Source organism: Amaricoccus macauensis, from assembly GCF_014201905.1.
GTDB classification, from domain to species: domain Bacteria; phylum Pseudomonadota; class Alphaproteobacteria; order Rhodobacterales; family Rhodobacteraceae; genus Amaricoccus; species Amaricoccus macauensis.
The window spans coordinates 112184-167966 of record NZ_JACHFM010000005.1 but is presented as its reverse complement, the minus strand read 5'-3'; the positions used below and the strand labels follow the sequence as shown (position 1 = coordinate 167966).

The following is a 55783-nucleotide window of genomic DNA, read 5'->3' as shown; positions in this document are numbered from 1 at the left end:
GAGGGTGTGGGCGCTGTCGATCTCGCTGATGACGAGGCCCACCGGCACGCTTTCGGCCAGGGTGCGGAACTGCGCCTCGCGCTCGGCCAACGCCCGCTCGACTTCGGTCCGCGCGGCTTCTGCGAGTTTCCGGTCGGTGATCTCGCGGCCGATGCACTGGACCTCGATGAGGCGGCCCTCGCTGTCGAAGATGCCGGTGTGGGTCCAGTTCTCCCAGTGGATCGAGCCGTCCGGGTGGCGGGCGCGGAGTTCGAGCGTCTGGGTCGGCTGGCCGGCCGTGATCTTCTGCATGTGCGCGCGGAAGGCTGGCTGGTCCTCCGGCAGCACGAGGTCCACGTCGCGGATGCCCTGGCGCCGCATCTCCGCGAAGGTCGTGCCGATGTAGCGCTCCGCCGCGTCGTTCATGAAGGTCCAGTTTCCGCCCGGATCGACGCGGGCCAGAATCTCGGTCTGGGTGTCGACGACCGCGCGGTATCGCGCCTCGCTCGCCGCGAGCGCCCGGGCGGCGGCGCGCGCCTCGGTCACGTCACGCTTCACCGCGACGTAGTGGGTGATGACGCCGGCGTCGTCACGCAGCGGCGCGATGGTGGTCTCCTGTTCGATCAGGTGGCCGTCGCGGTGGCGGTTGACGATGGTGCCCTGCCACGGGCGGCCGGCTTCGAGATCGCGTCGCATCGCGTCGAAGAATTCCGGCGGCTGCGCGCCGCTCGCAAGCACATGCTGCGGCTCGCGGCCGAGCACCTCCTCGGGCGCGTAGCCGGTCGTGGTCTCGAAGGCGTGGTTCACGTACGTGAAGCCGTGGCTGGCGCTGGTGATCTCCACCGGATCCGCCGCCTGCTCGACCGCAAGCGCCAGCAGGCGCAACTGGGCCGCGCGGCTCCGCTCCTCGGTGATGTCGGTCGTCAGGATCACCCGCCCGCCGTCGGGGGTGCAGTTCTCGCGGATCCTGAGCCACCGGCCATCGGCGATGCGGTGCACATGCTCGTTCTTGCCCCGCTGGCGCAGGGCCAGGCGGTTTTCGAGGAACGCCGGGCCCATCTCCTCGTGGTAGATCGGCCCGTGGCAGATGCCCTCGCGCAGCCAGTCCTCGAACGGGCGGCCGAGGGCGAGGCCGTCGCGGAGCGGTTCGACCAGATGGTCGGGATAGCGGGCGTTGAAATAGGCGATGTGGTCGTCGCGATCGAGGATGACGAGCCCGTCGGGCAGCGCCTCGGCTGCGGCGAGCAGGCGGGCTTCCGAGAGCTGGAGCCGGCGGATCCAGCGACCGGCGACGCGGGCGACGTACCAGACCGAGCCGGCTGCGACGATGAAGATTAGGGCGAATGGAACGGCATCGCGGGGCTCGGCGCGGACGGTCAGGAGACCGCAGACCGCGATGAGCAGCAGAAGCGCGCAGGCCACTGTCCGGACCGCGCGGATTTCGCCAAGGTTGCGTTGATTGGCCGTGCCCGGCGCCGGCGACTCGTGCATCGTGACCATATCGTCCCCGTGGCCCTTCCCGCGGCGATCCCCACAGCGTCCGACGTTTCCCCCGGGCGGTCGCGGGTCCGCCCTGTCGTCCGCTGGCCGATACCGTGTCGTGGCGCGGTTTCGCACCTTTGCCAAGTCCGGCGGTGATTGTATCAAGTATCCCACAGATCGGGGAGCGAGCATGGCGCGGATCGCGGTCGTCGATGATGAGGTTGATGTGCGCGAGATGCTCGCCGACTACCTCGGCTCGATCGGGCACGAGGTGGTGACGGCGGGCGACGGCGCGGGGCTTGAAGGGCTTCTTGCCAACGGCGACGCGCCGGCGCTTTTCGTGCTCGACGTGGGACTTCCGGGGCAGGATGGCCTGGAACTGGCCCGGATGCTGCGCGGTCGGCTCGATCCCGGAATCGTCATGCTGACCGGCGCGGGGGATCTGGTGGACCGGGTCGTCGGGCTGGAGATCGGAGCCGACGACTACATCGCGAAGCCGGTGGCACTGCCGGAGCTTGCCGCCCGAATCGAGGCGGTGCTGCGCCGCCGCCGCCCCGTGGTCGCGGTGGAGGGCCTGCCGTTCGGCACCTACCGGCTCGATCTCCGCGCCTTTCGACTGGTCGACGGCGCCGGGCGGCCGGTGGACCTGAGCCCGATGGAGGTCGATCTCGTCGCGGCGTTCGCCACCAACCCCGGGAAGGTGCTGGGCCGCGACGACCTGATGCGCCTCGCACCACCGCGCGATGACGACAGCAACGACCGCTCGATCGACCACCGCGTGACGCGGCTTCGCCGCAAGCTCGAGGACGACCCCGAGCACCCGCAGCTGGTGAAGACCGTGCGCGGCATGGGCTACGTCTTTCCCGGCTGACCGGCATGGACCCGGAGGCGGCGCGGGCTACACCAGATCCATGCGCCCCGCGGATCTCCTCCAGTCGCGGCCCGAAGGCCTCTACTGCCCACCGGGCGACTTCTTCATCGACCCGGTCCGGCCGGTCGCCCGCGCACTCGTCACCCACGCTCATTCCGATCACGCCACCTCCGGCCACGGCGCCGTGCTTGCCACGCGCGAGACCCTCGACATCATGGCGATCCGCATGGGGGAGGGGTTCGCAGGCAGCGTGCAGCCCCTGCGCTACGGCGAACGGGTCGCGATCGGCGAGGTTGCCACGACCTTTCACCCCGCGGGTCACGTCCTCGGCTCGGCGCAGATCGAGGTGGAGCGCGGTGGTTTTCGCATCGTGGCGGCCGGCGACTACAAGCGCACGCCCGACCCGACCTGTGCGGCCTTCGAGCCGGTCAGGGGCGACGTCTTCATCACCGAGGCGACCTTTGGCCTGCCGGTCTTTCGCCATCCCGAGCCCCTCGCCGAGGCGGGCAGGCTTCTGCAGTCCCTCACGCAGTTTCCCGAGCGCACGCATCTCATCGGGGTCTATGCCCTCGGCAAGGCGCAGCGGCTGATCGCGCTGCTGCGTGCCGCCGGTCACGACGGGCCGATCTTCGTGCATGGGGCGCTCCGCCGGCTCTGCGACTACTACGCCGAGCGCGGCGTTGCGCTGGGAGACCTTCCCGACGCCACCATCGAGCGCGGCCGGTCGCGCGACTTCGCCGGCCAGATCGTGCTTGGCCCGCCATCAGCCTTCGCCAGCGCCTGGGTCCGCCGCTTCGCCGACCCGCTGATCGGCTTTGCCTCCGGCTGGATGCAGGTGCGCGCCCGCGCCCGGCAGCGCGGCGTGGAGCTGCCGCTCGTCATCTCCGACCACTGCGACTGGACCGAGCTGACCACGACAATCGACGAACTCGACCCGACCGAGGTGTGGGTCACCCACGGTCGTGAGGAGGCGTTGGTCCGCTGGTGCAGCCTCACCGGGCGGCCGGCCCGTCCGCTGCATCTGGTGGGCTACGAGGACGAGGCGGAGGACTGATGCGCCGCTTCGCCGACCTGCTCGAACGCCTCGCCTTCACGCCGGCACGCAACGGCAAGTTGCGGCTCATCGTCGACTACCTGCGCGAGGCGCCCGACCCGGATCGCGGCTGGGGCATCGCGGCCATCACCCGCGACCTGAAGCTCGACGCGGTGAAGCCCGCGCTGCTGCGGTCGCTGGCGACGGAGCGGGTGGACGCGGAGCTTTTCGCGCTGTCCTACGATTTCGTCGGCGATCTGGCCGAGACCGTCGCGCTGATCTGGCCGCCGGCGCCTGGGCTGCCAACGCCCATGCCGGCCTCGGACCCGAGCCTTGGTGAGGTGATAGACACGCTCCACGCCGCATCGCGCCGGGAGGCGCCGCAGGTGGTCGAGCGCCTGCTTGACCGGCTTGGCGGTTCGGAGCGCTACGCGCTCCTGAAACTCGTGACCGGCGGCCTGCGCGTCGGCGTCTCCGCCCGGCTCGCGAAGCAGGCACTCGCGGATTTCGGCGGTGTCGACGTGACGGAAATCGAGGAACTGTGGCACGGTCTGGCTCCGCCCTACCAGCCGCTCTTCGCCTGGCTCGACGGCGACGGCGAGAAGCCGGTCTCTGCCGCCGCGGCGCCGTTTCGACCGGTCATGCTTGCCCACGCGCTCGGGGAACGCGACTTGGACCGGATGGCCCCGGGCGATTTCGTGGCGGAATGGAAGTGGGACGGCATCCGTGTGCAGGCGGTGAGCGAGGCGGGTGGCCGGCGCCTCTACTCCCGCACCGGGGACGATATCTCCGGTGCGTTTCCCGATCTGGTGGCGGCGCTCGACTTCGATGCCGCGATCGACGGCGAGCTTCTGGTCCGGCGCCCCAATGGGTCGATTGCCACCTTCTCCGACCTGCAGCAGCGGTTGAACCGCAAGACGGTGAGCGCGGCGCAGCTTCGCCGTTACCCCGCGCACCTGCGCGCCTACGATCTGTTGCAGGCGGATGGACGCGATCTCAGACCCGAGCCGTTCGAAACCCGGCGCGCGGCGCTCGAGGCGTTGTCCGCCCGCCTCGATCCCGGCCGCTTCGATCTCTCGCCGCTCCTCCCCGTGGAGAGCTGGGAGGATCTGGCCCGGCTTCGCGCCGCGCCGCCTGATCCGGTGATCGAGGGGGTGATGCTGAAGCGCCGCGACTCGCCCTACGTTCCCGGCCGGCCGAAGGGGCTCTGGTTCAAGTGGAAGCGCGATCCGCACGTGATCGACGCGGTGCTGATGTACGCCCAGCGTGGCCACGGCAAGCGATCGGGTTACTACTCGGATTACACCTTCGGGCTGTGGACCAGCGATGGCAGTCTGGCGCCGGTCGGCAAGGCATACTTCGGCTTCACCGACGAGGAGCTGGAGCAGATCGACCGCTGGGTCCGGGCCAACACCACCGAGCGGTTCGGACCCGTGCGCGCGGTGCGCGCGGAGCCGGATCATGGACTGGTGCTCGAGGTGGCGTTCGAGGGCCTCGCCCGCTCGACGCGCCACCGCTCAGGCGTTGCCATGCGCTTCCCGCGGATTTCCCGGCTGCGCTGGGACAAGCCGCCCGGCGAGGCCGATACGCTGGAAACGCTCGAGGCGCTGCTTCCCGAGCCGCCTCAGGGCTTGGGGTCGTCAAGAAGTCCGGCCTGACGGCCAATGAGCGAGAACCCGGCTCCGGCAATCGCCGCGGCGAGAAGCAACATCAGGCCGATGTCATCCATCGGCTCGTCGCCGAAATGATCGGACAGCGCGGCGATCGCCGCGAGCGCGGCGGTGACGCCGAACCAGACCAGCGGCTCGCGGCGCATGACGGCGCGCAGGCTGAACCGGGCGGCGGGCGGGCGCCATGAGGTCAGACGCGGCAGGAACACGGGCGTCAGCGTCGCCCAGCCGACGAACACCATCCCGAAGCGACGGAAGAGACGCGCTTCCTCGGCGAGGATCGTGCGCTCGTAGTAGACCGCGAGCCACAGGGCGAAGGCGATGCCGAGGATCACGTCCTGCGTGAAGAGCATGATCCCGACCATGACCAGGCTGTTCGCGAAGTAGATCGGGTTGCGCGAGACGGAGTAGAATCCGCTTGCGTCGAGCCTGTCGCGCATCAGTGGATGGCAGGCTGCCATTCCGGCGCGGATCCCGAGCCCGGTCAGTACCAGCGCGAGGCAGACGGTCTCGTAGATTGATCCCCAGTGCGAGCCAAGCCGTGCCTCGATCGGCTCAGCGCGAGATGCCGCCAGAAACACCAGCGGAACGAACCCAAGTAACCCAAGCCAACGCCATACCGCGGGATGCGGCGTGCGCCGCATCCTCTCGCTGAGGAACATGGTATTCTCCTGCTCATCGTACTTATTTTTTATTGGGTTCGAGTATGGGCGGCTCTTCGATTCCTGCAAGTGGAACGCCGCGTTCTTGCTTTGATCCCAAACGGTGTGGTTCCGCTGCACCAACGGTCTCTGTCCAGTACGAAAACTCTTTTGTAACAGCCTGTTACAAGTTGCACTGTGCAGGCGGTCACGGCGCCCCCAACCCGCGATGGCTCATTCCGCGTGCAATCAGATCAGCGTGAGTGTGATATTTCTGCCGATGCGCGTGATCGTGCGACCGTCAAGCCACAGCGAACGAGGGCTCCGGGAGGGGTGCGGGCCCTGAGGGCCGGCGATTCACCACGGCGGTCCCGCGAACTTGTAAAGGCGCGGTAAAGCCGGCACGTATCTCCGACACTTGCAGGGAGACAGGGCAACGATGGCACCGCTCGAGGAGCGCTTCGCCTACGGGCGGAAAATTCGCGAGCGGGCGGCGCTCCTGCTCGAGGCCTATGGCGACACGGCGTTCGAGCAGGCGCAGCGCGCGGCGGACGAACCGGGGTTGCCGGCCGCGGAGCAATCATTCTGGTCGGCGGTGGCGGAACGCATCGCCCGGTCCACCGCGTCGGTCGAGCCGCTGGCGCCCTGAGCGGCGGCCGCGCACCTGTCTGTCGTGAAGACGGGGCCCGGGGGCCCCGTCCGCCCGTGTCAGGCGTGATCGGCGAGCAACGCGCGGAGCTGCGACGGGAAGGCCTGATAGATCCACGTCTCCGACATCGCCTGACCTTCGTGACGCAGGAACAGCCGCAGGTCGATCGGGTCGTCGCTGGGGTCCTCGCCGAAGTCGAGGTCGAATGTCACGCGCCAGCGGTCGGTGGTCGCGATCGGGAAGGCATAGACGAGGCTCAGCGTGCCACGGCTCGCCTCGACAACAGCCTCGACGCCGCTCGACCGGTCGAGCCCTTCGAGCCCCTTGCCGTCGAGGTCGAGCACGTACTTCACCGTGTTCGGCGGCCGCACCTGACCCGGCACACCCCCGGCACCGACGCGGGTCGCGATGAAGCGGGCAGTGTCCTGCGGCGGCGAGTCGCTCACCCAGTCGAGGGTGTAGCTCAGGTTGAATTCCTTGCCCGCCGCCGCCGGCTCGCCCGGGTTCCAGAAGGCGACGATGTTGTCGTGGATTTCGTCGTTGGTCGTCAGCTCGATCAGCATCACCGACCCCGGCCCCCAGTCGCCGCGCGGCTGGATCCAGGCGGTGGCGCGCTTCTCGTAGAAGACGCCGTCGTCCTGATACTGCTCGAAGCTGCGCTCGCGCTGGCTGAGGCCGAAGCCCTTGACGCTCTGCGCGCCGAAGGCGTTCGCCATGACGCGTGGCGGGTTGTTGAGCGGCCGCCAGATGCGCTCGCCGGTCGCGAGCAACATCTCGAGCCCGTCGCTGTCGTGGATCTCGGGGCGCCAGTCCGGCCCGACGAAGCGGTTGTTCTTGCCATACCAGAACATCGAGGTGAGCGGCGCGATGCCCAGCCGCTCGATGTCGCCGCGCAGGAAGATGTCGGCGTCGATGGTCTGGAACACGCCCTTGCCCGGCTGGTGCCTCGTATCGAGACGGTAGGCGCCCGTGACCCGCGGCCCTTCCAGCAGGGCGTGAATGACGATGCCGCCCTCGGGAGCCTGTTCGAGCCAGAACTTCGAGAAGCGCGGAAACTCTTCCGGCCCCGGTCCGCCCGAGTCGATCGCGATCCCCCGGGCGGAGAGGCCGAACTGGCCCGAGTAGCCCGAGGTGCGGAAGTAGGAGGCGCCGAGGATCGCCAGCCAGTCGTTCTTTTCGTCCGGGTCCATCACCCGGAAGCCGGCGAACCCGGCGTTCTCCAGCTTGCGTGCAGGATGGTCCTCCGGCAGGTCGAACAGGTCGAGCGAGAACTCGATCTGCCGGGCCTTGCCGTCCTGAACCGCGAAGATCTCGACCGGCTGTTTGAAGTAGCGCCCCGGGTGAAAGAACCGCACCTTGGCCGCGCCGGGCACGTCACCCCAGAGGGTGCGGTCGGCACGGTAGGTGATCTGGTTGTGAAGATCGTAGTCGATGGTCTCGAGCAGATCCGCGTCCGGCACCTCGGCGGGGGCGTAGGGCTGCTTTGCGAGATCGCGCGCCATCTCGCGCACCTGGTCGAAGGAGAAGGCTTGCGCCGCCCCCATCGCGGGATCCTCGGCGGCGGCGGGCCGGGGAAGCACCGGCAGCGCGCCGGCGACGATCGCGGTGGCCATCACTTGACGGCGGGTGGGGCGCAAGCTCATCCGGGAGGCTCCTGCTGTCGTAGCGGCATTGATGCGGAATGCTATCTCCCGCCCGCGGCGGCCTCAAGTCAGAGGCACACGCCGTCGATCAGCACGCCGCCCGATCCGCCGTCGTCACAGCCCTTCTGTCCGGGCGCGCGGTACGGCGCCTTGCCGCCGCTGCACCCGGCAAGCACCGCGGCGACGAGCGCGAGAGCCAGTGTCCACTTCGTCATCGCCGGTCTCATACCGCCAGCATCGGTCCGAGCGGCTTGCCCGCGAGGATATGCATGTGCATGTGCGGCACCTCCTGATGCGAGTGAGGACCGGAGTTCGCAATCAGGCGGCACCCCGCGCCACCCTCTCCCGGTGCCACGCCAAGCTCGTTGCAGAGCCGCGCCACCGTCCGGGTGAAGTCGATGATCTCCGCCTCGCTCGCTTCCGCCGCGAAGTGGTCGTAGGTGACATAGGCGCCTTTCGGGATCACCAGCACGTGCACCGGTGCCTGCGGCCGGATATCGCGGAAGGCGAGCGTGTGCTCGGTTTCGGCAACCGTGTCGTTGGGGATCTCACCTCTGAGGATGCGAGCGAAGATGTTTGTGTCGTCGTAGTCGTAGGCCATGGCGATCAACTCCTCGGATTGCGGGAAGCAATGGCAAAACCGGCGGGCCGGTCAAGGGGGGCATCGGCAAGGCGGATCGTGAGCCGGCACAGGCGCCGCATTGGCCGGAGCGCCCGAATCGAATTGAGTTGACACCGACTCACCCCCTTGGGATCCTCAGTGTCCCGGACAGTACAGGAGCGGACGACCGGTGCATTTCACCCGCCTGCGCCTGCTCGGGTTCAAGAGCTTCGTCGACCCTACCGAACTCGTCATCCATCAGGGACTGACGGGCGTTGTCGGGCCGAACGGCTGTGGCAAGTCGAACCTGCTCGAGGCCCTGCGCTGGGTGATGGGCGAGAACCGGCCATCGGTCATGCGCGGCGACGGCATGGAGGACGTGATCTTCAATGGCTCCGGCGGTCGGCCCGCCCGGAACCACGCCGAGGTCACCCTCACCGTGGACAACCGCAACCGCACGGCGCCCGCCGGCTTCAATGACGACGACGAGCTGACCATCGTGCGCCGCATCGTGCGCGAGGCGGGTTCGGTCTACCGGGCGAATGGCAAGGAGACCCGGGCGCGCGACGTCGCCATGCTCTTCGCCGATGCCTCGACCGGCGCCCAGTCGCCGGCGCTGGTGCGCCAGGGGCAGATTTCCGAGCTGATCAACGCCCGACCGAAGGCCCGCCGCCGGATCCTCGAAGAGGCGGCGGGGATCTCCGGCCTTTATCAGCGGCGGCATGAGGCCGAGCTGAAGCTGAAGGCGACCGAGGTGAACCTCGCCCGGGTCGGCGACGTGCTCGAGGCGCTCGAGGCACAGCTCGGCACGCTGGCGCGTCAGGCGCGGGCGGCGCAGCGGTATCGCGAGATCGCCGAGGGGCTGCGCCGGGCCGAGGCCATGCTGCTCTGGCGCCACTGGCATGATGCCGACGCGGCGAGGGGCGCGGCCGTGGCCACGCTGACCGCGACGGCCCGCGCGGCCGGTGCCGCCCAGACCGAGGCCGCGACCGCTGCCCGCGCGCGGGAAGAGGTTGAGGAAGCGATGCCGGCGCTCCGCGAGGAAGACGCGATTGCCGGTGCCGTGCTGCAGCGGCTGGTGCTGGAGCGCGACCGGATCGACACCGAGGTTGCCGAGGCGGTGCGCGCCGTCGCGGCGCTCGAGGCGCAGATTTCCCAGCTTGCCGCCGACCGTGAGCGCGAGGCGGCGCTCGACCGTGATGCCGTCGAGACCACTGGCCGTCTCGCGGAAGAGGCGGCGGAGCTTGAAGTCGAGGGCGAGGGGCACGAGGCGATGCTCGAAGCCGCGCGCGATGCGGCGGAGGAGGCGGCTGCCGCGCTCGACGCGGTGCAGGCCGAGGCCGACGCGCGGGCCGAGGAAGTCGCCCGTCTGCTCGCCGAGCATCAGGCCGCCGGCCGGCTGCGCGATGATGCCGCCCGCCGTGCCGCGGAGATCGCGCGCGGGCTCGAGGCCGCCGAGGGCGCCATGGACGCCGCCGCCCGGGATCTCGACGCCGCCGAGGAGGCGCGCGCCAATGCCGTCGATGTGGCCGAACTCGCCGCCGAGCAGGCCGCCATGGCCGAGGAGGCGCTGGCCTCCGCCGAAGATGCCGCATCGGCCGCGCGCGAGGCGGGAACCGCGCTCGCGGGCCGGCTCGCGAGCGCCGAGGGTGCCGCGCGGGCGCTTCGGTCCGAGGCGGCGGGGATCGAGCGGCTCCTGTCGCGGGCAAGGCCCGGCGATGTGGCGCCGATGCTCGACGCGGTCGAGGTGGCACCGGGCTTTGAGGCCGCGCTCGGCGCGGCGCTGGGCGACGATCTGGCGCACCCGGCGGCGGAGGCTGACTCGGGCTGGCACGCACTGCCGCCGCTCGATGCGTCGGCCTTGCCCCAGGGTGCCCTTCCGCTCGCGGCCGAGGTGACGGCGCCGGTGGCGCTGACGCGGCGGCTCGCGGCGATCGGTGTTGTCGATCGGGCGGATGGTGCAAGGCTTCAGCCGCTGTTGCGCGCTGGCCAGCGGCTGGTGAGCCGCGAGGGTGATCTCTGGCGCTGGGACGGACTGGCGCTTCTGGCCGGGGCGGCTCCCTCGGCGACGGCTGAGCGGTTGCAGCAGCGAAACCGCCTCGCCGCGCTCCGCGCCGAGTCCGAGGTGGCCGAGGCCGAGCTCGAGGCGCTCACTGAGGCGAAGGATGCCGCCGCCAGCCGGCTCGCTGCGGCGACGGCGGCAGAGAGCGCGGCGCGCGCGGCCCGCAAGGCGGCGGATCAGGCGGCAAGCGATGCCGCCCGGGCGCTGACGCGCGCCGAGACCGCGTTCGAGACGCTACAGGGCAAGACCGCGAGCCTGAAAGGCGCGGCGGCGCGCCGTCGCGACGAACTGAGCGCCGCGCGGACGGCTGAGACGCAGGCCGCGGCGGCGCTGGCGGCATTGGCCGATCCGGCGGAGGCGAAGGCGAAGGTCGATGCCGGCCGGATGCGGGTCGAGGCCGCGCGCATCACCATGCTGACCCGCCGGACCCAGTCCGAGGAGGTCTCGCGTGCCGGTGAGGCGAGGGCGCGACGGCTTGCCGAGATCGCGCGCGAGATCGGCGGCTGGGCGACCCGCAAGGCCTCGGCCTCGGGCCGGCTCGCCGACCTCGATCGCCGGGCGGGGGTCGCGACCGCCTCGCTCGATGACGCCCGGGCGCGGCCACCGGCGCTCGAAGCCCGCCGCGAGGAACTGGCTGCGTCGCATGAGCAAGCCGAGACGCGCCGTCGCCGGGCGGCGGATGCGCTGGCGGTGGCAGAGACCGCGTTCCGCACCGCCGACCAGCGGGCACGCACCAGCGAGAAGGCCGCCGGCGAGGCGCGCGAGGCGCGGGCGCGCGCCGAGGCGGTTGCCGAGGGTGCCGAGGCGCGGGCCGTCGAGACGACCGAACGGCTGGAGAGCGAGACCGGGCGGTCGCCCGCGGACGTGCTCGCCTCGCTCGCGGTCACAGGCGATCAGATCCCGGCAGCAGCGGCGCTCGACGCCGAGGTCGACCGGTTGCGCCGGGCGCGCGACGGCATGGGCGCGGTGAACCTGCGCGCCGAGGAAGATGCGCGGGAGCTGAAGGAAGAGGCCGACACGCTCGGCAGCGAGCGGGCCGACCTCGAGGAGGCGATCGCCAAGCTCCGGCACGGCATCTCCAACCTCAACCGCGAGGGGCGCGGACGGCTGGTGGCGGCGTTCGACGAGGTGAACGCGAGCTTCGGGACGCTGTTCCAGAGCCTGTTCGGCGGGGGTGAGGCGAAGCTCGTGCTGGTCGAGAGCGACGATCCGCTCGAGGCCGGGCTCGAGATCATGTGCCAGCCGCCGGGCAAGAAGCTCTCGACCCTGTCGCTGCTCTCGGGCGGCGAGCAGACCCTGACGGCGCTCAGCCTGATCTTCGCGGTCTTCCTCGCCAACCCGGCGCCGATCTGCGTGCTGGACGAGGTCGACGCGCCACTCGATGACGCGAACGTTACGCGATTCTGCGACCTGCTCGACGAGATGACCGGGCGGACCGACACGCGGTTTCTCATCATCACGCACCATGCAGTCACCATGTCGCGCATGGACCGGCTCTTCGGGGTGACGATGGCGGAGAAGGGCGTGAGCCAGCTGGTTTCGGTCGACCTGGCTGCAGCGGAGCGCATGGTGGAAAACGCCTGAGCGACCCGCTAGACCCGATGCCGCGAAAGTCGCAAAAGACGCGCCGTGGAGGATTGGATGACGACGATTGATGACCGCAAGGCCGGGCTTGAGGCACGCCTCACGGAATTGCAGGGGCGGCTGGTGCGGATCGAGGACGAACTCGAACAGCCGGCGAGCGACAACTTCTCCGAGCAGGCGACCGAGCGCGAGGATGACCAGGTGCTCGAGGATCTCGGCGCATCGGGCGCGCAGGAGATCCGCATGATCGAGGCGGCGCTCGACCGGATCCGTCGGGGCACGTATGGCATCTGCGCCAATTGCGGCGAGGTGATCGAGGCAAAGCGGCTCGACACGGTGCCAGCGACGCCGCTCTGCGCTGATTGCGCCGCCGGGCGCTGAGCGGACGCGGCCTTTTTCCGACGGTCGGGTGAGCCGGGAGCGAGGTGCGCAACGTGCGCACCCCGCCACTCGTTGTCAGACCGTCGGGGTGATGATGATCTCCACGCGGCGGTTCTGCGCGCGCCCCCCGGGTGTGTCGTTCGATGCAACCGGCTGATGGTAGCCCATGCCGATCGAATGCATGCGGGTCGCCTCGACGCCGCTTTCCGTCAGGACGTTGGCGACGGCGGCGGCGCGCCGCTCGCTCAGCCCCTGGTTGTACTTGGTGCTGCCGACATTGTCGGTGTGGCCCACCACCGTGACGATCGAGTTCGGGTGGTCGCGCAGGCTCCGAGCGATGAAGGCGATCTCGTCGACGTAGTCCTGATGCAGCCGCGCGCTGCCGCTGTCGAAGGTGACGGACTCGGGCAGCGTGACGACGAGGATGCTGCCGGTGTTGACGACGGTGGCGCCGGTGTCGGCGAGTTCGGCGTTGAGTTCCTTCTGCTGCCGGTCGAGCAGCGCGCCGGCCGCCGAGCCGACCACGTTGCCGAGCGCCGCGCCGGCGGCGGTGCCGATGCCGGTGGCCGGGCCCGCGCCGATGGCCACGCCGGCGGCGGTGCCGAGGATCGTGCCGGTCGTGCGGTGGTTGTGGCTGCCGTCGGGATTGGTGCAGGCCGCGAGCATCGCGGCCGAGGTCAACAGGATGAAGCCAGTCTGGAAGCGCATCGGGGGGAAGCTCCGCGTGACGCCGGTGATGTCCGGCAACTCGCGATAGCAGCAGATGGAACCCGCGGGAACCCGAAGCTACGCGGCGCCCTCCAGTTGTTCTGCCTCGAAGCGCGCTGCCTCCCACGCGAGCATCGCGCGCTTCACCCCGAGGCCCCAATGATAGCCGCCGAGGCCGCCGGCTTTCCGAAGCGCCCGGTGGCAGGGGATGAGGAAGCTGACCGGGTTGCGCCCGACCGCGGTGCCGACGGCGCGCACCGCCTTCGGCCGGCCGATGGCGCCGGCGATGTCGGAATAGGTCGTGACGTGCCCCGAGGGCACCTGCAGGAGCGCCTCCCAGACCTTGATCTGGAACGGGGCGCCCATCAGGTGCAGCCGCGCCTCGCCGGCACCGCGGAACGCGGCCTCGACCCAGGGGGTGATGGCGTCGGGGTCTTCGCGGAAGGCGGCGCGTGGCCAGCGGGCGCAGAGATCGGCCATGGCGGCGTCGCGTCCGGTTTCCGCCGCGAAGGCGAGGCCGCAGAGCCCGCGATCGGTGCCCATGGCGAGCGCCTCGCCGAAGGGCGTGTCGAACCAGCCCCACGCGACCGAAAGCCCGTCGCCGGCGCGGGCGTACTCGCCGGGGCTCATCGCCTCCCAGCGCAGGAAGAGGTCGTGCAGTCGCCCCGAGCCCGAGAGGCCGGCCAGATGCGCGGCGTCGAGCACGGTGTGGCGCTCGGCGAGAAGCCGCCGGGCGTGGTCGAGGGCGAGGTACTGCTGGTAGCGTTTCGGGCTGACGCCGACCCATTGGCTGAAGATGCGCTGGAAGTGCGCGGGGCTGAGGCCGACGCTGGCGGCGATTTCCTCGAGAGGCGCCTGTTCGGGCGCGCGCTCGGCGATCGCGGCGATGGCGCGGCCGATGACGCCGTAGTGGTAGGCCTGGGCGAGATCTTCGGACATGTGACGTGCTCCGCTTTGACGCAGAAGGTAGAGGCGGGCGGTCCGGTTCTCCACCCGGAAGCTGCGCAATGCCGCTGGACGCCACCGGGAGCGGGACGTAAGCCTCGGTGATCATGCCGGAACAGCTCGACTACGCCACTATTTCCGAGATCTTCCACCGCTTTCACGAAGCAGACCCCGTGCCGGTGGGCGAACTCGACTACATGAACGCCTTCACGCTGCTCGTTGCCGTGGCGCTGTCGGCGCAGGCGACGGACAAGGGCGTGAACCGGGCGACGGCGGAGCTCTTCAAGGTGGCGGACACGCCGCAGAAGATGCTCGACCTCGGTGAGGAGGGCCTGATCGGCCACATCAAGACCATCGGGCTCTTCAACTCCAAGGCCCGGCACGTGATGAAGCTGAGCCGCATTCTTGTCGATGACTACGGCGGCGAGGTGCCGTCCTCGCGCGCGGCGCTCTCGAGCCTGCCCGGCGTGGGGCGCAAGACGGCGAACGTGGTCCTGAACACCTGGTTCCGCCTGCCGGCGATGGCGGTCGACACGCATATCTTCCGGGTTTCGAACCGCACCGGCATTGCCCGGGGGAAGGACGTGGTGGCAGTCGAGCGCTCGCTGGAGGATCATATTCCGGCCGAGTACCAGCTCAATGCCCATCACTGGTTGATCCTGCACGGGCGCTATACCTGCAAGGCGCGACGGCCCGCGTGTCCGGCCTGTCTGATCCGCGATCTCTGCCCCTACGAGGACAAGACGGTTTGAGTGGCGGGGTTTCGGGGGAGCGCCGGCCTCGGGGAGCCTTGAAGGCTCCCGCTCGGCCGGCGCTTGGCGCTTCGCCGCCTTTGCGGCTTCGCTTCGGTGGAACGGGCTTCGCCCGTGAGTCGTTTGCTCTCCCCGCCCTTTGGCGGGGCCCCTGCGACTGCCCGATAGGGTTTCTGCCCATATGAAAACCGGAAACAGCACGCGACAGGCGGTCGGCGCCGCGCGGGAATGGACGATGCAAGGAGAGACGAGATGACCACGCTTTACTACAAGAACGGCACCTGTGCGCTCGGGCCGCACGTGGTGCTCGAGTGGATCGGCGCGCCCTATGAGGCGGTGCCGGTCATGATCGGGTCGGAGCTGCTGCGCGAGCTCAACCCGGCGGGCGCGGTGCCGGTGCTGAAGGAGGATGACGGCTGGATCCTGACCCAGGCTGGGGCGATCCTGCACTACCTCGCGTCGAAGCACCCGGAGGCGCGGCTTGGCGGTGGCGAAGGGCTGCGCGGGGCGGCGGAGCTCGACCGCTGGTCGTCGTTCCTGACCGGGGACCTGCATCCGGCGTTCTTTCCGGTGTTCGGCCCGGCGCGGTACACGACCGATCCGACCGACGAGGCGCGCGGCAATGTGGTCGAGGCGGCCCTCACGCTGGTGCGCAGGAAGCTCGATCTCTTCGAGGCGCACATGGCGGGGCGGCAGTGGATCCTCGACGGTGCTTCCGAAGACGGCCGGTCGGTGGTCGATGCCTATGCGCTGCCGATGCTGCGCTGGGCGCGGGCGAAGCTGCCCGAGCGGCTTGAGCGCTGGCCGGCGCTCGACGGGCTCGCGAACCGCCTCGAGGCCGATCCCGCCGTCAAGCGGGTGCTGGCGGTGCAGCAGGCGTCGGTCGAGACCCAGGTGGCCTGAGCGGGGTTTCCCTCGCCGCCGAATTTGGCCATGAGTGCGCCGCAGCGGAAGTCCCGGAAAGCAGGAGCGGAAATGAAGCCCTATCAGGTCGTCGGCATCGGCAACGCGCTCGTGGACGTGCTCGGGCACGTGGAGGACAGCTTCCTCGCGGAGCACGGTGTCGAGAAGGGCATCATGACGCTGATCGACACCGGCCGCGCGGTCGAACTCTATGGTCACATGGGGCCGGCGCGGGAGATCTCCGGCGGCTCGGCGGCGAACACCATTGCCGGGCTCGCGGCGCTGGGGACGACGACGGCCTATGTGGGCAAGGTGAAGGACGACCAGCTGGGCGCGATCTTTGCCCATGATCTCCGGGCGCAGGGGGCGAGCTACACGACGCCGCTCGCGCCCGCGGACCATCCGCACGAGACCGGGCGCTGCATCGTGCTGGTGAGCCCGGACGGCGAGCGGTCCATGTCGACGTATCTCGGCGTGTCGGAGTTCCTGTCGCCCGACGACATCGACGAGCGCCAGATGGGCGCGGCGGAGTGGATTTTCCTCGAGGGCTACCGTTTCGACGGGCCGGACAGCCACGCGGCCTTCGCCAAGGCGATCCGGGCGACGCGCGCGGAAGGCGGCAGGGTCGCCGTGACGCTCTCCGATCCGTTCTGCGTCGAGCGGCACCGCGACGCGTTTCTCGCGATGATCCGCGCGGACGTGGAGCTGCTGGTGGCGAACGAGCACGAGTTGAAATCGCTCTATCAGACAGATGATCTCGAGCACGCGATCGGGAAGGCGGCGGCGGAAGTGCCGGTCACCGCCTGCACCGTCGGCGCGGGCGGTGTGCATGTGGTGAGCCGTGGCGCGCGGGTGCATGCGCCGGCGCACGGCACGCAGGTTGTCGACGTGACCGGCGCGGGTGATCTCTTCGCCGCCGGTCTGCTGCATGGCATCGTCACCGGCCGCGACTGGCTCACCTGTGCGCGCATGGGCAATGTGGCGGCGGCGGAGATCATCTCGCACATCGGCGCGCGGCCCGAAGCGGACCTGAAGGCGCTTTTCGCGGCGGAGGGGCTGAACTGAGCACTGTCGCCGAGACTCCCGAGGAGCATCCCCAACCTGCCCGGGTACAGCGCAACAACCCGCGGCTCGGCATCGCGCTGATGATCCTCGTCACGGCGATCTTCGCCGGGCAGGACGTGGTCTCCCGCCACCTCGCGGAGCACTACAACGTGATGTCGGTGGTGATGATCCGCTACTGGGCCTTCGCAATCTTCGTGGTGCTTCTTGCGGCGGCGCGGCCGGGCGGATTGCGCGCGGCGGTGCGCTCCAGACGCCCCGGCTTGCAGATCTTCCGCTCGGTGCTGCTCGTTGCCGAGATCTGCATCACCGTCATCTCGTTCGTGCTGCTGGGGCTCATCGGGACCCATGCGATCTTCGCGGTCTTTCCGCTGCTCGTCGCCGCCCTCGCCGGGCCGGTGCTGGGCGAGCCGGTCGGGTGGCGGCGGAAGCTTGCGATCGGCATCGGGCTCGTGGGCGTTCTGGTGATCCTGCGTCCGGGGTTTCAGGTGTTCAGCCCGATGGCGCTGGTGCCGCTTGTCGCCGCCTTCATGTTCGCGCTCTATTCGTTGCAGACCCGGATGGTGGCGCGCTGGGACAGTGCGGAGACGAGTTTCTTCTACACCGGAGTCGCGGGTGCGGTGGCGATCTCGCTGGTCGCGCCGTTCTGGTGGACGCCGCTCCGCGGCTGGGCCGACTGGGGGTGGATGGGGCTGCTCTGCTTCACCAGCATCCTCGGGCACTTCATCCTGATCAAGGTCTACGAGGTCGCGGAAGCCGGGACCGTGCAGCCGTTCGCGTACTTCCAGCTGGTCTTCGTCACGATCATGGCCGTGACGTGGCTTGGCGAACGGCCGGACGTGTGGACCGTTGCCGGGGCGGCGCTGATCCTTGCGGCCGGGCTCTACACGGTGCTGCGCGAGGGGCGGCTCGGCCGGATGGGAAGCGCGCGCGCCTGAGGCCTCAGAGCCAGGCGGCGCCCCGGACACCCGAACTGTCGCCGTGGACGTTCGGCACCAGCCGGGTGCGGAACTTGTCGCCGAACACGTGGCGCTCCATGAGGGCCGGCACGGTGTCGTAGAGGCGCTTCACGTTCGACATGCCGCCGCCGAGCACGATCACGTCGGGATCGAGGACGTTGACGATGGTGGCGAGGCCGCGGCCGAGCCGGTCCTCGTAGCGTTGCAGCGTTTCGAGGGCGGCGGCTTCTCCGGCCTCGGCCCGGGCGATGACCTCCGGTGCGGTCGGGCCGGTCGTTTCCGGCAGACCGGCGCGCCGCGCGTAGTCGCGGGCGAAGCTCGGGCCGGAGAGCCAGGCCTCCACGTGGCCCGGAACCTGACAGGAGCACAAGGGGCCGGGGCGTTCGTCGTCGAGGGGGGAGGGGAGCGGGATGTGGCCCCACTCGCCGGCGATGGCGTTCACGCCCTCGATCAGCCTGCCGTTGACCACGATGCCGCCGCCGACGCCGGAGCCGAGGATGACGCCGAAGACCACCGGCACTCCGGTTCCGCCGCCGTCGACCGCCTCGGAGAGGGCGAAGCAGTTGGCGTCGTTCGCGATCTTCACCGGCCGCTCCAGAGTGGCCGTGAGATCGCCCCTCAGGTCCATGCCGTTCAGCCAGGTGGAGTTGCCCATGCTGACGCGGCCGGTCTCGCGGTCGACGGAGCCCGGCACGCCGATGCCGACCTGCGAGACCCGTCCGCCCGCCTGCTGCTCGAGATCCTGCATGAGGCCGCGGATTGCCTCAAGGCCGCCGTGGTAGTCGCCACGCGGTGTCGGGATGCGTGCGCGTGCCCGCTCCCTGCCTTCGTCGTCGAGAAGGATGCCCTCGATCTTGGTCCCGCCGTAGTCGACACCCATGCGCATTTCGTCGCGTCTCCCGTCCGCTCCAGCCCCGGAGTATTGCCCGAGGGTTCCGGGCAGACAACGGGCGAACCAGCTTCCGCGCGCCCCCGGGATGCTCTAGACCGATGTCATGTTCTGGAAGCTCCCGGCGCTCGGCAAGATCAGCAAGATCGGCATCCGGCCGCCACAGGCGGCGCCGGGGCGCTCGGGCGTCGCGATCGCGCTGATCGTCAAGAACGAGGCGCGGCACGTGGCCGAATGGGCGGCGTTCCACCTCGCCGCCGGGGTGCGGCAGTTCCTCGTCTACGACAACGGCAGCAGCGACGGGACGATCGACATCCTGCGCGAGACGCTGCCTGCTGATGCGCTCATTGTCGTGCCATGGCGGCAGATCTTCAGCGATGCCCGGATGGGGCGGGAGATCCACAATCAGGTGCTGGCCTATGCCCACGCCGCCTCGAACTTCGGCGGCGACCTGCGGTGGATGGCGTTCATCGATGCCGACGAATTTCTGGTGCCGAAGCAGGCGGCCTCGATCCCCGAGGCGCTCGGCCATCTCGGGGACGCGCGGAACCTGTCGCTGCCCTGGCACATGTTCGGGCGCTCCGGCCATGTGGAGCCGCCGGAGGGCGGTGTGGTGCGCAATTATCTCAGACGTGCGCGCGATCCGATGAGCGACGTTCGCGGCGTGCGGGCGTTCAAGTGCATCGTCGATCCCTGTCACCTGACCGCGCTGCGGGTGCATTCCATGGAGACCGACGGCTCGGGCCGGACCTGCAACGACCGGGGCGTCGTGGTGGAGGAGCGCGAGCGCGACAAGCCGGGGTTCTACTCGGCCGATCACCTCCAGCTCAATCACTACTACACCCGGTCGGAATCCGAGCTTGCGGCAAAGATCGGGCGCGGGCCGAACCTCGCCGCGAAGATGGGCGAGTACGAGCGCAAAGTGCGCCGGACGGTGGCGAACATCGAGGCGGACGAGGCAGAGGACCGCGCGGCGCTCGACTATCTGGAGCGCATCGGACCCGAGTGCGTCGGGGCCGCGCGTACCGGGGGGTGACGGTGCGCACCGAACTCATCGTCTCGACCTACAACAACCCGCGCTCGCTCGGGCTCTGCCTCGCGTCGGTCGCGCGTCAGGGGATTCTGCCAGACGGGATCGCCATCGCGGACGACGGGTCCGGGCCTGAGACCGCCGCCGTCGTCGAGGCTTTCGCCCTGCCGGGCGTCGCGGTGCGGCATGTCTGGCACGAGGATCGGGGCTTCGAGAAGAACGCCATCCTGAACCGGGCGATCGCCACGTCGGAGGCGGAGTTCCTGCTGTTTCTCGATGGCGACGTGCTGATCCGGCCGGATTTCGTGGCGCGGCATCTGGAGATCGCCCGGCCCGATCGCTGGTCGTCGGGGAGCCTGATCCGGCTCGACGCGGCGGCGAGCGCGGCGGTGACGGAAGACCTCATTGCTTCGGGCGAGGTGTTCAGCCGGGATTGGCTCCGGGCCCATGGCGCGCTCGACCGCTTCGGCACCTGGCTGAAGACCCGGCCGTTTCCGAAACCGGTCATGGCGGCGCTCGACCGGCTGACGCCGGTTCAGCGCGCCTGGGGTGGGTCGAATGCCTCGGCGTTTCGCGCGGCACTCGTCAAGGTCAACGGATTTGACGAGTCGATGAAGTACGGCGGCGAGGACAAGGAGCTTGGGGTCCGACTGACCAACGCAGGTATTCGCGGACAGCATAGCCGCTATCTTGCGTCGGTCGTGCACCTCGACCATTCCCGTGGCTATGTCGACCCTGAAATCATCCGTGCCAACAAGGATCGGATCCGGGAAGCGCGGCGATCCGGCCTCGCGTGGGCGGTGGACGGGATCGTGAAGCCGGCGGTCTGAGGCGGCTTATAGCGTCTGTTTTCAAAAGGATACCCGAAGGTGCCGTTGCGGCATCGGGCTGTCGCTGCGGATCAGCGCAAGACAGCCCTGGCGCAGGCGGAACGTGCGCGTTCATGGGCGTGGCCCTCCGGGATCAAGGTTACGTTTACGTAAAGACCCTTGCGCTGGGCACATGGCGGTCTTGCTGCACTGCACCTAACAAGCCGGGCTGAAAGCTGCCATGTATCCCTCAACCAAGACACAGGAGCACAGGAGTCATGAGCTTCAACCGTATCGTCGCCCGCCTTTCGAATGCCTTCGGCGAGGTTCGCCCCGCGAGCCGCATTGTTCTCCGTGGTATCGATACCACCCGGCCGGTGCCGGAGGCCGTGCGTCGTCTCGGTATGGATCCGCGCGCCTTCCTGAGCATCGGCCACGGCTGACGCGTCGAGTCTCCACCGTTTCGCAGACTTTCGTAATACCCAGAGAAGAGTATCCAGTCCCATGAAGATCAATCGCATCATCGCCAGCATTTCGGGCGCGTTTGGCACGGTCCGCAGCGCGAGCCACGTCGTGGCTGCCATCGAGGCCAACCGCCGGCCGGATCCGGTGCATCTGCGCCGCCTCGGCATCGACCCGAACACGTTCATGACGGTCGGGCACGGCTGACCGCCGGCCCCCGCCCCGATCCTGGTTCAGTCCTCGTCGGCCTGCATCGCCTTCAGCACCGCTCCCTTGCCCCGCAGCCTGAGTATCAGCGGCAGCAGGAGCGCGATGGCGGCGATGGTGTAGAGTATGATCGCCGCGGGCGAGTGGACGAGGACTGACGGATCGCCCTGGCTGATCGCCAGCGCGCGGCGGAGCTGCTGCTCCGCCAGCGGCCCGAGGATCAGCCCGACAACCACCGGCGCGATCGGATAGCTGAAGCGCCGGAGGCCATAGCCGAGCAGGCCGAAGGCCAGAAGCAGCGCGAGTTCGACCGGCGAGGGGTTTGCGCCGATGCAGCCGAGTGTCGCGAACGTCAGGATGCCGGCGTAGAGCCACGGCTTCGGGATGGCGAGGAGCCGCACCCAGAGGCCGACCAGCGGCAGGTTCAGGACGATCAGCATGAAGTTCGCGACCAGAAGGCTCGCGATCAGGCTCCAGACCAGCGGCGCGTTGGTGGCAAAGAGCAGCGGTCCGGGCTGAAGCCCGAACTGCTGAAACCCTGCGAGCATGATCGCCGCCGTGGCGCTCGTCGGCAGGCCGAGCGTGAGCAGCGGCACCAGCGTTCCGGCGGCGGAAGCGTTGTTCGCGGCCTCCGGTCCGGCCACGCCTTCGATCGCGCCGTTGCCGAACTCCTCGGGGTGCTTGGTCAGCGCCTTCTCGGTCGAGTAGCTGAGGAAGGTGCCGATCTCCGCACCGCCCGCCGGCATCGCGCCGATCGGGAAACCGATCGCCGTGCCGCGCAGCCACGGTTTCCACGACCGCGCCCAGTCCTGCTTCGTCATCCAGACCGAGCCCTTCACCGGCTCGATCCGTTCCTCGCCCTCGGGCGGGGTGGCGGCGATCTTCAACGCTTCGCCGACGGCAAAGAGTGCCACGGCGAGGGTTGTCACCTCGACGCCGTCGAGAAGGTCGGGGATGCCGAAGGAAAGCCGGGCCTGTCCGGTCTGCAGGTCGATGCCGATGAGACCGAGCGCCAGCCCGAGAAAGAGCGCGGTCAGGCCACGCAGCGCGCTGTCACCGAACGCCGCCGAGACGGTGACGAAGGCGAGCACCATCAGCGCGAAATAATCCGCCGGCCCGAGCGAAAGGGCGAACTTCACCATCCATGGGCTGATGAAGGCCAGTCCGAGCGTGGCAATGAGGCCCGCCACGAAGGAGCCGATTGCCGCGGTGGCCAGCGCCGGGCCGCCCCGGCCCTTCCGCGCCATCTTGTTGCCCTCGAGCGCGGTGACGATCGAGGCGCTCTCACCGGGGGTGTTGAGCAGGATCGACGTGGTCGAGCCGCCGTACATGCCGCCGTAGTAGATGCCGGCGAACATGATGAGCGATCCTGTCGGATCGAGTTGATAGGTCACCGGCAGCAGCAGCGCGACGGTGAGCGCCGGCCCGATGCCGGGCAGCACGCCGACCGCGGTGCCGAGCGTCACGCCGATCAGCGCGTAGAGCAGGTTCATCGGCTGCAGGGCGAGGCCGAGACCGTGGAAGAGCAGGCCGAACGTTTCCATGCGGATCCCCTCAGGGCACGAGGCGTTCCAGCGGCCCGGCGGGCAGCGACAGCTGCAGCACGTCCGCGAAGATGACCCAGACGACGAGCGAGAACACCACGCCGATCGGAATGGTGACCCAGAGCGGGCCGCGGCCAAAGCCCCGCGCGGTCAGCGCGAAGAGAAAGCCCGTGGCGATAGAGAAGCCCAGCGGCTTCAACAGGAGAATCTGCGCGACGAGGCCGCCGACGATCCAGAGCACCGGCGCGAGCCGCTCGGGTTCGCGCTCGGGGAAGCCGCCGCGCAGCGCCGAGACCGCCGTCCCGACCGCGAGGGCGGCGAGCCCGGCCGCGACCGCGTAGGGAAAGGTGGTCGGGCCGACGCGGGTGTATTGCGCCGTCACCGGCATCGCGCGAGTCGAGAAGAAGATGACCGCGGCGAGGATGGCGAGAAGCAGCGCAATGACGAGGCCGCCCCGATCGGGACGGCCGGACGCGCCGCCTCCGCTCATTTCACCAGACCGATGGCTTTCAGGATGGTCGCCGTCGCTGTCGTATCCTCGGCGAGCTGGTTGCGGAACTCCTCGCCGGACTGGAAGCGGTCGATCCAGCCGCGATCGGCCAGCGCCTTCTTCCACGACTCCGACTGCGCCATCTTCGTGATGTCCGCGGTGATCGCCGCTTCCTGCTCGGGCGTGATGCCCGGCGCGGCCGCGACCATACGCCAGTTCTCGAGACTGACGTCAACGCCGGCTTCCTTCAGGGTCGGCGCGTCGAGGCCCTCGATCCGCGCGTCGCCGGAGACCGCGAGCGCCCGCAGAGTGCCTGCCTCGATCTGGCTCTCGAACTCGCCATAGCCGGAGACGCCGACAGTGACCTGGTTGCCGAGGATCGCCGCGAGCGCCTCGCCACCGCCGGAGTAGGCGATGTAGTTGACCTTGGTCGGATCGACGCCCACCGCCTTGGCGATGAGGCCGGCGGCGATGTGGTCGGTGCCGCCCGCCGAGCCACCGGCCCAGGAGACCGCGCCGGGATCAGCCTTCAGCCTGGTGACGAGGTCGGCCATCGTCTGGATCTCGCTCGACGCAGGCACGACGATGACTTCGGATTCACCGGTCAGCCGCGCGATGGGCGTGACCATCGTGAGATCGACCGGTGACGCATTGGTCAGGATCGCGCCGAGCATCACGTAGCCGCCGACGATCAGCGCTTCGGGGTTGCCCTTCGACTGGTTGACGAACTGGGCGAGCCCGATGGTGCCGCCGGCGCCCGGGACATTGGTCACCTGCACGTTGCCGGCGATGCCTTCGTCCTGCATCACGGTCTGCATGGTGCGCGCGGTCTGGTCCCAGCCGCCGCCGGGCGCCGCGGGAGCAATGAGGGTGTAATTGGCAGCGAGAGCCGGCACCGCCAGGACAGCGGCAAGCACAACGCCGGAGAGCGATCGAAGCAGCATCGGACAGTCTCCCTTGGCCGGGGTCATCGAGGCCCCGTTGTGAAGACGGTAGACCGGCGCGTCGCGTCGCGCCAGCATTCAATCCGATTGATTTTCCATCGCCGGAATCGGGCCGAACACTTCCTCGAAGGTGCGCGCCAGCGCCACGTCGAGGTCGGCCATCGTCACCGGCAGGCCGAGGTCGACGAGGCTGGTCACCCCGTGCTCCCGGATGCCGCAGGGTACGATCCCCTCGAAATGCGAGAGGTCGGGCTCGACGTTGATCGCGATGCCGTGGAAGCTCACCCAGCGGCGCAGGCGCACGCCGATCGCCGCGATCTTGTCTTCCGCCGCGCTGCCGTCGGCCTGTGCCGGGCGGTCGGGGCGCACGACCCAGACGCCGACCCGGCCGGTGCGCCGCTCGCCGCGCACCGAGAATTCCGCAAGGGTGCGGATCACCCAGTCCTCCAGCTGGCGCACGAACGCGCGGACGTCGCGGCCGCGGCGGTTCAGGTCGAGCATCACATAGGCGACCCGCTGACCCGGCCCGTGGTAGGTGTATTCACCGCCGCGCCGGGTCGGGTAGACCGGGAAGCGGTCGGCCTCCAGCAGATCCTCCGCCCGTGCCGAGGTGCCGGCGGTGTAGAGCGGCGGATGCTCCAGCAGCCAGACGAGTTCCGGCGCCGTGCCGGCGATGATCGCCTCGACCCGCGCCTCCATCTCGGCGAGCGCCTGCGGATAGGGCACGAGCCCCTCGGACACTTTCCACTCCAGTGCTTCCGGGGCGGGGGCGGTGATGCTGGCGGCTTCGACCATTCGGGAGTCTCTCGTGGTTCGGCGCGAATCAAACGGGAGCGCTCTCAGTCTTCTTGGGCAGCAAAGCCGGATATTTCGAGCGGATTCGGCCCGAGCCCGGCCGTGAATTTCCGCCCGGGATTTGCCCGCACGCCCGCCTCAGGGGGACGCGGAGACAGCCGCGAAACGGCCGGCAGTCGGCGCAGATAAACCTGTCGCACAGGCGTCATTTTCTGTCGCCGAAACCTGCGTGTCGGCACTTGTGGCGGCGTGAAGCCTTTGCTAGAAGCCCGCGCAGTGCGGTTGTGGCGGAATTGGTAGACGCGCAGCGTTGAGGTCGCTGTGGGCTAACCCCCGTGGAAGTTCGAGTCTTCTCAACCGCACCATTCTACCTTCGTTCGCGCGTTCCGGCGCAGCATTACCTCAAGCTGCCCGGACGCGAACCGGGGCCCGCCTGGGCTCCCCATGCGGTTGCAGATGCCGCGGCTCACCACTCCTCAAAACAGAGCGCCCTAGAGACGCAAGCCCGTGTCGACGCCCGTGGCGAAGTCGCGGAAAGAGCCGGAGCGGCAATGGGTTCTGATGACCCTCAACGCGCAAGCCGGCGCCGGCTGAAGACCTGCGCGCGCATATCCCCCGGGGCTCAACCCTTGACGAAGGGGTCGATCAGCTTGCGGTGTTCCTGAAGGGCAAAGCGGTCGGTCATGCCGGCGATGTAGTCGGCGACGACCCGCGCCCGGCCGGTGCTGTCGAGGGCAGCGCAGGCGTTCCATTCCGAGGGCATGAGCTCGGGCGCCTCGGAGAAGGTGCGGAACAGTTCCTCCACCACCACGCGCGCCTTGCGGCGCATCCGCTGCACCGTCCAATGGCGGTACATCCGCACGTAGAGGAAGCGGCGGATCGCCTTCAGTTCGGTGAACGTGCCCTCGGAGAAGCCGATCACCGGATGCCCGAGGTGGCGGATCGCGTCGGCGCTCCCCGGCGCGGCCTCGGCGAGGCGCTGCTTGCTGGAGGCGAGCACGTCCTCGACCATCAGCCCGAAGAAGCGCCGCAACGCCTCGTGCTGGCGCCGGCTCGGCGCGAGGCCCGGCCAGCGGGCGTCCACCGCCGCAACGCAGGGGCCGATGAGCGGCAGCTCGCGCAGGTCTTCCAGCGTGAAGAGACCGGCGCGCAGGCCGTCCGCGAGATCGTGATTGTTGTAGGCGATATCGTCCGCCACCGCCGCGACCTGAGCCTCGGCGCTGGCGTGGGTGGCGAGGTCGAGATCGAAGCCGGCGTTGGCATCGGCAAGTGCGAACGGGATCTCTCCCGTGACCGGGTCGGGCAGCACGGGGCCATTGTGCTTGGCGATGCCTTCGAGGGTCTCCCACGTGAGGTTCAGCCCGTCGAAATCGGCGTAATGCGCCTCGAGTTTCGTGACGATCTTCAGGGCCTGGGCGTTGTGATCGAATCCGCCGTAGGGCGCCATCAGGGCGGCGAGGGCATCCTCGCCGGTGTGGCCGAAGGGCGGGTGGCCGAGGTCATGGGCCAGCGCGACCGCTTCGGCCAGTTCCTCGTTCAGCCCGAGCACCCGGGCGATGGTGCGGGCCACCTGCGCCACCTCGATCGAGTGGGTAAGGCGCGTGCGATAGTAGTCGCCTTCATGCTCCACGAAGACCTGCGTCTTGTGCTTCAGCCGCCGGAAGCCGGACGAGTGGATGATCCGGTCCCGGTCACGCTGAAACGGCGAGCGATGAGCCGATTCCGCCTCGGAAAACCGCCGGCCCCGGCTGGCGTCGGGAAGGGTAGCGAACGGTGCGGTCATCAGCACATCCATGCGGGTCCGATGCCCTCTTAACCCATTGTGCCGGGACCCGGAAGCCGGCGCCATTCGGCGGGATTTCGCCGGTATGTTGGACAATCGAGGCAAAACGTACGACATTATCTCCAAAGCGGGCCCTGCAGGTGTCGTTTCGGTGCGAAAAACATGCGCCCTTCGGGTGTCGTACGTTGGTCGCGTGGAACGCACGCGCATGGCCCATCGTTTGTCCAGTGACCGAGAGAAGGGGTTCGCCATGTCACACCGTCCCATTCTACAGGGCATGATCGCCTCGGCGCTTGCGCTCGTCCTGATCCCCGGCATCGCCGCGGCCTATGTTGGTCCGGGCGCCGGGCTGACCGCGATCGGCACCGTGCTCGCGCTGATCGGCGCGGTGTTTCTCGCGATCGTGGGATTCGTCTGGTATCCGGTGAAGCGTCTGCTGCGCGGCTCGGCGTCGAACGCCAACGCCCCGGAGGGCCGGAATTCCGACGAGTGGTCGGGCAAGTGATCGTCGCGGCGCTGATCGCAGCGATCCTCGTCTTCGTCGTCGTGCTGCGGCTGCTCGATGCGGCCGGAGCCGGGGGCCGGGCGGTCGCAACTGCGCGCAGCGCGGCCGCCTCGCTGCGGAATGGCGCCCTGTCCGATGACGAGAAGGAACGCGCGGCGCGTCAGGCTGCGGCGGGTCTGTTTCGCGGCTTCATCGCCATCACGCTGATCGGCGGGGCTGCCGTGGCGGCCTCCGCGGCCCTGATCTGGGCGGGCTCGGCGGCGGGCCTCTATCCGCTCGACGCGCTGCTCGCGACGGCGGTGGGCTGGCCGTTCCTCATTGCCTCAATGGTCGTGGGCACGCTGGCCTGGGTCGCCGTGGAGCGCCTGACATGAGCGGCGCGGCCCCCTATGGCAGGCTCGACCGGGCAATGCACCGTCTCGGGTTTGGCACGCTCGGGCTGCAACGGCGCCTTGCCGGCGCCGAGACGTCGATGTTCCGCGACCGGATCGACCCGGCCCATGCGCGGCGGCCAGTCTTCATCACGTCGCTGCCCCGGGCGGGGACGACGGTCGTGCTCGAGGCGCTGACCCGACTGCCGGAGTTTGCCAGCGCCACCTACCGGCACATGCCGTTCCCGCTGCTGCCGCTGCTCTGGACCGACGCGAGCCGTCGTTTCCGCCAGCGGTCGGCGCTGGGCGAGCGGGCGCATGGCGACGGGCTCGACGTGGGGTTCGACAGCCCCGAGGCGTTCGAGGAACCGCTCTGGATGGCGTTCTGGCCGAAGCACTACCGCGCGACCGGGATCCTGCCGTGGGAGGCGGACGAGCGCGATCCGGGCTTCGAGCGCGCGTTCCGCCAGCACATGGCCAAGGTCGTCGCCGCCGGGACAGAGGGCGCGACGCGGTATCTCTCGAAGAACAACGCCAACATCGCCCGGCTGCCGCTCCTCGCCGCGACCTTCCCCGATGCCGCGGTGGTGGTGCCGGTGCGTGACCCGCTGTCCCACACGGCGTCGCTCCTGCGGCAGCACAGGCGCTTTGTCGAGTTGCACGCCGAGGACGACTTCGCGCGGACCTACATGGAGGGGCTCGGGCACTTCGAGTTCGGCGCCGCCCTGCGGCCCATCACTTTCGCAGGCCCGGCGGACATCGCTGCGGCCGACGATCCGGCGTTCTGGCTGGAGTACTGGTGCGACGCCTACGAGGCGGTGCTGCGCAACGCCGGGCGGCAGGCGATCTTCGTCTCGCTCGACCGGCTGTCGGGCGATCCGCTGCGGCAGATCGGCGAGCTTGCCGCCGCGATCGGCGCGGAGGCGGACGGTGAGGCACTTCGGACGGCGGCCGAGGTCTTCCGGCCTCAGAGCGGGCGACCGGTGGACAAGCTGGCACTGCCGTCGGCGCTGGTCGAGCGGGCGCGGCGGCTGCACCGCGCGCTGCTGGACCGCTGCATCGGAGCTGGGGAGGCTGCGGCATGAGTGATCGCAAGGCGGCAACGGTCTTTCTCGCCTCTGCCATGGCCCTGTCGGTCGCCTATGGCGTGGCGGCGGCGCGCAACGACTGGTTTCCGAACCCGCAGGTGAGCCTGGCGCTCGATACCGTGCGGGATCTCGGCGCGAACTGGCGCAACGATCTCGAACTGGAGCCGACACGGCATCTCGTTCCGGCGCGCAACGCCGGCCGAGACGAGGCGGAGCGCTACCGCGTGGAGCGCCCGGAGGCGGTCGAGCCGGGCTATGTGCTGATCGCCGGGCTGAGCGAGCAGCAGGAGACCTCCGCCTTCGAGGTCGGGCTCTACGACGGCGCAGGGCGGATGCTGCACCGCTGGCCGGTCGACTATCGCCGGCTCGACCCGGACGGGCCGAAGCCGCTGCACGTGATGCTTCACGGGATGGAAGTGTTCGACGACGGCTCGCTCGCCGTCACCTTCGACGCCGGTCGCGCCATTGCGCGGCTCGACGCCTGCGGCAACGCCACCTGGGTGAAGCGCGGCAACTACCACCACTCGATTTCCTCGGACGGCGAGGGCGGACTGTGGGTCTGGCGGGACGAGGCGATCGAGCGTCTCGACGCCGCGACCGGAGAGGTGACGAAAACCCTCGATCTGCGACGCGACATCCTGCCGGCCAATGGCGGTCAGGATGGGGTCTTCTCGGTGCGGGCGACGATCGACGGCAACGGCGAGGGGCTGGCCTATCCGTCCGACCCGTTCCACGCGAACGACGTGGAGCCGCTCCGGCCGGAGATGGCGGCGGCCTTTCCGATGTTCGAGGCGGGTGACCTGCTCATCAGCCTGCGGGAGCTCAATCTCGTGGCGGTCATCGACCCGGAAAGCGGCGCCCTGCGCTGGTGGCAGCACGGGCCATGGCTGAAGCAGCACGATCCCGACTTCCAGCCGGACGGCACCATCACGGTCTACGACAACCACACCGGATCGGGCGCCTCGCACATCCTGCGAATCGATCCCGCGACCCGCGCAGTCAGCACGGTCTACGCGGGAACGGAGGCGACGCCGTTCTACAGCTGGCAGCGCGGCAAGCATCAGATGCTGCCGGACGGCAACGTTCTCGTCACCGAGGCGGAGCAGGGGCGCGTCTTCGAGGCGGCGCCTGACGGCGGGCTGGTCTGGGAACGCGACATGGGATGGGACGCGAATCGTAACATGATCGTGACCGAAGCGCGCTATGTGCCGGCTGAATTCTATCCCGACGGCCCGCCAAGCTGCATGGATCTGGTGCCCGGCATCTGAGATCCTGACGGCAGACTGGCCGTGGGGCGGGGTTGCATCATGCAGCAACGCATGCGACGAGAGAGCGAGGCCGTCTGCGCCGGCCCGCTTTTCTCCCCCCGGGCCCTAGTGATGTCGATTTCAACCGCTTCTCCGACGACCACCCCCGAAACCCGTACTGCGCTGTCGGTGCTGTTTGCACTCAGCGCGTGCCATTTGCTGAATGACACCATTCAGTCGCTGCTTCCGGCGATCTATCCGGTGTTGCATCAGAATTATGCGCTGACCTTCACCCAGATCGGCGTGCTGCACTTCGTGTTTCAGGTGACCGCGTCGCTGCTGCAGCCGGCGGTGGGCTTTGTCACCGACAAGCGGCCGATGTTCCGGCTTGCGACCATCGGCATGGGGGCGAGTCTCCTCGGGCTCGTCATCCTCGCGTTCGCGACGCAGTACTGGGTGCTGCTGCTCGCCGCGGCGTCGATCGGCATCGGGTCGTCGATCTTCCACCCGGACTCCTCGCGCAACGCCCGCGCCGCCTCGGGCGGGCGCTATGGCTTCGCGCAGTCGCTGTTTCAGGTGGGGGGCAACACCGGCTCCGCGATCGGACCGCTTCTCGCGGCCTACGTCGTGCTGCCGTTCGGCCAGTCGTCGATCGCCTGGTTCTCGGTGCTGGCACTGACCGGCATGGTGCTGCTCTGGAACGTCGGATCCTGGGCCAAGGCGCTGCACGCGCAGCGGAGTTCCGGGCCGAAGGCCAAGGCACCCGAATCGGCGCTGCCACACCGCAAGGTGGTGATCGTGATCGGCATCCTCGCGCTGCTGGTATTCTCGAAGTACCTCTACCTCGCGAGCCTCACGAGCTACTACACGTTCTTCCTGATCGAGCGTTTCGGCGTCTCGGTGCGCGATTCGCAGCTCCTGCTCTTCGTCTTCCTCGGCGCGGTGGCGCTCGGCACCTTCGCGGGCGGGCCGATCGGCGACCGGATCGGGCGCAAGGCGGTGATCTGGGTCTCGATCCTCGGCGCGCTGCCGTTCACGCTGGCCCTGCCTTACGCCAACCTGTTCTGGACCGCGGTGCTCTCGGCGATCATCGGCGTCGTGCTTGCCTCGGCGTTCTCGGCGATCATCGTATACGCTCAGCAGCTGGTGCCGAACCGGGTGGGGATGATCTCGGGGCTGTTCTTCGGCTTCGCCTTCGGCGTCGCGGGGGTCGGAGCGGCGTTCCTCGGCATGGTGGCGGACGCAAAGGGCATTCTCTTCGTCTACCACGTCTGCGCGTTCCTGCCGCTTATCGGGCTGGTAACGGTGTTCCTGCCGGCGGACAACGCGATCAGGCGTCGCTGACCGCCGACAGGGGCGCCCCTCAGGTCGTGGACTTCAGCTGCGCGATGAGCTTGTCGAGGCTGCCACCGGCAGCCTCGAGCATGGAGCCGATGTTGGCGCGCTCGGACGCCAGCATCGAGACGCCCTCGATCACCAGATTCACGACCTTCGGCGAGCCGCTCCCCGAGCTGATCTGCCAGTCGACGTTCACCGTCTCCTGACCCGGCCGCAGGACCTGGCTGTTCACCAGCACGCCGACCCGGCCGCCATCCTTGGCGCCGGTCACCTTGATCTGGGCGTTCTTGTACTGGCGGAATTGCTTGCCATAGCGGCGCGACAGGTAGTGCGAGAACGCCTGGATGAACGACTGCTTCTGAGTCGAGGAGGCGCTGCGCCACGGCGGGCCGAGCACGCTTGCGCCGATCGCGCTCATGTCGGCGTACTGGCCGAGGAGGCTCTCGAACGAGGACAGGATCTGCTCGTCGCTTCGACCGGAGTTCACGAGCTGCGTCAGCTGGTCCGAGAGGCTGGTTACCAAGGTCTGGGCCTGCGCGGTCGCCTGGGCGTGCGCAGGGGCTCCGAAAGCCGCCAGCGCGCCGGTGGCCGCGAGGCCGAGCAGCAGGTCGCGGCGGCCGAGGCCGCCGGATTTACTCAGTTGCATAAACATCCTCCAAGGTATCGACACTGGTGCCACCGCCGAGAGACGCCCGCATCCTCTGCAGGTAGGCGATGCGTGTGGCATCGTAGCTGTTGGCGGACTGGTGCAGGAGCGCCTCGATGATCGAGTCCATCTCATAACGCTTTCTGACCAGATCAAGGCCGCCCACCACCGTGAGGCCCGTCAGCGCTTCCTGCGGCAGGACCCAGTTGAGCGGATCGCTCACGATGTCGAGGCCCCAGGCCGTCCAGTCGCGTTCGGTGCCGGGGCCGCCGAGCGGGATCTCGAGATAGCCCCCTTCGGGCACGCCCCATGCGTAGAACGTCTCGTTGAAGCCGTTTTCCTCGTACGGCAGGTCCATGTCCTTGGCCGGGTCGAGGATGCCGCCGAGACCGAAGGTGGTGTTGACGAGGAAGCGGGTGGTGGACTTCGCCACCTGGAGCCCGTCGCCCTGCAGCGCCGACTGCACCACGTGCCCCGGAAGCTTCCAGTTGTCGCGCACGTTCGTGATACCGCGCCGCAGGAGCGGCGGCGTCACCTCGCCGTAGGCGCGCGCCACCGGGCCGACGACGACGCGGTCAGCCGCGACGTTCACCTTGTGGGCGGTCTGGTTGAAGCTGCGATGCGGATCCCAGTCCAGGTCGTTGGGGGCCGGAGCAGTGGTGCACCCCGCAAGAAGGAGTGCAGTTCCCGCCGCCGCAATGAGTTTTCTCAAATCCGTTGTCCCCTTCCGCTCGCCTCAGTCGCTTTGCTTCCCGCAGAAATGCCCTCAATCCCGGCGGGATCAAGCCTACCGGCGAATTTCCGCGGACGTCCGGCTCGACTTAACGCATACGTCATGATACGTGTAGTGGACATTTATCCAGTCACATTGGTTGCGGAGATACAGATGCTGATCGTCGGAACAATTTCGATCATCGTGCTTTGCGCTCTCTACCTCCAGCAGCGTGCCGAAAGCCGGCACGACGACCGACACCTCTAGCCCCGAAGGGCGCTCTTGCTTCCCAGTCACCCGCCGGGGTATCAGCCGCGCTCAGATGGGTGATTAGCTCAGTTGGTAGAGCGCCTCGTTTACACCGAGGATGTCGGCGGTTCGAGTCCGTCATCACCCACCATCCATCACCTGCCATCGCCCCCGCGGTCCGGTTCCTGCCGGTTTTCACGCTCCGGCAAGTGCATTCCGTCGTTCCAGTCGTTCGGCCGCAGTCGCCGCTTCGTGACCGGCTCGCCCATGGAGAGGCCGACGAGCCGGCGGATGCCGCTCGCCAGGCCGAAGCAAGCGCCGATCACCCAGATCACGAGAAAGATCGCCGCGCCGATGTCGCCGGACCACGCGGCCCCGCCGAACGCCCAGATCGCGATGAAGATCGCGGCGCACCAGACGATCAGCCAGAGCGCCATGAATCCGATCGAGACCTTTCGTCCGCGATCCGGCTCCCCCGGGTCCGGCGCGGCCATCGCTTCAGTGGTTCCGCTGGCGATAGAGCAGGCGGCGCAGCGAGCCGGTCTTCGAGCGCATGAGAATCGTCTCGGTTTCCAGCCACTCGCCGTCACGCCGCGCGCCCGAGACGATCGAGCCGTCGGTGACGCCCGTGGCGGCGAAGATCACGTCCTCGGTCACCATCTCGTCACGCGAGTAGATGCGGTCGAGGTTCTCGATGCCGGCACTGCGTGCCCGCTTCTTCTCGTCTTCGTTGCGGAACAGCAGCCGGCCCCACATCTGTCCGCCCATGCACTTCAGCGCGGCCGCGGCGAGCACGCCTTCCGGGGCGCCGCCCGAGCCCATGTACATGTCGATGCCGGTCTTCGCGGCTTCGGCGCAGTGGATCACGCCAGCCACGTCACCGTCGGTGATGAGGCGGATGCGCGCGCCGGTCGAGCGGATCTCCTCGATCATCGCCTCGTGGCGCGGCCGCTCCAGGACGCAGAGCATGATGCCCGAGGCGTCGGTCCCCTTGGCCTTGGCCAGCGCCTTGATCCGCTCGGTCGGCGACATGTCGAGGCTCACCACGTCCTTGGCGTAGCCCGGTCCGATGGCGAGCTTGTCCATGTAGACGTCCGGCGCGTGCAGCATCGAGCCGCGCGGCCCCATGGCGATCACCGCGAGCGAGTTCGGCATGTCCTTGGCGCAGAGCGTGGTGCCCTCCAGCGGGTCGAGGGCGATGTCGACGCCCGGGCCGTTGCCGGTGCCGACTTCCTCGCCGATGTAGAGCATCGGCGCCTCATCACGCTCGCCCTCGCCGATCACGACGACGCCCTTGATGTCGAGGAGGTTGAGCTGCGTCCGCATGGCGTCGACCGCCGCCTGATCGGCCGCCTTCTCGTTGCCCTGGCCCACCAGCTTTGCCGCGGCAATGGCCGCTGCCTCGGAGACCCGGGCGAGCCCGAGGGACAACATACGGTCGGCGAAGATGGGATCGTCGGACATTCGGGCCTCTCCTGGTACTCTTTTCGCCTGCGTTTTAGGCGAAGCGGGCGCCCTCGGGCAAGGGAGGGGGTTGGTCGCCGCCGAGATCAGTGGCCCGAGATCAGGCGCCCGAGATCAGGGGCCCGAGATCAGAGTCCGAGATCACGGGAGCGTCCGGCCGCCTTCGCCGAGCGGGCGCTGCATCATCACCGTGTCCACCCAGCGACCGAACTTCAGTCCGACGTCGCGGAAGATGCCGACGTGTTCGAAGCCGCAGCGCCGGTGAACGCCGATCGAGCCGGCGTTGGCGCTGTCGCCGATCACCGCGAGCATCTGCCGCGCGCCCGCCGCCTCGGACCGGGCGATGAGCTGTTCCAGCATGCGGGTTCCGAGCCCCTGACCCTGCGCCGCCGCGTCGAGATAGATCGAGTCCTCCACCGTAAACCGATAGGCCGAGCGGTCGCGGAACGGTCCGGCGTAGGCGTAACCGACGATTTGACCGTCCGCCTCGGCGACGAGCCACGGCAGGCCGCGGCCGGTGACATTGGTGAAGCGCCGCGCCATCTCGTCGACGTCGGGCGGCACTTCCTCGAACGTCGCGAGACCTTCGAGCACGTGGCGGCGGTAGATCGAGCCGATCGCGCCCATGTCGGCAAGCGCCCCCGGCCGGATCACCGTATCCACCCTCAGAGTTCCTCGATGCGGATCGCCACCGGCGCCTCACGGCAGACGTCGAGCCCGGCGATCGTCGCCAGCGCGGCGTCCAGCCGGGCACGCTCGGTGCGGTGCGTCACGATCAGCACCGGTGCCTCCGGTCCATCGTGCTCGACCTGACGCATCCGGTTGATCGAGATGTCCGCCTCGCCGAGCGCGGTCGCGACCTTGGCGAGAACCCCCGGCGCGTCGGCCAGCAGGAAGCGCAGGTAGTAGGACGCCTGAGCGCCGACTCCGGGCCGGGCAGCGGGAATGAGGCTGGCGGAAGGGCGGCCGAACGGCGGGATGATCAGCCCGCGGGCGATGTCGACGATGTCGCCGACGATCGCCGAAGCGGTCGGCCCCTCGCCGGCGCCGGGGCCGGAGAGGACGATCCGGCCGACGAAGTCGCCCTCGATCACCACCATGTTCGTCACGCCCTCGAGCTGGCCGATCGGCGAGCCGGCCGGGACGAGGCAGGGCTGCATCCGCGCCTCGAGCGCCTCGCCGGTCACCTGCGCCACCCCGAGCAGCTTGATGCGGTAGCCGAGTTCGGCCGCGTGCTCGATGTCGGCGAGGCTCACCCGCTCGATCCCCTCGACGATCATCGACTCGAGATCGACCGGCGCACCGAAGGCGATCGTCGCGAGGAGCGCGAGCTTTTGCGCCGCGTCGATGCCGCCCACGTCAAAGCTCGGGTCGGCCTCGGCATAGCCGAGGCGTTGCGCCGCTTCGAGGACCTGCTCGTAGGGCGCATCCTCGGCCTGCATCCGGGTGAGGATATAGTTGCAGGTGCCGTTCAGCACGCCCATCACCCGACCGATGGCGTTGCCCGCCAGCCCCTCGGTCAGCGCCTTGACGACAGGGATGCCGCCGGCCACCGCCGCCTCGAAGCGCAGCGCCACGCCCTTCGCCTCGGCCACGGCGGCCAGAGACGTGCCGTGGCGCGCCATCATCGCCTTGTTGGCGGTGACGAAGTGCTTGCCGCCCTCGAGTGCCGCGAGCGCCGTGGCGCGGGCCGGGCCGTTCTCGCCGCCCATCACCTCGACCACGAGATCGACGTCGTCGCGTTTCGCCAGTGCCACGGGATCATCTTCCCAGGCATAGGCGGAGAGGTCGATGCCGCGGTCACGCCGGCGGGACCGGGCGGAGACGGCGGTGATCTCGATCGGGCGGCCAGCGCGCGCGGCGAGCAGATCGGGGTGCGTCTGGAGCATCCTGACGACGCCGGTGCCGACGGTGCCGAGGCCGGCAAGCCCGATGCGGAGCGGTTCGGTCATCGTCACTGATCCTTGACTGGGGAGAATGCGCCCTTCTCGTAGTCGAGGCGGTTTCGCGCCGCAAGCGGGGCGGCTTGTGGCGCGCGATGATCCGCAGAGCTTCGGGGCCGGCCGCACGCAGAACCTATCGCGCATGAGGTTGCCGGGCTAGGGTGCGGCAACCCCTCGGGAGGCGCGCCATGTTTCCGAAATCGATCAGCCTCGTCACCCTCGGCGTCTCCGACCTCGCCCGGTCGCGCGCGTTCTACGCCGCCCTCGGCTGGGAGCCGCACACCGCTCAGGAAGGCGTCGTCTTCATCCAGCTCGCCGGTCAGGTGCTGGCGCTCTTCGGCGTCGACGATCTCGCCGACGACATGAAGGCGCCGCGCGGCAGTCTCGGGCGGGGCGCGGTGACGCTTGCGCGCAACTTCGCCACCGAGGCCGAGGTGGACGCGGCCTTCGCGCTGGCGCTCGATGCCGGGGCGAGCGCGCTGAAGCGGCCGGAGAAGGTGTTCTGGGGCGGCTATTCCGGCTACTTCGCCGATCCCGACGGCCACGTCTGGGAGCTGGCGATGAACCCGTTCTGGCCACTCGGACCGGACGGCACGCTGACCCTGCCCGACGCCTGACGCCCCATGACGATCGCCCTCAGCCAGCTCGGCAGCTACGCCGCGGCGCTCGCGGTGCTCGCCGCGACTCCGGGGCCGGTCGTCGCGGCGCTGATTGCCCGCGCCGCAACGGGTGGCGTTGCCGCCGCGGTTCCCCTCGCCGCCGGGGTCGCGATCGGCGACGTGGCCTGGCCGCTTCTCGCCATGCTGGGTCTCGGCATGCTCGCAACCGTCTGGGCCGGGTTCCTGACGGCGCTCCGGCTTTTCGGCGCGGCGATCCTGATCTGGATGGGCATCAGGATGGTCCAAAAGGCCCCGGCCGCCGCCCTCCGCGCGACCGCAGGCGCCCCGGCGCGCGAGCGCCCGCTCACAGGCTTCCTCGCCGGCCTCTCGGTCATCGCCGGCAACCCGAAGGCGATCCTCTTCTACCTCGGCATCCTGCCTGGTTTCTTCGACTTCCGCACACTGACGCCGCTCGACATGGCGCTGATCTGCGCCGTCTCGGCCGCGATCCCGTTCCTCTGCAACCTCGCCTGGGCGGCCCTCTTCGCCCGCGCCCGCCGCTGGCTCGCCGATCCGGTGGCGATGCGGCGCACCCACATGGCAGCAGGCGCGGCGCTGATGCTGGTGGGTGTGGCGATTGCGGTGGGCTGAGGGGCGCTATATCGATATCGGTTCTGCCGCGAGGAACTGCCCTTCCTCATCGTAAGTTCGGATGACGCGATGGGCCAATCTGATCCGCATTCCCCCTGAACCTCTTGCAGCAATGCGGCCACCGCATCCCGGGTGAATGCCGTTTGTATGCCAGGCATCAGATCGAGTTCTGTCGCATGATGATGGTATATTGAGATAATATGCATCATAAGATCCGCACATCAGGCAGACTGGTAGCCTGCCATTCATGGAGATCTTTTCAATGACGCTTATTTTCTTCAGGTCCTGGACGAGATAGTCGCGCATTTTTTGATCGGATTGGCTGAGCTTGATCCACCGACGTGGGGAGAATCGATGCGGTGACAGTCTCTTCAAGGCTTCCTCTGCACTGACCTTTCTCCGTAGGACGTCGTCCAGGGATGGCAGGCGCTCGAGCGGTACTACAGTGCGACAGTCCCGACATACCCCCATACTCCTGTCAACAGGAGAACTAAGATCTTCTGGAATTCGATACTCGAAATATCCCCAAGATTTATATGAATATTCCGTCATATGGCATGCCGTGCACTCGAATATATAGTACGTCATGGACATGATCCATTCATCTCCTTATCGCGACCGTACCGCCGGAGAGCGCAGATTATCCTGAGTTTGTTTTCTGGTCACTCCCGGAGAGGTAGGTTCAGAGGGTGGCGAGAGACGGATTTGGCAGGGATTAGATCCGTCCGCGACTGCCCCTGTCGCGCCGGGATGGGTTGCTGCCGGTGGCGGGCAACCGGCGGCCGGGGTGTTGGCGGGGACGGTGACGCCTGCTGGATTTGGCGGGTGACAAATCCAGCCGCGCACGCCCCTCCCGGGGGCGGGCGAGCGCCCGCCAGGGGCGCGCACGTCTGGATTGGCGCGCTTCGGCGGAAATCTCGACCCCTGACGGCCTCCGCGCGTCCCGCGCTCCCCGCCGTCGGCGCGGCGAACGCCGTGCGTTCGCTTGTCGCGCCGGGACTCGCGCGCGCTCGTCTTTCTCCGGCCGATGGGCGCGTGGGGCGGGGCGCAAGCGGGCGATGGGGTGTCGGCGGAGACCCGTCCGTCCGAAGATTGCCCCGGCGGCCGCGAGCGCCTATATAACGTCTTGGCGGCAGCGACTATTCGCCCGTACGCCCGTGCTTTCCCGATGCGTGACATCACTGGCACCGCCCGGTAAGGTGCGGCACCACTGCCAAGGACTTCTCTCGTATGTCAGAACCCCTCCGCGTGTCCGACGAGTATGGCGCCGATTCCATCAAGGTTCTCAAGGGACTGGAAGCGGTTCGCAAGCGGCCGGGGATGTACATCGGTGACACCGACGACGGCTCGGGCCTGCACCACATGGTCTACGAGGTCGTCGACAACGGCATCGACGAGGCGCTGGGCGGCTGGGCGAGCGAGGTCTCGGTGACACTGCACGCCGACGGCTCGGTCAGCGTCAGCGACAATGGCCGCGGCATCCCGGTCGGCATCCACGAGGGCGAAGGCGTGAGTGCCGCCGAGGTCATCATGACCCAGCTCCACGCCGGCGGCAAATTCGACCAGAACAGCTACAAGGTCTCCGGCGGCCTGCACGGCGTCGGCGTCTCGGTGGTGAATGCGCTCTCCGACTGGCTGGAGCTCACCATCTGGCGCGAGGGCTGGGAGCACGTCGCCCGCTTCGAGCGCGGCGAGACGGTGATCAGCCTGCACCGGGTGAGCGAGAGCGACAAGCGCGGCACGATGGTGCGCTTCCTCGCCTCGACTCAGACATTCTCCAATGTCGAGTACAGCTTCAAGACTCTGGAGCACCGGCTCCGGGAGCTTGCTTTCCTGAACTCCGGCGTGAAGATCTCGCTGACCGACCGGCGCCACGCGGAGATCGAGCAGGTCGAACTCTGCTACGACGGTGGCGTCCGGGAGTTCGTGAAGTATCTCGACCGCTCGAAGACCCCGCTGATCAAGGAGCCGATCTTCATCACGGGCGAGACGGCCGGCATCGGCGTCGAGGTCGCGCTCTGGTGGAACGACAGCTACCACGAGACGGTGCTGCCCTTCACCAACAACATCCCGCAGCGCGACGGCGGCACGCATCTGGCGGGCTTTCGCGGCGCGCTGACCCGGACGATCAACGCCTATGCCGGCGAGAGTGGCCTCGCGAAGAAGGAAAAGGTGCAGCTCTCGGGGGACGATGCCCGAGAGGGGCTGACGTGCGTGCTGTCGGTGAAGGTGCCGGACCCGAAATTCTCGAGTCAGACCAAGGACAAGCTCGTCTCGTCCGAGGTGCGGACCGCGGTCGAGAGCCTCGTCAACGAGAAGCTCGCCGAGTGGTTCGAGGAGAACCCCGCCGACGCGCGCATCGTTGTCGGCAAGATCGTCGAGGCGGCCCTTGCCCGCGAGGCGGCGCGCAAGGCGCGCGAGCTGACGCGCCGCAAGACGGCGATGGACGTGGCGAACCTGCCGGGCAAGCTCGCTGACTGTCAGGAGAAGGACGCCTCCAAGGCGGAGCTCTTCATCGTCGAGGGTGACTCGGCCGGTGGCTCGGCGAAGCAGGGGCGCAGCCGTCAGAACCAGGCGGTGCTGCCGCTCCGGGGCAAGATCCTCAACATCGAGCGTGCGCGCTTCGACCGGATGCTGTCGTCGGAGGCGATCGGCACGCTGATCACCGCCCTCGGCACCGGAATCGGGCGGGATGAATTCGATCTCTCGAAGCTGCGGTACCACAAGATCGTCATCATGACGGACGCGGACGTCGATGGCGCGCACATCCGCACGCTCTTGCTCACGTTCTTCTTTCGGCAGATGCCGACGCTGATCGAGGCGGGGCATCTCTATATCGCCCAGCCGCCGCTCTACAAGGTGGCTCGCGGGCGCTCGGAGGTCTACCTGAAGGATCAGGCGTCGCTCGATGCCTATCTGATCGACGCCGGGCTCGACGGCGCGGTGCTCCGGCTCGGCTCGGGCGCGGTGGTGGCGGGCGCCGATCTCGCGCGGGTGGTCGAGGAGGCGCGCACGGTGCGCGCGACGCTGAACGCCTTCCCGTTGCAGTATCCGCGCGCGGTGCTGGAGCAGGCGACGATCGCCGGTGCGCTCCTGCCCGGCGCCATCGACAATGACCCGCAGGGTGTCGCGGACGCGGTGGCGGCCCGGCTCGACCTGATCGCCCTCGAATACGAACGCGGCTGGCAGGGGCGGCCGACGCAGGACGCAGGTCTCCGGCTCTGGCGGACCCTGCGCGGCGTCGATGAGGTGCGCCTGCTCGACGGCTTCGCCCTGCGCTCGGGCGAGGCGCGCCGGCTCGGCGCGATGACGGCGGGCCTGCAGGAGATCTACGGCGCTCCGGCGGCGCTGGTCCGAAAGGACCGCGAGCAGGCGATCTTCGGGCCGACCGAGCTTCTCGACGCGGTGACGCGCGAGGGTGAGAAGGGCCTGTCGCTGCAACGCTACAAGGGTCTCGGCGAGATGAACCCCGAACAGCTTTGGGAAACGACCCTCGACCCGGAGGCGCGCACGCTGCTGCAGGTGCGCGTCGAGGATCTGGCGGACGCCGACGACGTCTTCACCAAGCTCATGGGCGACGAGGTCGAGCCCCGCCGCGAGTTCATCCAGACCAACGCCCTCAGCGTGGCGAACCTCGACTTCTGACGAGGCTGCTTCCCACACTGCCTGTGAACCGCACGGGGCCGCGAGAGCGGCCTCTTGAACCCGTTTCTCCCGACAGATACTCGTAATGCTCTAATCGGGAACCGGGGACTGGGAGGTAGCCGGGTGTCCGAAGGGCGCGCTGGTCAGGACTGGAGCGAGCAGGAGATCGACCTGATCGTTGCTGACTACTTCGCCATGCTCGCCATGGAGTTGCGAGGCGAGCGCTACGTCAAGGCACACCGGAACGCAGAACTGCAACGGCTGACGGGTCGTCGGCGGGGGGCCATCGAGTTCAAGCACGAGAACATCAGCGCCGTCTTGCGCGAACTGGGAGAGCCATGGATCCGAGGCTACATGCCGATGCCGAACTATCAGAACGCGCTTGTCGACGGCGTTGAGCGCTATCTGGATGCTCGGACGGTTCCCATCGCGCCGACGAAGCCCGCGCAGGGCCTTTCTGAGGATGCCGCGTTGTTCATTGGGCCGGCCCCGCTGCGTACTGTCCGGACGACGCCGGAGATGACCCGGGATCTGGAGCGGCTCGTCAGGAAATTCGACCCCGCCGCGCGTGACGCGAAAAATCGCGCGCTCGGCAAGAGCGGGGAGGAGCGCGTTCTGCGGTCGGAGCGCGCACGCCTTCGCGCGGCAGGGCGCGATGATCTGGCCCGAAAGGTCCGGTGGGTCGCTGAGGAGGAGGGCGACGGTGCAGGGTACGATATCCTGTCGTTCGCCGGCAGCGGAGAAACGCGATTCCTGGAGGTAAAGACGACGGCCGGACCCGACAAGACGCCGTTCTACGTCTCCAGCAACGAGAAAGCGTTCTCGGAAGAGCGGCCCGCCGAGTTCCGGATCTTTCGCCTGTACGATTTCGCCCGCGAGCCGAAGGCATTTCTGATCGCGCCGCCCCTCGGTGATCATCTCAATCTGACGGCGGCGAACTATCGCGCCGCTTTCCGCTGAAGCTCTTCACCGAGCGCGTCCTCAGAGTGGCGCCGGGAGCCTTGTCGCGACCTCGACGAAGCGTTGCGTCGGGCCGGAGCGGTTGGTGCGTTTCCAGACGAGGACGGTCTCGATCCTGAAGTCCGAGTGCTGGATCGGGCGGGCCTCGACGTTGCGGCCGAGGAAGGCGAGGAGGTTCTCGGGGTAGATCGTCACGCCGAGGCCGGCGGCCACGAGGCCGATGAGGGCGAGGGTGTTCGACGCCTCGAGCCGGACCCGCAACGCGACACCGACGCCGTTGAAGAGCTCCGAGAGTCGCCAGCGGTATTCGCCCCACTCTTCCATGTCGCCGAGAATCATGTCGGCGTCGGCCAGGTCGGAGGGGCGCACGCTCGGCAGGCGCAGGAGCGGGTGGTTGAGCGGGCCGACGAGATAGAGCGGGTCGCTGGCGAGGCGGACGGCGTTGTACTCCGAATGCACGAACGGCCCGATCATGTAGCCGATGTCGATCTCGTCATTGGCAAGCGCGAGCTTCTGCCCCTGGGTGCGGATGTAGCGGAGCTTCACGTCCACATGGGGGTGCAGCTTGCCGAATCGCGCCACCGTGCGCGGCACGAGTTCGGTTGCCGCGAAAGCCATGTAGCCGACGCGGACGGTGCCGGTGTGTCCCTCGGCGATTCCCCGGGCGGCTGAGATCGAATCGGCGTAGCCGTTCAGCAGCGCGAGGTTGTCCTTGTAGAAGCGGCGGCCGGCGGCGGTGAGGCTCACCTCGCGCGTGGTGCGCTCCAGAAGCCGGAAACCCAGTGTCTGTTCAAGCTTCTGGATGCGGCGGGAAAGGGCCGACTGATCGACGTGCAGCCGCTCCGCGCTGCGGCGGAAGTTCAGCTCGTCCGCGACGACGAGGAACGAATAAACGAGATCGAGGCCGGCCGGTATCTCCATCGGGGGTCTCCGTTCGACTGATGCATCACATGCAATAATAGATGCCGAGTCGGCAATTCCTCTTCGGCGGCGACGAGCGCAGATTTGGTCTCGGGAAACGGGCGGCGCTGAGGCCGCACAAAACCCCGACACGATGAAACTTCTTGTAGTGCCGACGCTTACGCGGTTCGGCAGGGGAGACGCTCATGTCCGACGTGGACGCCAAAGAACTCGATCGCATGCTCAACGAGGCTTTCGCTCAGGCGAGCAAGCTCTACCAGGAACGCGGCTTCCAGCGCCGTGTCGGCTTCGGCAAGCGCCCGGCGCTCGTCAGCGTCGATCTGGCCAACGCCTGGACCCGTCCGGGCAATCCCTTCACCTGCGACCAGGAGAAGATGGACAACGAGATCATCCCCGGGATGCAGCGCCTCCTGGCCGCGTGCCGCGCCAACGGCCACCCGGTGATCCATGTCACCACCGCCTACGAGATCACCGACCGCAACGCGCCCTTCACCGACATGGGCCTGTGGCACAACAAGATCCCGGTGGACGTCGTCGATCTCGCCAACAAGGATCTCTGGGCGATCGACAGCCGCATCGCGCCGGTCGAGGGTGAGTACACCCTGCTGAAGAAGCGCGCCTCGTCGTTCCACGGCACCGAGCTTGCGGGCATCCTGCGGGCGAACGGCGTCGACACCATCCTCGTCACCGGCGTGACCGCCTGTGCCTGTGTGCGCCAGACGATCTGCGACGGCATCGCCGACGGCTTCCGCACCATCGCGGTCAAGGAGTGCATCGGTGACCGCGTGCCCGGCGCCGTGGCGTGGAACCTCTTCGACATCGACGCGAAGTTCGGCGACGTCCACACGGTGGACGAGTGCGTCGCCTACCTCGAAAACGTCGGCTCGGAGAAGCTCGCGGCCGAGTAAGGCCTTCCGATTTCAGCGCGGAGCGGCGATATGCCGCTCCGCCTTCCTCGAAGCGTCCCCGTCATCGTGGCGCGGGGCACCGACGAAGGAATGCCCCGATGTCACAGCAGACAACTCCGCAGGCCGATCCCGCCACGCTCCGCAAGGTCACCACGGCCGCGGTCGCGGGAACGGTGATCGAGTGGTTCGACTTCGCGATCTACGGCTTCATGGCGCCGATCATCGCGATCACGTTCTTTCCCGAGGGCAACCGCGTGGCGGGTCTTCTCCAGACCTTCGCCATCTTTGCCGTCGCCTTTGCGCTCCGCCCGGTCGGTGGCGCCTATTTCGGCATGATGGGCGACCGGCTCGGCCGCAAGAAGGTGCTGGCGCTGACCGTGCTGCTCATGTCGATCGCCACCGCGGCCATCGGGCTCCTGCCGGACTACCGCACGATCGGCATCTGGGCGCCGATCCTGCTCACCGTCGCCCGCTGCGTGCAGGGCTTCTCGGCGGGGGGCGAATACGCCGGCGCCGTCACCTACGTCATCGAGCATGCCCCGAGCGACCAGCGGTCGCGGCATTCGAGCTGGATGCCGGCGGCGACCTTCGCGTCCTTCGCGTTGGCTGCGCTCATCTCCTGGGTGCTGACAGTCGGCCTCTCGGCTGAGGCGATGAACACCTGGGGCTGGCGCGTGCCCTTCCTGCTCGCCGCACCCCTCGGCCTCGTCGCGCTCTACATCCGCAGCCGGCTCGACGAGAGCCCGCTCTTCCAGGCGGTGCTCGACGGCCCGGCGCCCGCCCATGCCCCGCTTGGCGAGACGCTCCGCGTGCAGTGGATCCCGATGCTGCGGCTCGGCGCCTACATCAGCCTGACGGCGCTCAGCTTCTACATCTTCTCCACCTACATGACGACCTTCCTGCGCACGGTCGTCGGCATGGCTCCGGCCCATGTGCTGATGTCGAACGTGCTGGCGCTGACGATCGCCGCGGGCATGGCCCCGTTCCTCGGCCGGCTTTGCGACCGGATCGGGCGGCGGCCGACGATGATCGCCTCGGCGCTCCTGCTCGGCTGCCTCGCGGTGCCCGCCTATCTCGTCGCCTCGACCGGCACGCTCGCCTCGGCGCTCTCGGCGCAGATCATGCTCGCCCTCGGCGCGGTGACGGCCAACGTGGTGACGGCGGTGCTGCTCTGCGAGGTCTTCCCGACCAAGGTGCGCTACACGGCGTCGGCGGTCACCTACAACGTCGCCTATGCGATCTTCGGCGGCACCGCGCCCTTCGTCGCCACCTGGCTGATCGCCGCGACCGACAACCGGCTGGCACCGGCGCTCTACATCACGATCGTGGCCGGGATCGCCTTCGTGGTGGCGCTGCTCACTCCGGAGACTGCAGGGCGGCCGTTCAAGGCGGCTGATGTGGGCACCCCGGAGGGACGCCGGCCTGCCCCGAACCCGCAGGCGGCGCGCGCGTGAGCAAGTCGGGCCTGAGCAAGTCGGGCCTGAGCAAGTCCGGCCTGAGCAAGTCGGGCCCGACCTGTTCGGGCCTGACCCATTCAAATCGATAACAATCTAGGGAGACACCGCCATGGCAAGGATTGGCGTGGACGTCGGCGGCACGAACACTGACCTGGTGCTCGAATGCGGCAAGGGCGTCTTTTACCACAAGGTTCCGACAACGCTGCGCAACCAGTCGATCGGCGTCGTGGAAGGGGTGATGGCGCTCTGCGCCAAGGCCGGGATCGAGGCCTCGGACGTGGAGACCATCGTCCACGGCACCACCACCGCGACCAACATCACCATCGAGAACAACGGCTCGGAATGCGGGATGCTGACGACGGAGGGCTTCCGCGACATCCTGCACATCGGGCGCCACAAGCGGCCCTTCAACTTCTCGCTCCACTTCGAGGTGCCGTGGCAGAGCCACCCGCTCGTCAAGCGGCGAAACCGCATCGCCATCAGTGAGCGTATCACGCCGCCGACCGGCGATATCGCCGTGCCGCTCGACGAAGACGCAGTGCGCGCGGCCTGCGCGACGTTTCGGCGGCGCGGAATCGACTCGGTGGTGATCGGCTTCATGTTCGCCTTCCTCAACGACGCCCACGAGCGCCGCGCCAGGGAGATCGTGCTGGAGGAGATGCCGGACGCCTACGTGACGCTGTCCTCGGAAGTCGCGAACGTGATGCGCGAGTACGAGCGTTTCTCGACCGCGGCGATGAACTGCTACGTCGGGCCGAAGACCGCGTTCTATCTCAACGATCTCGAATCGCGCCTGCGCAATGCCGGTGTCACCTCGAAGCTTCGCATCATGCAGTCGAACGGTGGTGTCTCGACGGTCGACGCCTGCGCCAGACGGCCGATCCGCATCCTGATGTCCGGCCCGGCCGGTGGTGTCATCGGGGGCGCGTCGGAAGGCGAGATGACCGGCGTCGCGAACGTCATCACCGTGGACATCGGCGGCACGTCCGCCGACATCTCGACGATCCCGGACGGCACCGTGAAGATCATGAACCCGCGCGACACCTACGTGGGCGGGCACCCGGTCCTGACGCCGATGATCGACCTCGTGACGATCGGCGCGGGCGGCGGCTCGGTCGCCTATGTGGACGAGGCGGGCGGCTTCAACGTCGGTCCGCGCTCGGCCGGGTCCGAGCCCGGGCCTGCCTGCTACGGCCGGGGCGGCGTGGAGCCGACCGTGACCGACGCGCAGGTCGTCCTCGGCCGCCTCGACCCGGACATGGCGCTGGGCGGCGACCTCGCGCTCGACGCCGACCTTGCCCGCAAGGCCGTCGAGACGGTGGCAAAGTCCCTCGGCGTCTCGACGATTGACGCCGCACTCGGGATCATCCGGGTGATCAACAACAACATGGCGCTGGCCATCCGGTCGAACTCGGTCGCCCGCGGCCTCGACCCGCGCGACTTCTCGATCATGCCCTTTGGCGGTGCCGGGCCGCTCCATGGCGTGGCGTTGGCCGAGGCGGTCTCGGCGAAGGACGTGATCATTCCCGTCGCGCCGGGCATCACCGCCGCTGTCGGCCTGCTGAAGACCGATCTGCGCTACGAGCACACCGAGGCGGTCATTGTCGAGATCGGCGCGTCGGGAGAGGCGGAGCTTGGCCGGATCAACGCGGCCTGCGCGCTGCTGCGCGAGCGTGCGAAAGCCGAACTCGACGCCGACGGCATCGCCGAGGCCGAGCAGCGCATCGAGATCGTCGCCGAATGCCGCTATCGCGGTCAGGGCTTCGAGCTGCGTGCGGCGATGCCCGAGGGCGCGGTCACGGCGGAGAACAAGGGTCTGGTGGCCGAGAGCTTCCACGCCCAGCACGAACTCGACTACGGCTACGCCTATCCCGAGCAGGAGGTCGAGCTCATCACCCTCCGCGCCATCGGTTCGGCATCGGTCGCGCGCATTGCCATCCCGGAGATTGCCGCCACCGACGGCAGCAGCACCGACCGGGCGCTGATGCTGGTGCGCCCGACCACCTTCGATGACGGCCGCACGCTGGAGACGCCGCGCTATGACCGCCGCAAGCTCTTCGCGGGCGACCGCATCGAGGGGCCGGCGATCCTTGTGCAGCACGACTCGAACACGCTCGTCCCCCCCGGCTACGGCGCCGAGGTTCTCGCGCATGGCAACATCCGCATCCGCCCGCTGGGCATCGCCTGAGGAGGTTGAGACGATGAACCAGATGACCATGAGCAAGCCCGTTCAGAGCAAGTCCCGCATGAAAGTCGACCCGATCACCCTCCAGGTGATCCGCGGCGCCTTCGAGACCATCGCCGAAGAGATGGGCCACGTGCTCTACCGCATGTCCTTCTCGTCGATCATCCGCGAGAGCCAGGACCTCGGCGCCGGGCTCTTCGACACCGATTTCAACACGCTCTGCGAGTCGGAATCGACGCCGATGCACATCGGCTCGATCCCGGGCTACCTGCGCGGCATCGCCGAGACGCTCGAGGATGGCGAGTGGTACGAGGGCGACGTCGTCGTCCACAACCACCCCTACTTCGGGTCGAGCCACACGCCCGATCTCGCGATCGTCGCGCCGGTGTTCGTGAAGGGGCGGCTCGTCGGCTTCGCGGCGAACACCGCCCACCACGTGGACATCGGCGCGGCGACGCCCGGCCTCATCATCGACGTGCCGGATGTCTTCGCCGAGGGGATGCTCTTCGCCGGCACCAAGCTCTACCGCAAGGGCGAGCCGAACCGGGCGATGTGGAACTTCATCCGGCGGAACTCCCGCGCCGCGCAACAACTCGTCGCCGACATAGAGGCACAGGTCGCCTCGGCGCGGCTCGGGGCGAAGCGGTTCGTGGAGCTCATCGAGAAGTACGGCGAGGACAAGGTCTTCGGCGCCGCCGGGCAGCTCATGGACTACTCCGAGCGCCTGATGCGGCAGCGGATCGGCGACATCCCCGATGGCGAATATGTGGCTGAGGGCTGGCTCGACGATGACGGCCGCAATCGCGACCAGCGCCTGAAGGTGAAGGTCACGGTCCGCGTCGAGGGCGATGGCGTCGAGGTGGACCTGACCGGCTCCGCCGACCAGACGCCCACCGCCTACAACGTGCCCTTCGAGGGCTCCACCAAGGTCGCGGCCTACTGCGCCTTCCGCAAGCTCCTGCTGGATGCCGCGACGTCCGACGTCCGGGCACCCTCGAACGAGGGCTCGTTCCGGCCGGTGAAGGTGACGGCACCGCTCGGCTCGATCTTCAACCCGAGGGCTCCCGCCTCGGCGGAAGCGCGCTTTACCCAGTGCAACCGGATGATCGACCTCATCCTGCGCGCGCTCGCGCCGGTCATGCCCGAGCAGGTGATCGCCGGCTCCTCCGCCTCGATCTCGTTTGCGGCCTATTCGGGTGTGCGTCCGTCGGGTGACTACTGGGTGTTTCTCGAGGTGAACGAAGGCGCCTACGGCGGCCGGCCGCGCTCCGACGGGCCGGACTCCATCGACAACCTGATGGCCAACACCCGGAACAACCCGCTCGAAGATCTCGCGATGCACATCCCGATGATCTGCGATCGTTACGAACTGCGCGACGACGTGCCGCCCGGCGCGGGCGAGTTCCGCGGCGGAATCGGCGTGGTGAAGTCGCAGCGGGTGCTGACGTCGGCCTTCATCACCCACGAGTCCGAGCGCCACACCGACGCGCCGTGGGGTGCTTTCGGCGGTCAGGATGGCACGGTCGGCAAGTGCCTGATCTACAATGCCGCCCGTCCCGACGAGGCGCGCGAGATGCCCTCGAAGTTCTCCGGGCTCGCGGTCGAGGCGAACGACGTGATGGCGTACTACAGCCCGAACGGCGGCGGCTACGGCTCGCCGTTGAAGCGCCCGGCCCGCAAGGTGCTGGAGGACGTGCTCGACGGCTTCTGCACCGTCGAACACGCCCGCGCCGCCTACGGGGTCGTCGTCGATCTCGACGCGGAGACGGTGGACATTCCCGCCACCGAAGCGCTCCGCACCCGCATGGGTGGATGAGGCCCGAGGCCGCCGGTTCCGCCGGCGGCCCTTTTCTTCATGACGTAACCCCGTTTTCCGCCTCCGTCCTGGCTGCGGTCCGCAGCCGGCCGGTTGCTGCGGCCAGAAGGACCAGCCCATGACCGTCACCTCCGAGGGCTCCCTCGCGCCCGACCGCAATCCCCTGATCGAGGAGTCGATCCTGCCGACCAGCCTCGACCAGCGCCCGATCGGCGCCTGGGGCTACGCCTGGATCTGGGTCGGCATCGCCGTCATCATCGCCACCTACTCGCTCGGCGCCACCGGCGCAGGGGGCGGCATTGCCCTCACGGACATCATCCTCACGATCTTTCTCGCCAACCTCGCGCTCGGCGTCTTCATGCTGCTCACCGCCGACATCGGCACCGAGCACGGCCTGCCGTTCGCGGTCTACCTCCGGGCGCCCTTCGGCATCCACGGCACGCACCTGCCGTCGTTGTCGCGCGGTCTCGTCGCGGCCATGTGGTTCGGGATCCAGACCTATCTCGGCGCCATCGCCCTGAACGGCATCGGCTCCTACTTCCTCGGCATCGACAACTGGGTGATCTGGTACGTGCTCTTCGCCGCGGTGCAGATCATCAACACCGCCGCCGGCATCAAGGCGGTGGAAAAGCTCGCCGCCCTCGCCGCTCCGGCGATCATCGCCATCTCGGTCTGGATGTACTACGCGCTCGACGGCATCGCCGAGGTGAAGGGCATCAACATCTGGACGTTCCGGGCGACGGGCGAGATGAGCCTGCTCGTGCTCTTCGTCGCCAACCTCGGCTTCTGGTCGACCATGGCGATCGACATCCCCAACCTCACCCGCTTCGTGAAGACGACGCCCGGCGCCCGAAGCTTCGTCACCCGCAACCGCACGATCTTCGCGGGCCAACTCATCGCGCTGCCGGTGACGCAGGCGGTCATTGCCGGGATCGGCGCGGTGTCGTGGATCGCCACCGGCAACTGGAACCCGATCGAGGTCATTCAGGCCGACGCCCACGGGCTCGCGTTGCTCGCGCTCCTCGCCCTCGTCGTCCTCGCCCAGTGGTCCACCAACAACTCGGCCAACCTGATCCCGGCGGCGCTCACCTTCGTCAACGCCGCGCCGCGTCTCGTCGATTACCGGATCGGCGTGGCGCTGGCCGGCGTCGTCGGGACGCTCTGCTTCCCGTGGGCGATCCTCGACAACCTGTTCGCCTTCCTCGGCTACTACGGCGCGTTCCTCTCGGCGATCGGCGGCATCATGGTCGCGGACTACTACCTGGTCCGCCGCCGCCGCCTCAACGTGCCGGATCTCTACCGCGTCAACGGCCAGTTCCGTTACGCCGGCGGCTTCAACGTCGCCGGCCTCGGCGCATGGCTCGTCGCCGGTGGTGTCGCGGCGTTGCAGCCGCAGTACGCCGTCCTGATCGGCTTTCCACTCGGCCTCGTGCTCTACACGGCGCTGATGCGGGCGTTCGTGCTCCGCGCGCACCCGCAGGCGGAAATCACCAGCGGCTTCTCAGACGCATTCCTCGCCACCTCGCGCGGCACAAGCTGGTCGATCGCGGGCGCCGGCACCCGCCACGAGCGCGAGGACCTCTGAGCCACCCGCAAGACCAACGCCCGCCGGAAAGGCGGGCGTTCAGTCCTTCGCTGCTCGCCTGAGTGCCTGCGGCGGCTGTCCGAGCGCGCGCAGGAAGGCGCGGCGCATGTGGTCGGCATCGCTGAAGCCGTGGTCAGTCGCGATCTTCCCGAAGGGGCGCGCCGTCCCTTCCACGGCGGCGCGTGCGGTCTCGATGCGCAGGCGCTCGATCGCCCTTGCCGGCGTCGTGCCGGTCTCGGCGGCGAAGGCACGGGCGAAGTTGCGCGGGCTCATTGCCACCTCCGCCGCCAGCCGCTCGACTGTCAGCCGTTCGCCGAGGTGGTCGCGGATCCAGTCGGCGAGCTCGGCGAATCGGCCGCTCGCGCCGCCAATGTCGGGCAATGCCGAGAACTGCGACTGCCCGCCCGCCCGGCGCTGGTGCACGACAAGCTGCCGGGCGACGCAGCGGGCGAGCGCTGGCCCGAGGTCGGCCTCGATCATCGCAAGCGCGAGGTCGATGCCGGCGGTGATGCCCGCCGACGTCCAGACGTAGCCGTCGCGCACGAAGATGCGATCCGGCTCGACGCGGACGGTCGGATACTCCCGGGCGAAGCGGTCGGTGCTGTCCCAGTGGGTTGTCGCCCGCCGCCCGTCGAGGAGTCCCGCAGCCGCGAGCAGGAAGGCGCCCGAGCAGACGCTCGCCACGCGCTGGGCGGGGGTCCGGCGCAGCCACGCGACGATCTCTCGCACGGCATCGGGTGCCCGGACGATCTCGCCCCCGGCGACCATGACGGTATCCGGCACCACCGCGCCCAGCGGCTCTGCCGCCATCCGGGCGCCGCCCGAGCTTTCCACCAGACCGTTGGTCAGCCCCGAGGCAGGACAGAGCAGGGCAAGCTCGTAGCTCCCGGGGGCGAAGCGGCCCGCGATCTCGAAGACCGCCATCGGCCCCGATGCGTCGAGGAGCTGGAAGCCCGGGTGCAGCACGATCGCGACAGTGCAGGCCATTGGCAGCTTTCGCCGGTTCTATGTCATTCCTGCCGGAAGATAGCGGCGTATCATAGTCGGGCAAATCGTCGGGGGCGATCATGCGCGCCGTCGCCAGCCTTGCCGTGTTTCTCGTACTCGCCGCCGTCGCCGGGGCAGGGTGGTTCCTCAGCCTGCCGCCGCGCATCGGGCATCCGGCGCCGGCGGCGATCAGCGACGAGGAGCGGCGCGCGACCCTCGCGGCGATGCGACCGAAGCGCGAGCGGCCGATGATAGCCGTCATCGGCATCAACGACGCGACCGAGGTCACCGACTACCTGATGCCCTACGGCATCCTGAAGCGGGCGGGCGTGGCGAACGTGGTGGCGCTCGCCACTGGCCCGGGGCCGGTCCGGCTCTACCCCGCGCTGGCGGTCGAGCCGGACATGACCACGGCGGCGTTCGACACGGCCCATCCGGCGGGTGCCGACTACGTCGTGGTGCCCGCCATGTCACGCGACGACGATCCGGCGGCGATCGCGTGGATCCGCGCGCAGGCGGCGAAGGGGGCGTTCATCGTCGGTGTCTGTGCCGGTGCGAAGGTTGTCGCCAGCGCGGGATTGCTCGAAGGCGGACGCGGCACGACCCACTGGTATTATCGCCGCGCGGTGGAGCGGATCGAGCCGACGCTGGCATGGGTGCCGGACCGCCGGTTCGTCGTCGATGCCCGGGTGGCGACGACGACCGGGATCACCGCGTCTGCGCCGATGATGCTGACGCTCGTCGAGGCGATCGCCGGCCGTGAGAAGGCTGCGGAGGTCGCCGCGCGCCTCGGCGTCAGCATCTGGGACGCGCGGCACGGGAGCGCGGCCTTCACCCTCAGCCGCCCCTTCGCGACCACGGCCCTCGCGAATCGCTTCGCGGTCTGGCGCCACGAGACGCTGGTGCTGCCGGTCAGCGATGGGGTCGATGAGGTCTCGCTGGCGCTCGTCGCCGATGCATGGTCGCGAAGCTGGCGGACGCGTGTCGTGACAGTCGCGCCGGGCCGCGTCACGACACGCGGCGGACTGCGGCTGCACCCCGACGTGGCGGAGGCGTCGGGCGAGGCACTGCCCGCCGCTGGCAACGAGCCCCCGCTGCGCCTGCTGGACGCGACGCTCGCGGCTATTTCGGCGAGGCTCGGCCCGGAAACGGCCGCGTTCGTGGCCGATCAGCTCGAATACCCCGCCGACATGTGAGCCTAATGTCGCATCGACGGACGCCGGCGGGACGCAACAAGCCTCTTCACAGAGACCGCGGAATCGCATATTCGGGCCGCGGGCGTGTCCCCGGTAAGGGCGAGCGGGGCGCACTCAGGAACATCGCCCTGACGACGGAGCCGGTTCATGACCGATGCCCCCGAAACCGCGACTCTCGCGGCCCCGAAGCCATCCCTGAAGCCTGCACGTCCCGAGTTCTCCTCGGGCCCCTGCGCCAAGCGCCCGGGCTGGACCGCCGAAGCGGTCGCCGCGCGCGCATTCCTCGGACGCTCGCATCGCGCGGCGAAGCCGAAGGCGCAGCTGAAGGACGCCATCGAGCGCACCGCGCGTGTCCTCGGCGTGCCCGCGGACTACCGCGTCGGCATCGTCCCGGCCTCCGACACCGGCGCCTTCGAGATGGCCATGTGGTCGATGCTGGGCGCGCGCCCGGTCGACATGCTGGTCTGGGAGAGCTTCGGACAGGGCTGGGCGACTGACGCGACGAAGCAGCTGAAGCTCGATGACTGCCGCATCGTGAGCGCCGGCTACGGCGAACTTCCCGATCTGGCGCAGGCCCGCAAGGACGCCGACGTCTGCTTCACCTGGAACGGCACCACCAGCGGCGCCCGCGTGGCGAACGGCGACTGGATCGCCGACGACCGCACCGGCCTCACCCTCTGCGATGCGACCTCGGCCGCCTTCGCGCAGGACCTGCCCTGGGACAAGCTCGACGTCACCACCTTCTCCTGGCAGAAGGCGATGGGCGGCGAGGGCGCGCACGGCATCCTGATCCTCAGCCCCCGCGCGGTCGAGCGGCTCGAAACCTACACCCCGCCGCGCCCGCTGCCGAAGATCTTCCGGCTGACCAAGGGCGGCAAGCTCATCGAGGGCATCTTCGCCGGCGAGACCATCAACACGCCGTCGATGCTCTGCGTCGCGGACGCCATCGACGCGCTCGACTGGATGGAAGCGATCGGCGGGCTCGACGCGACGCGCGCCCGGGCGGATGCGAACTTCGCCGCGGTGCAGGCGTGGGTGGATACGACGCCCTGGGTCGAGAACCTGGTGGCCGCCCCGGCCGCCCGGTCGAACACCTCCGTGTGCCTGTCGATCGTCGATCCGGCGATCGCCGGCCTCGACGAGGCGGCGCAGCGCGATTTCGTCAAGGCGCTGACCAAGCTCCTCGAGGGCGAGGGCGTGGCCTACGACATCGGCGGCTACCGCGACGCGCCTCCGGGTCTGCGCATCTGGTGCGGCACCACGGTCGACACGTCCGACGTCAAGGCGCTGCTGCCCTGGCTCGACTGGGCCTTCGCGACCGCCCGCGCCTGATCTCTTCCGAAGAATTTCCCCCCTTCAACGACGGGCCAATGGTGCCCGTCGATCCCGGAGTCATATCCATGCCCAAGGTTCTCATCTCCGACGAGCTTTCAGCCGCCGCCGTCCAGATCTTCAAGGATCGGGGCGTCGAGGTCGATTTTCAGCCGAAGCTCGGCAAGGATCCGGCGAAGCTCGCCGAGATCATCGACAACTATGACGGCATCGCCATTCGCTCGGCGACCAAGCTGACTGCCGAAATCCTCTCCAAGACCAGCAACCTGCGCGTCATCGGCCGCGCCGGCGTCGGGGTCGACAACGTCGATCTGCCGAGCGCGTCGGCCAAGGGCATCGTGGTGATGAACACGCCCTTCGGCAACTCGATCACCACCGCCGAACACGCGATCGCGATGATGTTCGCCTGCGCCCGCCAGATCCCCGCCGCCGATGCCTCGACGCAGGCCGGGAAGTGGGAGAAGTCGAAGTTCATGGGCACCGAGCTCACCGGCAAGACCCTCGGCGTCGTTGGTTGCGGCAACATCGGCTCGGTCGTCGCGTCCCGCGCCATCGGCCTCAGGATGAAGGTGATCGCTTACGATCCGTTCCTGTCCCACGACCGTGCGCAGGCGCTCGGCGTCGAGCGGATCGACGATGTGGAGGACCTGCTCCGCCGCGCCGACATCGTGACGCTGCACCTGCCGAAGACCGAAAAGACCGCGAACATCATCTCTGCCGAGCGCGTGGCGATGATGAAGCGCGGCGCGCGGCTCATCAACTGCGCCCGCGACGGCCTCGCCGACGAGGCCGCCGTCGCCGAGGCGCTGAAGTCCGGTCATCTCGCGGGCGCCGCCTTCGACGTCTTCTCGGTCGAGCCCGCGAAGGAGAACGTGCTCTTCGGCTGCCCCAACGTGGTCTGCACCCCGCACCTCGGCGCGGCGACGAACGAGGCGCAGGAGAACGTTGCCCTGCAGGTCGCTGAACAGATGTCGGACTACCTGATGGCGGGCGCGATCTCGAACGCGATCAACGCGCCCTCGGTCACCGCCGAGGAAGCGCCGATCCTCAAGCCGTGGATCAACCTCGCCGAGATGCTCGGCAGCTTCGCGGGCCAGGTC

At 68.7% G+C, this 55783-nt stretch carries 52 protein-coding genes and 2 tRNA genes (2 of these 54 cut by a window edge); 33 read left to right on the top strand and 21 right to left on the bottom strand.

Features of this window, described 5'->3' with window-relative positions; all coding sequences use genetic code 11:
• Positions 1-1470 carry the 5' end (the start) of a PAS domain S-box protein gene (locus HNP73_RS20055; protein ID WP_184154341.1) on the bottom strand. The gene continues 1770 nt to the left of window position 1, outside the view, so 1470 of the gene's 3240 nt are visible here — the first part of the coding sequence; the start codon lies at positions 1468-1470; its stop codon lies beyond the left edge, outside the window.
• Between the two features lie 181 nt (positions 1471-1651).
• Between HNP73_RS20055 and HNP73_RS20050 the strand changes: the two genes are divergently transcribed.
• The 3 genes from HNP73_RS20050 to HNP73_RS20040 are packed head-to-tail and all read left to right on the top strand — an operon-like array spanning position 1652 to position 5023.
• Entirely contained in the window at positions 1652-2332 is a 681-nt protein-coding gene (locus HNP73_RS20050) for a winged helix-turn-helix domain-containing protein (protein ID WP_184154338.1), read from the top strand.
• 40 nt (positions 2333-2372) lie between these two features.
• A complete protein-coding gene (locus tag HNP73_RS20045; RefSeq protein WP_184154335.1) occupies positions 2373-3386 on the top strand; it encodes a ligase-associated DNA damage response exonuclease in 1014 nt (337 codons plus the stop codon).
• A complete protein-coding gene (locus HNP73_RS20040; protein WP_184154332.1) occupies positions 3386-5023 on the top strand; it encodes a cisplatin damage response ATP-dependent DNA ligase in 1638 nt (545 codons plus the stop codon). Before HNP73_RS20045 ends, HNP73_RS20040 begins: the two co-directional genes overlap by 1 nt.
• On the opposite strand, the gene HNP73_RS20035 is transcribed toward HNP73_RS20040, so the two are convergent.
• Positions 4990-5697 carry a methyltransferase family protein gene (locus HNP73_RS20035; RefSeq protein WP_184154329.1) on the bottom strand — a complete coding sequence of 236 codons (708 nt, stop codon included), beginning with the start codon at positions 5695-5697 and terminating at the stop codon, positions 4990-4992. The two genes, HNP73_RS20040 and HNP73_RS20035, sit on opposite strands and share 34 nt — an antisense overlap.
• 418 nt (positions 5698-6115) lie before the next feature.
• Between HNP73_RS20035 and HNP73_RS20030 the strand changes: the two genes are divergently transcribed.
• Entirely contained in the window at positions 6116-6325 is a 210-nt protein-coding gene (locus HNP73_RS20030; RefSeq protein WP_184154325.1) for a hypothetical protein, read from the top strand.
• Between the two features lie 59 nt (positions 6326-6384).
• Here the strand turns inward: HNP73_RS20030 and HNP73_RS20025 are convergent, their stop codons facing one another.
• The 3 genes from HNP73_RS20025 to HNP73_RS20015 form a co-directional block, all read right to left on the bottom strand.
• Positions 6385-7968 carry an OpgD/OpgG family glucan biosynthesis protein gene (locus HNP73_RS20025; protein WP_184154322.1) on the bottom strand — a complete coding sequence of 528 codons (1584 nt, stop codon included), beginning with the start codon at positions 7966-7968 and terminating at the stop codon, positions 6385-6387.
• Positions 7969-8036: 68 nt separating this feature from the next.
• Positions 8037-8183, bottom strand: coding sequence for a hypothetical protein (locus tag HNP73_RS20020; RefSeq protein ID WP_184154319.1), 147 nt, complete (start codon positions 8181-8183; stop codon positions 8037-8039).
• 8 nt (positions 8184-8191) lie between these two features.
• Positions 8192-8569: an HIT domain-containing protein gene (locus HNP73_RS20015; RefSeq protein ID WP_184154316.1), complete on the bottom strand. Its 378-nt coding sequence runs from the start codon at positions 8567-8569 to the stop codon at positions 8192-8194.
• Between the two features lie 190 nt (positions 8570-8759).
• Between HNP73_RS20015 and smc the strand changes: the two genes are divergently transcribed.
• Together smc and HNP73_RS20005 are read left to right on the top strand one after the other, a co-directional pair.
• On the top strand, positions 8760-12215 hold the full coding sequence (gene smc, locus HNP73_RS20010) for a chromosome segregation protein SMC (protein WP_184154313.1): 3456 nt from the start codon (positions 8760-8762) through the stop codon (positions 12213-12215).
• A 57-nt stretch (positions 12216-12272) separates the two neighbouring features.
• Positions 12273-12596, top strand: a complete 324-nt coding sequence (locus HNP73_RS20005; RefSeq protein WP_184154310.1) for a TraR/DksA family transcriptional regulator — start codon at positions 12273-12275, stop codon at positions 12594-12596.
• Between the two features lie 75 nt (positions 12597-12671).
• Here the strand turns inward: HNP73_RS20005 and HNP73_RS20000 are convergent, their stop codons facing one another.
• Together HNP73_RS20000 and HNP73_RS19995 are read right to left on the bottom strand one after the other, a co-directional pair.
• Entirely contained in the window at positions 12672-13304 is a 633-nt protein-coding gene (locus HNP73_RS20000; protein WP_184154307.1) for a YiaD family glycine zipper/OmpA-like lipoprotein, read from the bottom strand.
• 78 nt (positions 13305-13382) lie between these two features.
• Positions 13383-14243, bottom strand: coding sequence for a methylated-DNA--[protein]-cysteine S-methyltransferase (locus HNP73_RS19995; protein WP_184154304.1), 861 nt, complete (start codon positions 14241-14243; stop codon positions 13383-13385).
• A gap of 113 nt (positions 14244-14356) precedes the next feature.
• Between HNP73_RS19995 and nth the strand changes: the two genes are divergently transcribed.
• The 4 genes from nth (at position 14357) to HNP73_RS19975 (ending at position 17904) form a co-directional block, all read left to right on the top strand.
• A complete protein-coding gene (gene nth / locus HNP73_RS19990; RefSeq protein ID WP_184154680.1) occupies positions 14357-15001 on the top strand; it encodes an endonuclease III in 645 nt (214 codons plus the stop codon).
• Between the two features lie 252 nt (positions 15002-15253).
• Positions 15254-15904, top strand: coding sequence for a glutathione S-transferase family protein (locus HNP73_RS19985; RefSeq protein ID WP_184154301.1), 651 nt, complete (start codon positions 15254-15256; stop codon positions 15902-15904).
• Positions 15905-15976: 72 nt separating this feature from the next.
• Positions 15977-16969, top strand: coding sequence for an adenosine kinase (locus tag HNP73_RS19980; protein WP_184154298.1), 993 nt, complete (start codon positions 15977-15979; stop codon positions 16967-16969).
• The gene (locus HNP73_RS19975; RefSeq protein ID WP_281379308.1) at positions 16966-17904 is read left to right on the top strand and encodes a DMT family transporter; all 939 of its coding nucleotides are present in this window, start codon (positions 16966-16968) and stop codon (positions 17902-17904) included. Before HNP73_RS19980 ends, HNP73_RS19975 begins: the two co-directional genes overlap by 4 nt.
• A gap of 4 nt (positions 17905-17908) precedes the next feature.
• On the opposite strand, the gene HNP73_RS19970 is transcribed toward HNP73_RS19975, so the two are convergent.
• Entirely contained in the window at positions 17909-18811 is a 903-nt protein-coding gene (locus HNP73_RS19970) for an ROK family protein (protein WP_184154292.1), read from the bottom strand.
• Between the two features lie 109 nt (positions 18812-18920).
• On the opposite strand from HNP73_RS19970, the gene HNP73_RS19965 reads away from it, so the two are divergent.
• The 4 genes from HNP73_RS19965 (at position 18921) to HNP73_RS19950 (ending at position 21322) form a co-directional block, all read left to right on the top strand.
• The gene (locus HNP73_RS19965) at positions 18921-19850 is read left to right on the top strand and encodes a glycosyltransferase family 92 protein (protein WP_184154289.1); all 930 of its coding nucleotides are present in this window, start codon (positions 18921-18923) and stop codon (positions 19848-19850) included.
• Between the two features lie 2 nt (positions 19851-19852).
• Positions 19853-20674: a glycosyltransferase gene (locus HNP73_RS19960; protein WP_184154286.1), complete on the top strand. Its 822-nt coding sequence runs from the start codon at positions 19853-19855 to the stop codon at positions 20672-20674.
• Between the two features lie 257 nt (positions 20675-20931).
• Complete coding sequence (locus HNP73_RS19955) at positions 20932-21096, top strand: hypothetical protein (protein WP_184154283.1); 165 nt, start codon at positions 20932-20934, stop codon at positions 21094-21096.
• A gap of 61 nt (positions 21097-21157) precedes the next feature.
• The gene (locus HNP73_RS19950) at positions 21158-21322 is read left to right on the top strand and encodes a hypothetical protein (protein WP_184154280.1); all 165 of its coding nucleotides are present in this window, start codon (positions 21158-21160) and stop codon (positions 21320-21322) included.
• Positions 21323-21348: 26 nt separating this feature from the next.
• Here HNP73_RS19950 and HNP73_RS19945 read toward each other — a convergent pair whose 3' ends face one another.
• The 4 genes from HNP73_RS19945 to lipB form a co-directional block, all read right to left on the bottom strand.
• Complete coding sequence (locus HNP73_RS19945) at positions 21349-22866, bottom strand: tripartite tricarboxylate transporter permease (protein WP_184154277.1); 1518 nt, start codon at positions 22864-22866, stop codon at positions 21349-21351.
• A gap of 10 nt (positions 22867-22876) precedes the next feature.
• Positions 22877-23356, bottom strand: coding sequence for a tripartite tricarboxylate transporter TctB family protein (locus HNP73_RS19940; protein WP_184154274.1), 480 nt, complete (start codon positions 23354-23356; stop codon positions 22877-22879).
• Entirely contained in the window at positions 23353-24300 is a 948-nt protein-coding gene (locus HNP73_RS19935) for a Bug family tripartite tricarboxylate transporter substrate binding protein (protein WP_184154271.1), read from the bottom strand. Before HNP73_RS19935 ends, HNP73_RS19940 begins: the two co-directional genes overlap by 4 nt.
• A 78-nt stretch (positions 24301-24378) precedes the next feature.
• A complete protein-coding gene (lipB, locus tag HNP73_RS19930) occupies positions 24379-25095 on the bottom strand; it encodes a lipoyl(octanoyl) transferase LipB (protein ID WP_184154268.1) in 717 nt (238 codons plus the stop codon).
• A gap of 278 nt (positions 25096-25373) precedes the next feature.
• Here lipB and HNP73_RS19925 point away from each other — a divergent pair.
• Positions 25374-25460: transfer RNA gene (locus HNP73_RS19925), tRNA-Leu, on the top strand.
• A gap of 257 nt (positions 25461-25717) precedes the next feature.
• On the opposite strand, the gene HNP73_RS19920 is transcribed toward HNP73_RS19925, so the two are convergent.
• On the bottom strand, positions 25718-26878 hold the full coding sequence (locus HNP73_RS19920; protein ID WP_184154266.1) for a deoxyguanosinetriphosphate triphosphohydrolase: 1161 nt from the start codon (positions 26876-26878) through the stop codon (positions 25718-25720).
• A 250-nt stretch (positions 26879-27128) separates the two neighbouring features.
• Between HNP73_RS19920 and HNP73_RS19915 the strand changes: the two genes are divergently transcribed.
• Genes HNP73_RS19915 through HNP73_RS19895 form a run of 5 tightly spaced genes read left to right on the top strand, consistent with a single transcriptional unit; the run spans position 27129 to position 31433 of the window.
• Positions 27129-27383: a hypothetical protein gene (locus tag HNP73_RS19915; RefSeq protein ID WP_184154263.1), complete on the top strand. Its 255-nt coding sequence runs from the start codon at positions 27129-27131 to the stop codon at positions 27381-27383.
• Entirely contained in the window at positions 27368-27757 is a 390-nt protein-coding gene (locus tag HNP73_RS19910; protein ID WP_184154261.1) for a hypothetical protein, read from the top strand. Before HNP73_RS19915 ends, HNP73_RS19910 begins: the two co-directional genes overlap by 16 nt.
• Positions 27754-28839 carry a sulfotransferase gene (locus tag HNP73_RS19905; RefSeq protein ID WP_184154259.1) on the top strand — a complete coding sequence of 362 codons (1086 nt, stop codon included), beginning with the start codon at positions 27754-27756 and terminating at the stop codon, positions 28837-28839. Before HNP73_RS19910 ends, HNP73_RS19905 begins: the two co-directional genes overlap by 4 nt.
• Complete coding sequence (locus HNP73_RS19900; RefSeq protein WP_184154257.1) at positions 28836-30110, top strand: arylsulfotransferase family protein; 1275 nt, start codon at positions 28836-28838, stop codon at positions 30108-30110. The genes HNP73_RS19905 and HNP73_RS19900 overlap by 4 nt, the downstream gene beginning before the upstream one ends.
• Positions 30111-30161: 51 nt before the next feature.
• A complete protein-coding gene (locus tag HNP73_RS19895; RefSeq protein WP_425486651.1) occupies positions 30162-31433 on the top strand; it encodes an MFS transporter in 1272 nt (423 codons plus the stop codon).
• A 19-nt stretch (positions 31434-31452) separates the two neighbouring features.
• Here HNP73_RS19895 and HNP73_RS19890 read toward each other — a convergent pair whose 3' ends face one another.
• A complete protein-coding gene (locus tag HNP73_RS19890; RefSeq protein ID WP_184154253.1) occupies positions 31453-32073 on the bottom strand; it encodes an MlaC/ttg2D family ABC transporter substrate-binding protein in 621 nt (206 codons plus the stop codon).
• Positions 32060-32785, bottom strand: a complete 726-nt coding sequence (locus HNP73_RS19885) for an MlaA family lipoprotein (protein ID WP_184154251.1) — start codon at positions 32783-32785, stop codon at positions 32060-32062. Before HNP73_RS19885 ends, HNP73_RS19890 begins: the two co-directional genes overlap by 14 nt.
• A 324-nt stretch (positions 32786-33109) precedes the next feature.
• On the opposite strand from HNP73_RS19885, the gene HNP73_RS19880 reads away from it, so the two are divergent.
• Positions 33110-33185, top strand: a tRNA-Val gene (locus HNP73_RS19880).
• Between the two features lie 4 nt (positions 33186-33189).
• Here HNP73_RS19880 and HNP73_RS19875 read toward each other — a convergent pair.
• The 4 genes from HNP73_RS19875 to HNP73_RS19860 all read right to left on the bottom strand — a co-directional run bounded on the left by HNP73_RS19875 (position 33190) and on the right by HNP73_RS19860 (position 36450).
• On the bottom strand, positions 33190-33528 hold the full coding sequence (locus tag HNP73_RS19875) for a hypothetical protein (protein WP_184154249.1): 339 nt from the start codon (positions 33526-33528) through the stop codon (positions 33190-33192).
• Positions 33529-33532: 4 nt separating this feature from the next.
• Positions 33533-34498 (bottom strand): class II fructose-bisphosphatase, encoded by a 966-nt coding sequence (glpX, locus tag HNP73_RS19870; protein ID WP_184154246.1) that lies wholly within the window; start codon positions 34496-34498, stop codon positions 33533-33535.
• Between the two features lie 141 nt (positions 34499-34639).
• A complete protein-coding gene (locus HNP73_RS19865; RefSeq protein ID WP_343063376.1) occupies positions 34640-35161 on the bottom strand; it encodes a GNAT family N-acetyltransferase in 522 nt (173 codons plus the stop codon).
• Between the two features lie 2 nt (positions 35162-35163).
• Complete coding sequence (locus HNP73_RS19860; protein WP_184154243.1) at positions 35164-36450, bottom strand: homoserine dehydrogenase; 1287 nt, start codon at positions 36448-36450, stop codon at positions 35164-35166.
• A 179-nt stretch (positions 36451-36629) separates the two neighbouring features.
• Here HNP73_RS19860 and HNP73_RS19855 point away from each other — a divergent pair, with 179 nt between their 5' ends.
• The 4 genes from HNP73_RS19855 (at position 36630) to HNP73_RS19840 (ending at position 42296) form a co-directional block, all read left to right on the top strand.
• The gene (locus HNP73_RS19855; protein WP_184154240.1) at positions 36630-37058 is read left to right on the top strand and encodes a VOC family protein; all 429 of its coding nucleotides are present in this window, start codon (positions 36630-36632) and stop codon (positions 37056-37058) included.
• A gap of 6 nt (positions 37059-37064) precedes the next feature.
• Positions 37065-37691 (top strand): LysE family translocator, encoded by a 627-nt coding sequence (locus tag HNP73_RS19850; RefSeq protein ID WP_184154237.1) that lies wholly within the window; start codon positions 37065-37067, stop codon positions 37689-37691.
• Positions 37692-38921: 1230 nt separating this feature from the next.
• Entirely contained in the window at positions 38922-41336 is a 2415-nt protein-coding gene (gyrB, locus tag HNP73_RS19845; protein WP_184154234.1) for a DNA topoisomerase (ATP-hydrolyzing) subunit B, read from the top strand.
• A 123-nt stretch (positions 41337-41459) separates the two neighbouring features.
• Positions 41460-42296 carry a protein NO VEIN domain-containing protein gene (locus HNP73_RS19840; protein WP_425486650.1) on the top strand — a complete coding sequence of 279 codons (837 nt, stop codon included), beginning with the start codon at positions 41460-41462 and terminating at the stop codon, positions 42294-42296.
• Positions 42297-42317: 21 nt separating this feature from the next.
• On the opposite strand, the gene HNP73_RS19835 is transcribed toward HNP73_RS19840, so the two are convergent.
• Positions 42318-43217, bottom strand: a complete 900-nt coding sequence (locus HNP73_RS19835) for a LysR family transcriptional regulator (protein ID WP_184154231.1) — start codon at positions 43215-43217, stop codon at positions 42318-42320.
• A 185-nt stretch (positions 43218-43402) separates the two neighbouring features.
• Between HNP73_RS19835 and HNP73_RS19830 the strand changes: the two genes are divergently transcribed.
• The 5 genes from HNP73_RS19830 (at position 43403) to HNP73_RS19810 (ending at position 51168) form a co-directional block, all read left to right on the top strand.
• Complete coding sequence (locus tag HNP73_RS19830; RefSeq protein WP_184154228.1) at positions 43403-44125, top strand: isochorismatase family protein; 723 nt, start codon at positions 43403-43405, stop codon at positions 44123-44125.
• Positions 44126-44223: 98 nt separating this feature from the next.
• Positions 44224-45579 carry an MFS transporter gene (locus HNP73_RS19825; RefSeq protein ID WP_184154225.1) on the top strand — a complete coding sequence of 452 codons (1356 nt, stop codon included), beginning with the start codon at positions 44224-44226 and terminating at the stop codon, positions 45577-45579.
• A gap of 112 nt (positions 45580-45691) precedes the next feature.
• Positions 45692-47770 carry a hydantoinase/oxoprolinase family protein gene (locus tag HNP73_RS19820; RefSeq protein ID WP_184154222.1) on the top strand — a complete coding sequence of 693 codons (2079 nt, stop codon included), beginning with the start codon at positions 45692-45694 and terminating at the stop codon, positions 47768-47770.
• Positions 47771-47783: 13 nt separating this feature from the next.
• Positions 47784-49583, top strand: coding sequence for a hydantoinase B/oxoprolinase family protein (locus HNP73_RS19815; protein ID WP_184154219.1), 1800 nt, complete (start codon positions 47784-47786; stop codon positions 49581-49583).
• 118 nt (positions 49584-49701) lie between these two features.
• Positions 49702-51168, top strand: coding sequence for an NCS1 family transporter (locus tag HNP73_RS19810; RefSeq protein ID WP_184154216.1), 1467 nt, complete (start codon positions 49702-49704; stop codon positions 51166-51168).
• A gap of 39 nt (positions 51169-51207) precedes the next feature.
• Here the strand turns inward: HNP73_RS19810 and HNP73_RS19805 are convergent, their stop codons facing one another.
• Positions 51208-52155 (bottom strand): GlxA family transcriptional regulator, encoded by a 948-nt coding sequence (locus HNP73_RS19805; protein WP_184154213.1) that lies wholly within the window; start codon positions 52153-52155, stop codon positions 51208-51210.
• Between the two features lie 80 nt (positions 52156-52235).
• On the opposite strand from HNP73_RS19805, the gene HNP73_RS19800 reads away from it, so the two are divergent.
• From HNP73_RS19800 to serA, 3 genes are all read left to right on the top strand, one after another.
• Positions 52236-53351 (top strand): DJ-1/PfpI family protein, encoded by a 1116-nt coding sequence (locus HNP73_RS19800; protein WP_184154210.1) that lies wholly within the window; start codon positions 52236-52238, stop codon positions 53349-53351.
• Between the two features lie 147 nt (positions 53352-53498).
• Complete coding sequence (locus HNP73_RS19795) at positions 53499-54683, top strand: phosphoserine transaminase (protein ID WP_184154207.1); 1185 nt, start codon at positions 53499-53501, stop codon at positions 54681-54683.
• Between the two features lie 68 nt (positions 54684-54751).
• A protein-coding gene (gene serA, locus HNP73_RS19790) for a phosphoglycerate dehydrogenase (RefSeq protein WP_221288896.1) crosses the window boundary here: on the top strand, positions 54752-55783 show its 5' portion. It continues 561 nt past the right edge of the window; the window shows 1032 of its 1593 coding nt (coding positions 1-1032); the start codon lies at positions 54752-54754; its stop codon lies off the right edge, out of view.

What these genes read in the sequence shown, in the direction of transcription:
- HNP73_RS20050 (WP_184154338.1), top strand. Translation starts at nt 1,652, where the DNA reads ATGGCGCGGATCGCGGTCGTCGATGATGAGGTTGATGTGCGCGAGATG.
- HNP73_RS20045 (WP_184154335.1), top strand. Translation starts at nt 2,373, where the DNA reads ATGCGCCCCGCGGATCTCCTCCAGTCGCGGCCCGAAGGCCTCTACTGC.
- HNP73_RS20040 (WP_184154332.1), top strand. Translation starts at nt 3,386, where the DNA reads ATGCGCCGCTTCGCCGACCTGCTCGAACGCCTCGCCTTCACGCCGGCA.
- HNP73_RS20035 (WP_184154329.1), bottom strand. Translation starts at nt 5,697, where the DNA reads ATGTTCCTCAGCGAGAGGATGCGGCGCACGCCGCATCCCGCGGTATGG.
- HNP73_RS20030 (WP_184154325.1), top strand. Translation starts at nt 6,116, where the DNA reads ATGGCACCGCTCGAGGAGCGCTTCGCCTACGGGCGGAAAATTCGCGAG.
- HNP73_RS20025 (WP_184154322.1), bottom strand. Translation starts at nt 7,968, where the DNA reads ATGAGCTTGCGCCCCACCCGCCGTCAAGTGATGGCCACCGCGATCGTC.
- HNP73_RS20020 (WP_184154319.1), bottom strand. Translation starts at nt 8,183, where the DNA reads ATGACGAAGTGGACACTGGCTCTCGCGCTCGTCGCCGCGGTGCTTGCC.
- HNP73_RS20015 (WP_184154316.1), bottom strand. Translation starts at nt 8,569, where the DNA reads ATGGCCTACGACTACGACGACACAAACATCTTCGCTCGCATCCTCAGA.
- HNP73_RS20005 (WP_184154310.1), top strand. Translation starts at nt 12,273, where the DNA reads ATGACGACGATTGATGACCGCAAGGCCGGGCTTGAGGCACGCCTCACG.
- HNP73_RS20000 (WP_184154307.1), bottom strand. Translation starts at nt 13,304, where the DNA reads ATGCGCTTCCAGACTGGCTTCATCCTGTTGACCTCGGCCGCGATGCTC.
- HNP73_RS19995 (WP_184154304.1), bottom strand. Translation starts at nt 14,243, where the DNA reads ATGTCCGAAGATCTCGCCCAGGCCTACCACTACGGCGTCATCGGCCGC.
- nth (WP_184154680.1), top strand. Translation starts at nt 14,357, where the DNA reads ATGCCGGAACAGCTCGACTACGCCACTATTTCCGAGATCTTCCACCGC.
- HNP73_RS19985 (WP_184154301.1), top strand. Translation starts at nt 15,254, where the DNA reads ATGACCACGCTTTACTACAAGAACGGCACCTGTGCGCTCGGGCCGCAC.
- HNP73_RS19980 (WP_184154298.1), top strand. Translation starts at nt 15,977, where the DNA reads ATGAAGCCCTATCAGGTCGTCGGCATCGGCAACGCGCTCGTGGACGTG.
- HNP73_RS19970 (WP_184154292.1), bottom strand. Translation starts at nt 18,811, where the DNA reads ATGCGCATGGGTGTCGACTACGGCGGGACCAAGATCGAGGGCATCCTT.
- HNP73_RS19965 (WP_184154289.1), top strand. Translation starts at nt 18,921, where the DNA reads ATGTTCTGGAAGCTCCCGGCGCTCGGCAAGATCAGCAAGATCGGCATC.
- HNP73_RS19955 (WP_184154283.1), top strand. Translation starts at nt 20,932, where the DNA reads ATGAGCTTCAACCGTATCGTCGCCCGCCTTTCGAATGCCTTCGGCGAG.
- HNP73_RS19950 (WP_184154280.1), top strand. Translation starts at nt 21,158, where the DNA reads ATGAAGATCAATCGCATCATCGCCAGCATTTCGGGCGCGTTTGGCACG.
- HNP73_RS19945 (WP_184154277.1), bottom strand. Translation starts at nt 22,866, where the DNA reads ATGGAAACGTTCGGCCTGCTCTTCCACGGTCTCGGCCTCGCCCTGCAG.
- HNP73_RS19940 (WP_184154274.1), bottom strand. Translation starts at nt 23,356, where the DNA reads ATGAGCGGAGGCGGCGCGTCCGGCCGTCCCGATCGGGGCGGCCTCGTC.
- HNP73_RS19935 (WP_184154271.1), bottom strand. Translation starts at nt 24,300, where the DNA reads ATGCTGCTTCGATCGCTCTCCGGCGTTGTGCTTGCCGCTGTCCTGGCG.
- lipB (WP_184154268.1), bottom strand. Translation starts at nt 25,095, where the DNA reads ATGGTCGAAGCCGCCAGCATCACCGCCCCCGCCCCGGAAGCACTGGAG.
- HNP73_RS19920 (WP_184154266.1), bottom strand. Translation starts at nt 26,878, where the DNA reads ATGACCGCACCGTTCGCTACCCTTCCCGACGCCAGCCGGGGCCGGCGG.
- HNP73_RS19915 (WP_184154263.1), top strand. Translation starts at nt 27,129, where the DNA reads ATGTCACACCGTCCCATTCTACAGGGCATGATCGCCTCGGCGCTTGCG.
- HNP73_RS19905 (WP_184154259.1), top strand. Translation starts at nt 27,754, where the DNA reads ATGAGCGGCGCGGCCCCCTATGGCAGGCTCGACCGGGCAATGCACCGT.
- HNP73_RS19900 (WP_184154257.1), top strand. Translation starts at nt 28,836, where the DNA reads ATGAGTGATCGCAAGGCGGCAACGGTCTTTCTCGCCTCTGCCATGGCC.
- HNP73_RS19895 (WP_425486651.1), top strand. Translation starts at nt 30,162, where the DNA reads ATGCGACGAGAGAGCGAGGCCGTCTGCGCCGGCCCGCTTTTCTCCCCC.
- HNP73_RS19890 (WP_184154253.1), bottom strand. Translation starts at nt 32,073, where the DNA reads ATGCAACTGAGTAAATCCGGCGGCCTCGGCCGCCGCGACCTGCTGCTC.
- HNP73_RS19875 (WP_184154249.1), bottom strand. Translation starts at nt 33,528, where the DNA reads ATGGCCGCGCCGGACCCGGGGGAGCCGGATCGCGGACGAAAGGTCTCG.
- glpX (WP_184154246.1), bottom strand. Translation starts at nt 34,498, where the DNA reads ATGTCCGACGATCCCATCTTCGCCGACCGTATGTTGTCCCTCGGGCTC.
- HNP73_RS19860 (WP_184154243.1), bottom strand. Translation starts at nt 36,450, where the DNA reads ATGACCGAACCGCTCCGCATCGGGCTTGCCGGCCTCGGCACCGTCGGC.
- HNP73_RS19855 (WP_184154240.1), top strand. Translation starts at nt 36,630, where the DNA reads ATGTTTCCGAAATCGATCAGCCTCGTCACCCTCGGCGTCTCCGACCTC.
- HNP73_RS19850 (WP_184154237.1), top strand. Translation starts at nt 37,065, where the DNA reads ATGACGATCGCCCTCAGCCAGCTCGGCAGCTACGCCGCGGCGCTCGCG.
- gyrB (WP_184154234.1), top strand. Translation starts at nt 38,922, where the DNA reads ATGTCAGAACCCCTCCGCGTGTCCGACGAGTATGGCGCCGATTCCATC.
- HNP73_RS19835 (WP_184154231.1), bottom strand. Translation starts at nt 43,217, where the DNA reads ATGGAGATACCGGCCGGCCTCGATCTCGTTTATTCGTTCCTCGTCGTC.
- HNP73_RS19830 (WP_184154228.1), top strand. Translation starts at nt 43,403, where the DNA reads ATGTCCGACGTGGACGCCAAAGAACTCGATCGCATGCTCAACGAGGCT.
- HNP73_RS19825 (WP_184154225.1), top strand. Translation starts at nt 44,224, where the DNA reads ATGTCACAGCAGACAACTCCGCAGGCCGATCCCGCCACGCTCCGCAAG.
- HNP73_RS19820 (WP_184154222.1), top strand. Translation starts at nt 45,692, where the DNA reads ATGGCAAGGATTGGCGTGGACGTCGGCGGCACGAACACTGACCTGGTG.
- HNP73_RS19815 (WP_184154219.1), top strand. Translation starts at nt 47,784, where the DNA reads ATGAACCAGATGACCATGAGCAAGCCCGTTCAGAGCAAGTCCCGCATG.
- HNP73_RS19810 (WP_184154216.1), top strand. Translation starts at nt 49,702, where the DNA reads ATGACCGTCACCTCCGAGGGCTCCCTCGCGCCCGACCGCAATCCCCTG.
- HNP73_RS19805 (WP_184154213.1), bottom strand. Translation starts at nt 52,155, where the DNA reads ATGGCCTGCACTGTCGCGATCGTGCTGCACCCGGGCTTCCAGCTCCTC.
- HNP73_RS19800 (WP_184154210.1), top strand. Translation starts at nt 52,236, where the DNA reads ATGCGCGCCGTCGCCAGCCTTGCCGTGTTTCTCGTACTCGCCGCCGTC.
- HNP73_RS19795 (WP_184154207.1), top strand. Translation starts at nt 53,499, where the DNA reads ATGACCGATGCCCCCGAAACCGCGACTCTCGCGGCCCCGAAGCCATCC.